A 55,929-nucleotide genomic window follows, 5' to 3' on the forward strand; every position below is an offset into this window, starting at 1 on the left:
AACCGCGCTTTATCACCGGATCGACGGCAACGAACAATTCGCTGCGGACGTGGCGCACGAGATCAAGAACCCGCTGGCATCCTTGCGCAGCGCGGTGGGCACGATGCGCGTGGCTAAGCGCGAGGACCAGCGCGAGAAACTGCTGAACGTGATCGAGCATGACGTGCGCCGGCTCGACCGGCTGGTGAGCGATATCTCGAACGCATCGCGGCTGGACAGCGAACTGGTGCGCGAGGAGCAGGAGAGCTTTGACCTGATCCAGATGCTGGACAACCTTGCGCATTACCTTGGCGAACAGGCGCAACAGAAGGGCGTCGAGTTCATTACCGATTTCCCGAAAGACCCGATCGTCATCATGGGTCTGGAAGCACGGCTGGCGCAGGTCTTCGTGAACCTGATTACCAATGCCACCTCGTTCTGCGAGGAAGGCGACGCCATTCGCCTGTGGGCCCGTAAACGCGATAACCGTGTCGTTGTCGTGGTCGAGGATACCGGGCCGGGCATTCCCGAACAGGCGCTGACCAAGATCTTCAACCGCTTCTATTCGCAGCGTGACGCCAATGATTTTGGCAACAATTCTGGCCTTGGACTTTCGATCTCGAAACAGATTGTCGAGGCGCATGAAGGTGTGATCTGGGCCGAGAACATCCGGCCCACGGATGCCGACGTCACCTCGGACCCGCTGGGAGCGCGCTTTGTCGTGGGTCTGCCGGTTTGACGCGAGGGGCGCGGCGCCTTTTTTGACCGCTTACGGACCGCCGGAATGACGGGCACGCAGATTCTTCACGCGACCACCGTTGCCATCGACGGCCGTGCCGTGCTGATCCGCGGCGCGTCGGGCAGTGGCAAGTCCGGTTTGGCGCTGCAACTTATGGCAATGGGCGCGGAACTGGTGTCGGACGACCGCACTGTGGTGTGGGCCGAGGGCGCAACGCTCTGGGCCGACGCGCCGGACACGATCCGCGGACAGATCGAAGCACGTGGCGTGGGCATACTGCGCAGCCCTGCGGCGGGACGTTGCGCGGTTGCGCTGGTGGTCGACATGGACGAGGTTGAAACCGAGCGTCTTCCCGAAGCCCGGAAGGCGCGGGTCATGGGCATACCGTTGCCCGTCATTAACAAATCCGAGAGCGCCCATTTTTCTGCTGCGGTGTCAGTATATCTAAGGGGCGAAAGGCTGGAATGAGGAGTGGCCCGCGATGCCGGCAGGCCCGATAAACAACAGACTGGTTCTGGTGACCGGCCCCTCGGGGGCCGGGCGCACCACGGCGATCCGTGCGCTGGAAGACATGGGGTTCGAGGCCATCGACAACCTGCCGCTGTCCCTGTTGCCGCGACTGATCGAGGGCAATGGGCCGGACAAGCCGCTGGTTCTGGGCGTCGACACGCGCAACCGGGATTTCTCGACCAATGCGCTGATCGAGGTGATCGACACCCTGAGCGCGGATGCGTCGGTGCATTTGCAGGTGCTATACCTCGACAGCAGCGCCGAGGTGCTGACGCGGCGGTTTTCCGAGACGCGCCGACGGCACCCGCTGGCCCCGGCCGAGACGCCGGATGTGGGGATCGCTCGGGAGTTCGACCTGCTGGGCCCAATCCGGGCGCGGGCGGATATCCTGATCGACACGTCGGAACTGTCGCCACATGACCTGAGGGCGGAATTATCGCGCTGGTTCGCGCCGGGCGAGGGCGGGCAGATGTCGGTCTCGGTTCAGTCGTTTTCCTACAAGCGCGGGCTGCCAAGGGGCCTGGACATGGTGCTGGATTGCCGGTTCCTGCGAAACCCCTATTGGGAGGCCAGTTTGCGCGGGCTGACCGGGCAAGACCGGCGGGTGCGGGCCTATGTGGGCGATGACCCGATGTTCGAAGGCTTCGCCGCGCGGGTCGGTGACCTGGTGCGTCAGTTGCTGCCGGCCTACAAGGCAGAGGGCAAGGCCTATCTGGCGATCGGCTTCGGCTGCACCGGTGGCCAGCACCGCAGCGTCACGATGGCAGAAACCTTGGCTCAGGCCCTTGCAGAGGCAGGCTGGCAGGTGTCTATAAGGCATCGCGAACTGGAACGGCGCGGACTGCTTGCGCCGTCCGGCCCCGGCGAAAAGACCGAGGCGAAGTTGAAAGGAGACATCGGGGCGTGATCGGGATCGTGATCGTGGCACATGGCGGACTGGCCCAGGGCTATCTGAAGGCGATAGAGCATGTCGTCGGTGGGCAGTCGGGTATTCAGGCCATCCCGATCGAGGGTGATTTCGACCGGTCCGAAAAGCAGGATGAGATCTGCCGCGCCGCCGACGAAGTAGATACCGGCGACGGCGTTCTGATCGTTGTGGACATCTTTGGCGCGTCGCCGGCGAACCTGTCGCTGAAGGCGTGCCAGCCCGAGAATCGTCGCATCCTCTATGGGGCGAACCTGCCGATGCTGTTGAAGCTGGCCAAGAGCCGCGATCTGTCGGTGCCCGATGCCGCCCGCGCCGCGCTGGATGCGGGGCGCAAGTATATCGACAGTCACACCCCGTAAAGCGGGCCGGACCAAGAAAGACCAAGACCGAAATGACAGACACCGTCACGCGCCAGATCGAAATCGTCAACGAGAAGGGCCTGCACGCGCGTGCGGCGGCCAAGCTGGTAGAGGTGGTCGAGGGATTCGACGCGCAAGCCGAGGTCAGCCAAGATGGCCAGACCACGGGCGCGGACAGCATCATGGGCCTTTTGATGTTGGCAGCGTCGCGTGGAACGACTATTGACGTGCGAGCCTGGGGGCCCGACGCCGAGGCGCTGGCGGATGCCGTGAGCGCGTTGGTGGCCGACCGGTTCGGCGAGGACATGTAGGCACAGAGTGCGCGGCGGGACGGGAACAGACCACGTGGCGGAAAAGGCGCAGGATCAAAGCGGCGATGGATCGCCCGGATCGGTCAATTTCACGAAGTATGACCGGCGCAGCCTGACATATGCCAACTCCTTTGATAGTCCCGGTACGGCCTTCACCATACGGGCCGTCGAATGGTTCACCGGCAAGCTGACGATCATCAAGATGATCCGCGAGTTCGAGAAGAAAGGCGCGCCCACGGGTCAGCCCTTCTGGCGCGCGGCGCTGGATACGATGGGTATCCCGCTGCTGACCCCGCAAGAGCAGATCGACAATATCCCCGAGACCGGCCCGGTGGTGCTCGTGGCGAACCATCCGCATGGGCTGGTGGACGGGATGATACTGGCTGATCTGATCGGGCGGCGGCGCACCGACTACAAGATTTTGACGCGGGCGCTGTTGACCGGGATCGACGAGGTGGCGGCGTCCTACATGATCTCGGTGCCGTTCCCGCACGAGCCTGACGCGCAGCGCAAATCGGTCGAGATGCGCGCCAAGGCAATGGCGCACCTGAAGGAGGGCGGCGCGATCAGCGTGTTCCCGTCCGGCGTGGTGGCCTCGTCCGACAGCCTGTTCGGCCCGGTGAAGGAGCGGGAGTGGAATGTCTTCACCGCGCAAATGATCCGGCGGTCGGGGGCCACGGTGGTGCCGATCTATTTTCCGGGCGCCAATTCGCGCGCCTACCAGATGGCCAATTGCGTTTCGCCGACGTTGCGCCAGAGCCTGCTGCTGCACGAGGTGGTGCGGGGCTGCAACCACCCGCAAAAACCCGTGGTGGGGCCGCCGATCACGCAAGAGCAGATGGAGCTTCTGGACAAGGACCCGCGCGGGTTCATGGCGTGGTTGCGCGAGCATACCCTGAGCCTGGGCGAGGGGTGACGTCGCGTCCGAACGGTTTGATGCCTCCGGCGGGAGTATTTCGGCAACAGTGAAGCGCGATGCCTCACCGGGGCGGAGTCGTCAGCCCGAAGGCCTGAAAAACGTCGATATACTGCCTGTCGTCGGAGATCCTGGCCGGGACAGTCCGCATGTTGCTGAGGGCTGGGCCCTTGCGAATGCGTCCTGCCATGTCGAAATGAGAACTGCCGCAGGGACAGAAGAAGCCGCCGAAATCGCCATGTTGCGCCAGGGGGACACATCCGAACCGGGGGCAGACGTTCCAGATCGCGAGCCATTCGTGATCGATCGTTCTGTTCCGGTCATAGGGCAAAAGGAGCTGCCCGGACCCGCCGCGTTCGGGCCTGCGATCGCGCCAGTCTTTAAGGATGTCCTGCGACAGCGCCCGTTCGGTCTGATCGGCGTTGCGGTGCCAGATCAGCAGGGGCCGGCCGCTGATTTTATAGGTTCTGGTGTCGCCTTCCGGAATATCCGTCAGCGGAAGCCGCAGGCTTTCGCGGGTTGCCACGATGTCCGCAGTCGTGCCAGTTGCGCGGAAGAGCCCGGTCGCCCCTGCGGCCAGCGTGACGGCACCGGCACCGGCGGTCAGATAATAGAGAAAGGAGCGGCGGCGCGCGTCCATCACCTCGTGGGCACGGGCTCGTCGCCGCGATAATCGTAGAAGCCGCGGCCAGTCTTGCGGCCGAGCCAGCCGGCCTCGACATATTTCGTGAGGAGCGGGCAGGGGCGGTACTTGGTGTCCGCCAGCCCGTCATGCAGCACGTTCATGATGGCAAGGCAGGTGTCCAGCCCGATGAAATCGGCGAGTTCCAGCGGCCCCATCGGGTGGTTCGTGCCGAGCTTCATCGAGGTGTCGATGGAAATGACCGAGCCGACGCCCTCGTAAAGCGTGTAAACCGCCTCGTTGATCATGGGCATGAGGATGCGGTTGACGATGAAGGCGGGGAAATCCTCGGAACTGGCGGCGGTCTTGCCGAGATTTTCGACCACGGCGAGGCAGGCGTCGTAGGTGGGCTTGTCGGTGGCGATGCCGCGGATCAGTTCGACCAATTGCATGACCGGCACCGGGTTCATGAAGTGGAAGCCCATGAATTTCTCGGGGCGGTCGGTGCGGCTGGCAAGGCGTGTGATCGAGATCGAAGAGGTGTTCGACGTCAGGATCGTGTCGGGGCCGAGATGCGGCACGAGGTCCTCGAAAATGGCCTGTTTGACGGTCTCGCGTTCGGTGGCGGATTCCACGATGAGGTCGGTGGCGCCAAGCTCTGGCAGGTCGAGCGTGGTGGTGATGCGCGACAGCGCGGCGTCGCGGTCCTCGGCCTTCATCTTGTCGCGGCTGACCATGCGGTCCATGTTCGACTTGATCACGCCGAGGCCCTTGTCCAGCGCCTCTTGGTTGATGTCGTTTAGCAGGACGTCATAGCCCGCGACGGCCATCACATGCGCGATCCCGTTGCCCATCTGTCCGGCGCCGACGACGCCCACCTTGCGGATGTCCATGAAGGTCCCTTTCGCTTTTGCGACACCATATGCCCCGTGCCGCGGGCGCTGCAAGGGAAAGCGGCCGTTAAAATTTTAGTCAATTTGCACCTTTAACGGAATCGCAAGGCCTGCGGCCCAAAGCTGGCAATTGGGTGAGTTAAATGAGGTGGGCGTGATGTCCTTTCATGGCAAGGGCCGCTGGAAAGCGGCGCCGGAGGCATGCCGTTACGGGGCGTCGAAGCTGGCGTTTCGAGGGCCGAAGCGGAGCCTGACGAACGAGTACGTGGCGTTCATCGGTGGAACGGAGACCTATGGGAAGTTCGTCAGCCGACCTTTCGCGCAAGCCGTCGAGGCGGCGACGGGCGTGGCATGTGTCAACTTGGGCCAGCCCAACGCGGGGATCGACGTGATGCTGGGCGACCCGGGGCTGGCGCGGATCGCGTCGGGGGCTGCGGCAGTCGTGTTGCAGGTGCCGTGTGCGGCGAACCTGTCGAACCCGTTCTATAAGGTGCATTCGCGGCGCAACGATCGCTTTCTGCGGGCCGAGCCGCCGTTGTGCGCATTGTTCACAGAGGTGGATTTCACAGAGTTCAGTTTCACGCGGCATATGCTGATGCATCTGCGGAATGTGTCGCCGGAGCGGTTCGGCGAGGTGCGGCAGGGATTGGCGCAGGCCTGGGACGTGGGGATGCGGCGGCTGATCGCGGAAATCCGGGCGCCGGTGATACTGTTGTGGTTTTCCGAGCGCGCCCCGGACCGGGATGACGACGCGGTCGAGGCGCGGTGCGAGCCGGTGCTGGTGGGGCGCGAGATGCTGGCGGGTTTGCAGAGCCACGTGGTGGCGTTCGTGGAGGCCGGCGACATGGCGCGCGGCAGTCAGGGCGTGGAGTGTCACACGCCCTACGCGGCAAGGCGCGATGGGGATGGGCCAAGGAACCTGCCGGGTCAGGCAGCGCATGACGCGGTGGCTGAGGCGTTGATCCCGGTGTTGGCGAAGGTCCTCGACCCGTGAGAGTTTGATCGGGCCCGTCGCGCGTGGGTTTTCACCCACCCTACACGTGCCCAAAAACGAAAAGACCCGCCTCGGGGGCGGGTCAGTTCGATATCATGTGCGGACCGGCTCAGCCGAGCTTTTCGGTCAGTTCCGGCACGGCGTCGAAGAGGTCGGCTACGAGGCCGTAATCGGCGACCTGGAAGATCGGGGCCTCTTCATCCTTGTTGATGGCGACGATCACCTTGGAGTCCTTCATGCCCGCAAGGTGCTGGATCGCGCCCGAAATGCCGACGGCGATGTAGAGATCCGGCGCCACGACCTTGCCGGTCTGTCCGACCTGCCAGTCGTTGGGAGCATAACCGGAGTCGACGGCCGCACGGGACGCGCCGACGGCGGCGCCCAGCTTGTCGGCGAGGTTCTCGACGAGTTCGAAATTCTCTTCCGAGCCGATGCCACGGCCGCCGGAGACGACGACGCCCGCCGAGGTCAGCTCGGGGCGGTCGGATTCAGCAACCTTGTCCTCGACCCATTCCGACAGGCCGGGGTTGTCGGCGGCGGAGATGGTCTCGACCGAGGCCGAGCCGCCGTCACTGGCGGCGTCGAAGGTGGAGGTGCGGAAGGTGACGACCTTCTTGGCATCCGAGGATTTCACCGTTTGGACCGCGTTGCCGGCGTAGATCGGACGCTCGAACGTGTTGGCGTCGACCACGCCCGAGGCGTCGGAGATCACCATGACGTCCAGAAGGGCGGCCACGCGGGGCATGACGTTCTTGGCGTCTGTGGTGGCCGGGGCCACGATGTGCTCGTAGTCGCCTGCGAGCGACACGATCAGCGCGGCGGTGGATTCCGCCAGCCGGTGGCCCAGCGAGGCGTCCTCGGCCACGAGGACCTTGGAGACACCGTCGATCTTGGCGGCGGCTTCACCCGCGGCGGCGGCAGAGCCCCCGGCGCAGAGCACGGTCACGTCGCCCAGCTGTTTGGCTGCGGTGACGGCCTTGGCGGTGGCGTCGATAGCCAGTTCGCCGTCGTTGACTTCGGCAAGAAGAAGTACAGACATTACACGGCCCCCGCTTCTTTGAGTTTGGCGACAAGTTCATCGACCGATCCGACCATTTCGCCGGCCTTGCGGGCCTCGGGCTCTTCGGTCTTGACGATTTCGAGGCGCGGCGCGACGTCGACGCCGTAATCGGCGGCGGTTTTCTCGTCGAGCGGCTTTTTCTTGGCCTTCATGATGTTGGGCAGCGAGGCATAGCGCGGCTCGTTGAGGCGCAGGTCCACGGTGACGATCGTGGGCATCTTGACCTTGATCGTCTGCAGACCGCCATCGACCTCGCGAGTGATAACGGCATGGTCGGCCTCGACGTCGAGCGCCGATGCGAAGGTGCCCTGGCTCCAGCCCAGGAGGGCAGAAAGCATCTGGCCGGTGGCGTTCATGTCGTTGTCGATGGCTTGTTTGCCAGCGATCACGAGGCCGGGCTCTTCTTCCTTGACGACGGCGGCAAGGATCTTGGCGACGGCGAGCGGTTCGATGTCGGTGTGCACGTCATCGGCGGCCTCGACCAGGATGGCGCGGTCGGCGCCCATGGCCAGCGCGGTGCGCAGGGTTTCCTGCGCCTGCTTGACGCCGATGGAGACGGCGACGACTTCGTCGGCCTTGCCGGCTTCTTTCAGGCGGATGGCCTCTTCGACGGCGATTTCGTCAAAGGGGTTCATCGACATTTTGACATTGGCAAGATCGACGCCCGATCCGTCCGCCTTGACGCGGACCTTCACGTTGTAGTCGATCACGCGTTTGACAGGCACGAGCACCTTCATCGGCATGGTCTCCCTAAAAAATTGCGCAGAGCCGCTGCGAAACGACCCCGCCCCTTGCTCTGGGGCGTTTGATACAGAACTGTTAGCCGGGGAAACAGGGTAAAATCGTCACGTTTCCGACTTGCGACGTCGCGTTTCCGGTGCAGTACGGAGTTTCTTGCTCGGCTTCGTGGCCGTGGCGCCCCGATCAGCGGTTGGCGCCCGGTGTCCAGAGCACGTCGTCACGCCCCGAATCGTTGGCCATGCGGGCGGCGACGAAGAACCAGTCGCTGAGACGATTGAGATATTTGACTGCCGCCGGATTGACGTGTTCCATCGTGGCCAGCTCCACCGAAAGCCGCTCGGCCCGGCGCGAGACGGTGCGGCAGAGATGCAGATGCGCCGAGAGCGCCGAGCCGCCGGGCAGGATGAAGCTGCGCAGGGGTTCGAGAACCTTGTTCATCGTGTCGATCTCGGTCTCAAGGCGGGCGACCTGGCTGTCGACCATGCGCAGGGGCTCGTATTCGGCCTTGTGGTCGTTTTCCATGTCAGGGCGACAGAGATCGGCGCCGAGGTCGAACAGGTCGTTCTGGATGCGCGACAGCGCGGCGTCGGTTTCGCCCTCGGCGTGCAGACGGGCAAGGCCGACGGTTGCATTCACTTCGTCGACGGTGCCGTAGGCGGTGACGCGCATGGAGTGCTTGGCCACGCGAGACCCGTTGCCGAGCGCGGTTTCGCCGTGATCGCCGGTCTTGGTGTAGATCTTGTTGAGAACGACCATGTTCATTCACCTCCCATTTGGCGGCGGATATAGACGAAAAGCAGGATGAGGACCACCGCGACGAACTGTGCGATGATGCGCCAGCGCATGAACTTGTTCGAGCGCTTGGCGTTTTCGATGCCTTCCTTGCCGAAGTTCGAGATCCCCATGATGAGGACAACTGCGACGACGCCGCAGGCGAGCGCGACGATGATGAAGAGAGGGTCGTTGAGCATGTGAGACTCTTGGTTTTTCCGGTCAGGGGCGGAGGTAGCCCGTCTGTGTCAAAAGGCGAATGGGATATGGTGACGCGGGGCCGCTCTCCCGCCGTTCCGGGCCGTCCTGCTACAATTTCGCCTGAATCCAGTCGAGGGCGCTGGTGGGCAGGATGCGCCGCAGGATATCCAGTAGGTACGTCGGTGTGGTCACGAAATAGCGCGGCCTGGGGCGCGGAGATTCCAGCGCATGGATCAGCTTTTTCGTGACGGCGGGGGCGGGCAATTCGAACGTGTCGGGGCCGCTGCTATGGTAGAGGCGCGGGATGAGGCGCTTTTCGTAGAGCGACCGGGCGGGCGCGTTTTCCCAGTCGATCCAGCGTTCGAAATGGGGGATCGAGTTGACGCGGATCTTGGAGGTCACCGGTCCGGGTTCGATCAGGACGATATGGATCGGCGTGTCGCGCATCTCGATCCGCATTGTGCTGGTCAGCCCTTCGAGCGCGTGCTTGGTGGCATTGTAGGCGCCGCGCATGCGCAGGGTGGCGAAGCCCAGTACCGAGGAGTTCTGCACGATGCGGCCGTGACCTTGCGCGCGCATCACGGGGATGACTTGCCGCGTGAGGTCGTGCAAGCCAAAGAAGTTGGCCTCGAATATATCGCGCAGAGCGTCGGTGGGCAGGTCCTCGACCATGCCGGGGCAGCCGAAGGCGCCGTTGTTGAAGAGCGCATCGAGTGTGCCGCCGGTGGCATCGAGCACCTCGGCCAACCCGGCGGTTATGGTGTCGGGCTTTTGATAGTCGATGCGGGGACTGTCGAAGCCTTCGGCCCGCATCCGCGCGCAATCCTCTTCCTGTCGGCAGGAGGCGAAAACGCGCCAGCCGCGGGCCCGCATGCCGTGTGCCGCGTCATAGCCGATGCCCGACGAACAGCCAGTGATAAGAAGGGATTTCTGCGTCATGGCCGGACCTTGGCGCGGTCCGGCGCTATATGCAATCGCTTTGAGTGGAAATCACTGCGCCGGGGCGCTGACGAGCCAGTCGGCCATCCAGCCCGTTTCGCCGGTTTCGAGAACCTCGAGTTCCAGCCAGCCATTGGCCGCCCTGCCGAGCACGGCCACTTCGGCACCTTCGCCAAGATTGCCGACGCGGGCAAAATCCGTGCCGGGACCGCCGCGCATGTTAGCGGAGCTGGCCGTCACGTAGCGGATGTCGCCGCTGGTCGTGCCAGCGCGCGCCGTGCGCGCCGCTGCTTCGGCCTGTTTGCGCAGCTCGGCCTGCGAGGCTTGCTGTTCGAACAGCTCGATTGCGCCGGGCCAGTGCTTTTTGACCTCGTCCGCCGCTTCGCCGCCTTCGTCCAGAGCGGCAAGCACGGCGTTGTCCTCGTCGCTGCTCTCCGTCAGGAAACGGGCCTTGTCTTCCACCCGCTCGGTGCGGGCGGTTTCCTGCGCTGACCCCGCTTCGGACATGTCGCTGAGCGAGGCAAGGGTGATCTGGAGACGCTCGGGCTTGTCTTGCTTGGGCAGGTCGATGACCTCCGGCTCGGCAGGGTCGGCCGGTTGCGCGTCAGCGACGGTTGTCTCGGACTCCGGAGCGTTCGCCTGGGACTGGATGGAATTATCACGCGGTGCGTAATCGGCGCCGCCGCTCATCTCCCAGAAGGCGAAGCCAAGAAAAGCAAAAGTTACCAATATGAAGCGCCACATTGCGCGAATCCCCCGAGGCAGCGAAGTCAATTTCTTGTTATAGAACACAAGTTACACGATTCGGTTCCGACCGGCATGGGAAAAGGTGCGGAATCTTCCCAACCTGTGCTTTACCTGCGCAAGGGCCAAGGCTATCACAGCATTTATGAGTGATTTGGTCGATGACCCCAACATAGGCCCCGAGAGCGGGGGCGATGCCGTGGCGGAGCCGCTGCGCCGGGCCATCGGCGAGCGCTACCTGACCTATGCGCTGTCGACCATCATGCACCGCGCCTTGCCGGATGCGCGCGACGGGCTGAAGCCGGTCCATCGGCGTATCCTGTTCGCCATGCGCGAGCTTCGGTTGAGCGCCAGCGGGGGGTTCCGCAAGTCCGCGAAGATCAGCGGCGACGTGATGGGCAACTATCACCCGCATGGCGATGCCGCGATCTATGACGCGATGGCGCGTCTGGCGCAGGATTTCAACGTGCGCTACCCACTGGTCGACGGGCAGGGGAATTTCGGCAATATCGACGGGGACAACCCGGCCGCCAGCCGGTACACAGAGGCGCGGCTGACTATCGTGGCCGAGGCCCTGCTGGACGGGCTGAACGAGAACGCAGTTGACTACCGGGACAATTACGACGGTACGCTGACTGAGCCTGTGGTGCTGCCGGCGCAGTTTCCGAATCTGCTGGCCAACGGGTCGAGCGGGATCGCGGTGGGCATGGCCACGAACATTCCGCCGCACAATATCGCGGAACTGGTGGATGCGTGTCTGCATCTGATCAAGACGCCGGATGCGCGGGACGACACGTTGCTGAACTACGTGCCGGGGCCGGATTTCCCGACTGGGGGCATCATCGTGGAGCCGCCCGAGGCAATCGCGCAGGCCTATCGCACCGGCAAGGGCGGGTTCCGGTTGCGGTGCCGCTACGAGGTCGAGGATCTGGGGCGCGGGCAGTGGCAGATCGTTGTCACCGAGATCCCCTATCAGGTGCAGAAGTCCAAGCTGATCGAGAAGCTGGCGGAGGTCATCCAGACCAAGAAGGTGCCAATCCTGGCCGATGTGCGGGACGAGAGCGCCGATGATATTCGCGTGATCCTTGAGCCTCGTTCGAAGAACGTGGAGCCCGAGGTGCTTATGCAGTCGCTCTATCGCAACTCGGATCTGGAAGTGCGGTTCAGCCTGAACATGAACGTGCTGGTCGACGGGGTGACGCCCAAGGTCTGCAGCCTGAAGGAAGTGCTGCGCGCCTTCCTCGATTTCCGGCGCGAGGTGCTGATCCGGCGGAGCGAGCACCGGATGGAGAAGATCGACCACCGGCTGGAGGTGCTGGAAGGGCTGATCGTGGCCTTCCTGAACCTCGACCGGGTGATCGACATCATTCGCTATGACGACGACCCCAAGGCGGCGCTGATGCGCGAGGATTGGGGGCGTGAGTTCACCCGCGCCAAGGACGAGGCGGATTACGTGCCGCCCATCGAGGGTGGCGAGGACGGGCTGACCGAAGTACAGTCCGAGGCGATCCTGAACATGCGGTTGCGCAGCTTGCGGCGGCTGGAAGAGATCGAGCTGGTCAAGGAGCGTGACGCGCTGATGGCAGAGCGCGCGGGGCTGGAGGACCTCTTGGAGAGCGAGGGGCTTCAGTGGGATGCGATCTCGGATCAGCTAAAAGAGGTGAAGAAAAAGTTCGGCAAGGACTATGAGGGCGGCGCGCGCCGGACCACGTTCGCCGAGGCTGGCGAGGTCGAGGAAGTGCCGCTGGAGGCGATGATCGACCGCGAGCCGATCACGGTGGTCTGTTCCAAGATGGGGTGGATCCGGGCCATGTCGGGGCATATTGACCTCGACCGCGAGCTGAAATTCAAGGACGGCGACGAAGGGCGGTTCATCTTCCATGCGGAGACGACCGACCGACTGTTGGTCTTTGGCACGAACGGGCGGTTCTACACGCTGAGCGCGGCCAACCTGCCCGGCGGGCGGGGGATGGGAGAGCCCTTGCGCCTGATGGTGGACCTGCCAAACGAGTCCGACATCGTGGCGATCTTCATCCACAAGCCGGGGCGGAAATTGTTGGTGGCGTCCTCGGCGGGCGACGGGTTCATCGTGCCCGAGGACGAGGTCGTGGCGCAAACACGCTCTGGCAAACAGGTGCTGAACGTGCGCGACGGCGTACGGGCGCAGGTGTGCCGGGCGGTTTCGGGCGATCACGTGGCCTGCGTGGGCGAGAACCGCAAGGTGCTGATCTTCCCGCTGGATGAGCTGCCCGAGATGGGCCGCGGCAAGGGCGTGCGGTTGCAGAAATACAAGGATGGCGGGTTGTCCGATGCCACGACCTTCACGCTGGCCGAGGGCCTGAGCTGGCTCGATCCGGCGGGGCGGACACGGACCGAGACCGCGCTGGAGGAATGGACGGCGCGCCGCGCCGGTGCGGGGCGCATGGCGCCGAGGGGCTTTCCGCGTAACAACCGTTTCACCTGAGATTGATTTGTCGTGTGCGGGGGTTACCGCTTAGCTTTCTTGCAGATGCATGCAAGGAGGATGGATATGCTTTTGACACGACGGATAGTGATTGCGAGCGGTGCGGCGGCACTGTTGGCTCGGCCGGGTATGGCCGACGAGCCGCGCTGGTACCAGAACCGGGCCTATGCCGCGGACGGCGCGGACGTGGTGGCCTATTTCGGGCTGGAGCCGGGTGCGAACGGAGTGGCCGGATCGGACGAATTCGTCACCGAGTGGAACGGGGCGAAATGGCGGTTTTCGTCTGCCGAGAACCAGGCGGCGTTCGAGGCGAACCCGCAGAAATACACGCCGGCCTTCGGTGGCTATTGTGCTTGGGCGGTGTCGCAGGGCTACACCGCGCATGGCGACAAAGATGCCTGGACGGTGCATGGCGGTAGGCTTTACCTCAATTACAACAAGTCGGTGCGCCAGCGGTGGTCGGGGGACATTCCGGGCAACGTGTCAAAAGGCGAGGCGAATTGGCCGAACGTTCTGGGCGGCTAGCGTCGGTGTGCGTGGGTTTTCACACGCCCTACGGCTTAAGTTTTGCCCAAGGCAGGAGGTCCCGGGTCAAACACGGGACGGGGTGAGGTATAAGCCAGCGGACGCGTCAGGCGACGGAGGCCGGTTGCGGCGTCGAGACTGGCTCGGCTTCGAGCCAGACGCCGCCTTCGGGGCGCAGGGTGAGGATCATCACCGGGTCCGGGTTGCGGCCGGCGACGGGGGTGAAGCGGAACCGGTTGAGTAGCGTGCCGAGGATGATCACCGCCTCTTGCAACGCGAAGCTGGCACCGATGCAGATGCGCGGGCCGTCGCCGAAGGGCAGATAGGCGTAGCGCTCCACCGATTTGCGGTCGGCAAACCGGTCGGGGCGGAAGGCGTCGGGATCTTCCCAGAGCATGTGATGGCGGTGAAGCGCATATATGGGCAGAATCACCGTGTCGCCCTTGCGGATCTCGCGCCCGCAAAGCGTGTCGTTGGCCATCGCCGTGCGGGAAACCATACCGGCAGGGGGATAGAGGCGCAGGGCCTCGTCAATGATCTGGCGGATGAAGGGAAGTTTTTCCACATGCTCGCCCGTCACCGGGCCGTCGCCGCAGACCGCGCGCAACTCGGCGCGGGCGCGGTTCTGGACGTCTTGGTCGAAGGCGCAAAGGTAGAGCGACCAGCCAAGGGTGAGCGCGGTCGTCTCGTGGCCTGCGACGATGAAGGTCAGCAGATTGTCGCGTAGTTCGGCAGTGTTCATCTGGCGCTTGGTCTTGGGGTCCTCGCCTTCCATCAGCAGGTCGAGCAGGTCGGGCACGCCCTCGGGGCCGCGCTGGCGGCGCGCCTCGATCGCCTCGTCGGCGATGCGGCGCATGTCGCCCACAGCGTTGCGGGAAAAGATCAGGCGGCCGGGGCGCGGCACCCAGTCGGGCGCGCCCAGCACGTCGAGCAGGGAAATCTTGCCAGCCTCGGAGATATAGGCGTCGATGCCGCGATGCACCGCGTCGGCGTCGAACATGCCGTCGCCGGAGAAAGTCACGTCGGCGATGACGTCGAAGGTGGTGCGCACCATGTCGGCGGCCATGTCGATGGCGCGAGGGCCGGCCTGGGCCACGCGGTCGGCGCTGCGCTGGGCGGCGGCGGTCATGATTGGCGCGAGGTTCATCACGTTGCGGTGCGAGAACACGGGCGCTGCCGTGCGCCGCTGCCAGCGCCAGTGTGCGCCCTCGGCGATAAAGAGCGACTCTCCGATGGCGGGTTTCAGCAGGTTCTTGGTGACCAGCGACTTGGGGTAGGTATCCACCCGCTCCAGAAGCATTTCCCGGATCGCGCCGGGGTCCATCACCATGTGCCACCGCTTGCCGGTGCGGCCCGACACCATGGGCTGGCGGGTGGCAAGTTCGGGGATGATGCTGAGCACGTTGCGCCGCGCCGCGCCGAGACTGCCGAGAACGCCCATCGGCTCGGTGACGAGGGGGACTTTGACGGGGGTGTCGGCGTGGGACATGCGGTCTCCGGTTCTGTCTAAGTCAAACATAGGCGCGCCAGAGGCATGCGGCAAACCTGCGGCGGAAATCTGCGGCAATATGGGGCAGGGCGGGAATTGCCAGCGCCGGGCAGTCTTGCTAACGCTGAAATGGGACGGATCCGGGGGGCGGGGATGCTGCGAATACTGGCTTTGGGGTTGATGATTGCCGGCGTGGCGGCCTGCACACGGGTGGACGACCTAGATGATGCGCCGGTCTACCTCGGCAATTTCCATCTTGGGCATAACGTGGTGGCGGCGCCCAATCTGCAGAAAGGGCCGCTGTCGCGCGAGGCCAGCAAGGCGGCGTGGATCGTGGCGATGAGAAAGGCCGTGGACGAACGGTTCTCGCGGCAGGAAGGCACGCGGCTTTATCACCTAGGGATCACGCTTGAGGCCTATGTTCTGGCGCGCGCGGGCATCCCGGTAGTGGCGGCGCCGAAGTCGGTGCTGGTGCTGAAGGTCACGGCGTGGGACGACGCGGTACAAGCGCGGCTGAACGAGACGCCGGAACTGATCACCGTGATCGAAAGCCTGTCGGGGGATACGGTCGTGGGCTCTGGCCTGACGCGGACGGCCGAAGAGCAGATGCAGGTGTTGACACAGAAAGCGGCCAAGCTGATCGAGAACTGGCTGGTGCGGCAGAACAATGCCGAAGGCTGGTTCGAGGATGATGGCCGGCCGGCCCGGTCCAAGGCCAGGGCTCGCGCGGCGCAAGCGCGGGCGGCGGCCTCGGAAGAAGAGCGGATGCAGGCGGCGGACAAGGCGGCGTTGAAAAAGGCCCAAGCGCAGGGGGCGGAATAGGAAGCGCTCCAGCCCCTTGGCCGTGGCGGCGTCACTCCGGTCCGCATGGGCGTCGGAAAGACGCATGAACCGCTTGATTTTCCCGGTTGAAGCCAATAAATCCGCGGCCAGTAGCAATTCGGGCCGCGACAGGCCCCCAATAGGATAAGGCGCCCACGAGATGGCAAAGGAAAAGTTTGACCGTTCGAAACCGCACGTGAACATCGGGACCGTTGGTCACGTTGACCACGGCAAGACGACGCTGACGGCGGCGATCACGAAGTATTTCGGTGACTTCCGCGCGTATGACCAGATCGACGGTGCGCCGGAAGAGAAAGCGCGCGGGATCACGATCTCGACCGCGCACGTGGAATACGAGACCGAGAACCGTCACTACGCGCACGTCGACTGCCCCGGCCACGCCGACTACGTCAAGAACATGATCACGGGTGCCGCCCAGATGGACGGCGCGATCCTGGTGGTGAACGCGGCCGACGGCCCGATGCCGCAGACCCGCGAGCACATCCTGCTGGCGCGCCAGGTGGGTGTTCCCGCGCTGGTAGTGTTCCTCAACAAGGTCGACCAGGTCGATGACGAGGAGCTGCTGGAGCTGGTCGAGATGGAAGTGCGCGAGCTTCTGAGCTCGTACGACTTCCCGGGCGACGACATTCCGATCATCGCGGGCTCGGCGCTTGCGGCGATGGAAGGCAACAACCCCGAGATCGGCGAAGAGAAGATCCGCGAGCTGATGGCGGCGGTCGACGACTACATCCCGACGCCCGAGCGCGCCGTGGACCAGCCGTTCCTGATGCCGGTCGAGGACGTGTTCTCGATCTCCGGCCGCGGCACGGTTGCCACGGGCCGGATCGAGCGTGGCCTGATCAAGGTCGGCGAAGAGATGGAGATCGTGGGCCTGAACAAGAACAAGAAGACGACCTGCACGGGCGTCGAGATGTTCCGCAAGCTTCTGGACCAGGGCGAGGCCGGCGACAACGTGGGTCTGCTTCTGCGCGGTATCGAGCGTGATGCCGTCGAGCGCGGCCAGGTGCTGTGCAAGCCGGGTTCGGTGACGCCGCACACGAAGTTCGAGGCCGAGGCGTACATCCTGACCAAGGAAGAGGGTGGCCGTCACACGCCGTTCTTCGCCAACTACCGTCCGCAGTTCTACTTCCGCACGACGGACGTGACGGGCACGGTGACGCTGCCCGAGGGCACGGAGATGGTGATGCCGGGTGACAACCTGAAGTTCGAGGTCGAGCTGATCGCGCCGATCGCGATGGAAGACGGCCTGCGCTTCGCCATTCGCGAAGGCGGCCGCACCGTCGGCGCCGGCGTCGTGTCAAAGATCGTCGAGTGATCTGAGGCAAAGCGTCATCCCGGGCAAGGTCTTGGATCTCTCGGAAAAATTTGGAAGGGCGTCCAGAACGGGCGCCCTTTTCTTTTTCGGGCTGGGGTGAGATCAAGGCATATGACACATCCCTTTCCCGACCCCGACACGCGCAACCCGCTGATCCTGCCCGATGGGAGTGCCCATGCGGGGACCGTATTCCTGAAGACCGTGATCGAGCATCCGCGGTTCATCGTGGGCGATTACAGCTATGCCAGTGCCACGCATCCGCCCGACGACTGGGCGACGCATCTTGCGCCATATCTGTTTCCCGTCTCGGACGAGAAGCTTGTTCTCGGCAAGTTCTGTCAGATCGCGGATGGGGTGGTTTTCATCACCGCGTCGGCAAACCACCGTCGCGACGGGTTCTCGACCTTTCCCTTTGCCGTGTTCGACCATGCCACGGCCGCGAACCGGCCGAGCCTGCCGGAGTGGTCCGGGCCGGACACGGTGCTGGGGCATGACGTTTGGTTGGGCAAGGATGCACGGATCCTGCCGGGGGCACGGCTGGGCAATGGCGTGATCGTCAGCGCTGGGGCGGTGGTGCGCGGTGACGTGCCGGATTACGCCGTTGTGGCCGGCAACCCGGGGCGGGTGGTGAAGATGCGCTTTGACGCGGAGACCATCGCCCAACTGAATGCGCTGGCGTGGTGGGACTGGCCCATAGACCGCATCCTGAAGCACGAGGCGGCGATCTGCGGCGCGGACATGAATGCGCTGGAGCGAGCCGCGCCGTAGCGGCGATTGTCGAACCCCATGAGGCAATCCGCCACAGAGCGGGCCGAGCCCCGGTAAGGCCGTTTCGCACTGTTCTGGAAGAGGTGGCAGGCCGCAGCGGTGTGGGAAACTGTTGTGAAATCAATCTATAGGCCGCGTTTCTGCGGTTGCAGCATCGGCGTGGCATACCGTTGTATTCCGTTAAGGTGTTGAAATATTGACATTTTTTTAGGGCGGCGCGATCCTTTCAGGATGGAGGAGCACGCCTTGGACCAAGTGAACCTGTCGGCATGGGAAGGACGAACGGAGACGCGCGAAGGCGTGATCGCCCCGGCACAGGCCGCACAGATCCATGCGACCATCGGCGATCCGGCACGTGACGCGCCGAAGATGGGCGAGGCGATGCCGCCGCTCTGGCACTGGTGCGCTTTCCCGCCCGTCTGCCCATTGGACGAGCTGGCAACGGACGGGCACCCGAAGCTGGGAGGGTTCCTGCCGCCGGTGCCGTTGGGACGCCGGATGTGGGCCGGAGGCAAGCTGTGTTTCGGCGCGCCGCTGCGCGTTGGTGTGCCGTTTAACAGCCGATCGACCATTGCGGGCGTGACCGAGAAGGCCGGCAACACCGGGCGCATGGTCTTCGTTTCGGTCGATCATCAGTTGAGCGCGGAGGGCGCGGTGGCGATCGAGGAGCGGCAGGATATCGTATACCTGGACCTGCCGACCGAATTTCGCCCGCCTTTGAGACAGCCGATGCCGGAGGAGACGGTCGGACGCTGGACCCAGCCTGTCAACGAGGCGCTGCTGTTCCGGTTTTCGGCCATCACCTTCAACGCGCATCGCATTCACTACGATCTGCCCTATGCGCAAGAGGTCGAGCATTACCCGGGCCTTGTCGTTCACGGGCCGATGCAGGCCGTGTGGCTGATGCGAGCGGCAACGGACGTGAAGGGGCGGGCGCCTGAGAGTTTCGCCTTCAGGGGCGTGCATCCGATGCTGCTGATCCCCGGGGAAAGCGGGGAGATGACGATTGCCGCCTGCGCGTCGGAGGAGGCGCGCGGGCTGACATTACATACTGGACAGGCCGGGCATCAATGCATGCAGGCCACCGCCACATGGGAGGAAACCACATGAACAAGATCCTGAAAGGCATGCGTGTCGTCGAGGGGTCCGCGTTCGTCGCGGTGCCGCTGGCGGGGATGACACTGGCGCAGATGGGCGCCGAGGTGATCCGCTTCGACCGGTTGGAAGGTGGGCTGGATTTCGGGCGTTGGCCGCTGGCGCCGGACGGGCAGAGCCTGTTCTGGGCGGGGCTGAACAAGGGCAAGAAATCCGTCGCGGTGAACATGCGGTCGCGCGAGGGCCGCGAGTTGATCAGCCGGATCATCACTGCGCCGGGGCCGGATGCGGGGCTGTTCCTGACCAACCTGCGGGTCCGGGGCTGGATGGATTACGCGACCCTGAGCAAGCGGCGCAAAGATCTGGTGATGGTCAGCCTGCTGGGCGACCGAGAGGGGCGGCCGCAGGTGGATTACACGGTGAACCCGTCTATCGGCGTGCCGAATATGACTGGTCCCGAGGGGCACGAGGATCCGGTGGCCAGCGCGCTGCCCGCATGGGATCTGATCGCCGGCAACCTCGCGGTGTCCAGCCTGCTGGCGGCCGAGCGGCACAGGCTGCGCCACGGTGCGGGGCAGGAGGTTGTCCTGACCCTGAAGGACGTGGCGGCGGCGACGATGGCGCATCTGGGAATGGTTGGCGATGTGCACCTGAACGACAACGAGCGGGGCAAGTCGGGCAATGCGCTTTACGGCGCATATGGGCAGGATTTCGTTTGTGCCTGCGGCGGGCGCGTGATGGTGATCGGGCTGACCCATCGGCAATGGGAGGGGCTGGTCAAGGCCACGGGCACCGGCGACCAGATGACGATGCTGGCCAAGCGGTACAAGGTGGACATGAGTGACGAGGGCGTGCGCTGGACGCTGCGCCACGAGATCACCGCGATCCTGGCGCCGTGGTTCGCGGAACGGCGGATCGAGGACTTCGCCGGGGACTTCAACGCGATGGGCTTGACGTGGTCCGTTTTCCGCAGCACGCGGGAGGCCGTGCAAGAGGATCCGGATTTCGGCGAGGCGAACCCGATGTTCTCGATGACGGAGCAGCCCGGGATGGGCCGGTTCCCGGTGCCGGGGCATCCGGCCGAATTCGGCAGCCATGGCCGCGTGCGGCCCGCGCCGGCGCCGGCGCTGGGCGCGCACACCGAGGAGGTGCTGGGCGACGTCGCACGGCTGAGCGATACGGAAATTTCCAAGCTCTTCGACGACGGGATCGTGGCGAGCCCGGACTATCGCAAGAAATCCGCCGCCTGAGGGCGCCGGCGCGGCGCGAAAAAATCCGTGCGGGCGGCGGGAAAGGGGACTTGATTCCGCCGCCCATGTGCCGTACCTGAGGCGTCGGCCTTAGGGGTATAGCTCAGCTGGTAGAGCGACGGTCTCCAAAACCGTAGGTCGCGGGTTCGAGCCCTGCTGCCCCTGCCAACCCTTCTTCTTTTTGCAAACTTTTCCACACTGCGCCGCGCTGGTCGCTTTGAGGGCGTCGTCGTGACAGGCGAAAGCTAACACGAAATTAACCCTGAGGCGTCGCAAAGTTTCCCCATTCGCCCTTCAATTGTATCCGAAGTGACAATAATTGCGAATGAAGGGACGTACTCCATGAAAATCATGGTCGTGGACGATGAAGACATCATCATTGCGCTGCTTGCGGAACACCTGAAAGAGATGGGATTCAACGATGTCACCACGGCGTCATCGGGCGAAGAGGCGCTGGAGGTCATCGCCGCGAGGGACGATCCGTTCGATTGCTTTCTGCTGGACATCAAGATGGGCGGAATGGATGGAATCGAGTTGTGTTCGAGGATCCGCGAAATGGCGGAGTACCGGATCGCGCCGATCATCATGATCACCTCGGCCGCGGCCAAGCAGCACATGCACGAGGCCTTCGATGCCGGGGCGACGGATTACATGATGAAGCCCATCGAGCAGATCGACCTGCGGGTGCGCATCCAGATTGCGATGCTGCTTGTCGAGACGCTGAAGAGCGAGGCCGAGAGCCGCTCTGCGCTGACGGCCGCGCTGCGGACGTCGCCCGAAGCGAGGCAGTTCGATCCCTCGATGCGGATCACCTATTCGGGTGTCCCCAACATGCGCGACTACTTCCAGCTGGAAAACAGGCTGCTGAGGCTGAGCGAGGGGACCTATGCGATGACCCTTCTATCGATCGAGATCGACGGAATCGAGAAGCTGGGCGCGCGGTTGGGTCAGGGCGATTTCCTGGATATTGTTGAGGCAGTGGCAAAGATCATCGGGAAGACCCTTCCGGCCAGCGGTGCCTCACTTTCCTATGTGGGGTTCGGCAAGTTCGTCTGCCTCATCTTGGTGCGCAACCATATCGTGCCGAACCTGTTGCAGGCGCGTATCCGGGACGCGTTCCGGGCCTATGAGGCCGCGCACAATGTACTGTCGCCCGGCGAACTGGAACTGAACGTGGCGGCATTGTCGAACAAGCGGATGTTGGAACCCGATGCCGCCATTGGCCTGATCCGGCGCTTCGTCGGCGGTCTTGGGTCGAGCGAGGACATGGTGTTGCCATCGATTTCGAAGATGCATGACAGGATTTTCCCCCGAAGCAGCGGCGCCAGGAGCAAGGCCGGGTGACCTTTCGGTAATCAATGCGCATCCTGCTCTGCACAAAGGTGCGGGGCGGGCGGCGCTCAACCCTGGGCTGTTTCCGCCTATTTCCCGCCCCGGTATCGTCATTTTTTGGCCTCATTTCAGCCCTAGCATCACCATGAATCGCGATGCGGACCCTTGGGGAAGGGACGCGATGCGGTCACCGCGTGGGGGCGTGGAACGTTAATGAGTGCTGCCATGACCATGACAGATACGCGCCGTCCGGCGCTTCGGAACGATCTTTACATCCGCAGCGAGGAACTGCCGGGGACGCCGGCGGTGGATGCGGAGGATCCGCAGGATACCGAAAATAACGCAGATAACCTGGTCCGGCAGCTTCTGATCGAGGAGAAGCGCCGCACAATGCCCGAGCGGCTGCCCGATATCGTGCCGCAGGAAGAGGTGTTTACCCGTGATGCCGAGGAGCCCGAAGAACAGCGTGAATCGGCGCGGGAATCGATTGCGCAGATTCTGAAGGCCGAGCGGGCGGTGGTGCCAGAAGAGACAGCGCGTCGCCGGGGATTGCTGCGCCTGCCAAGGCTGCGGATGCCCAGCCTGCCGCTGAAACGACTTTCGCTACCGCGGTCGCGGATCGCCGGGGCTCGACGGCAAACCGTTCCGGAGGCTCACCAATCGACTCCGGAGACCAAAGCGGCGCCCGCGCCGTACAAGTCAGCATTGCGACCCGCGCGTTTGGCTCAATACTTGCCGGTGTCGCTGCGCAGCTACCGTCCGACGAAAAAGCACATCGCCTGGGCCGTTGTCGCGGCGCTGGTGTTGTATCGCCCGTTGATGGTGCCGCTGGTGGCGCTGTTGCTGGTGTGGCTTGTGCTGATCGCCTATCTGACACTTGGACCCGACCGTTGGGGTGAGATCATCGGCGGGGCGTGGCAAAGGCTGCATGCCCGCAAGCCGGAACTGGCCGAGCGGATACGGCAGCGGGCCGACCGGTTTGCCGAAAAGTTCGATCGGGTGCTGGACTGGCTGCCGGACTCCTGGGCCGAGCGGCTGGCGCTGCCGGATTTCTCGGGGGCGGATCAGTCCGACGACGACAGGCCCGATCCGTTCGACCGGCTGGCCGCTGAGGCGCGCCAGACCTGACGGCCTGCCGAGGGGCGGGAAGGCCACAGCACCTGCGCCGGGATCGTCGCAGGCGGTCTCGGCTCTTGAATTCGTGCTGCGTGCGGCGTATGTCGCGCGTCACGAGGTTTCCAACGAAGAAAGTCGCGCACCGATGGCCGTTACAAATCCGCTTCAGTTCATTCAGCAGGTCCGCGCGGAAGTCGCCAAGGTCGTCTGGCCGACACGGCGCGAGGTTCTGCTGACCACGGTCATGGTGTTCATCATGGCGGCGCTGACGGCGGTTTTCTTTGCGCTGGTCGACCTGGCGATCCGCAGCGGCCTGGAAGGTCTGCTTGGCCTCTTCGGCTGAGCCGCGCGAATTTTGACGCTTGAGCCTTGAAATGAAGGGCAAAGAGCGGTAACTGACCCGACACTTCCAGCAGCGCGCGGCGATTCGAGCCCGCGCGCTGATTTGTTTCTGGAAGGTGGTTTGGGCCGGAAAGGCCCTTCGGAATATGAACTTCACGGGCAGGGCCCGGGCAAATAGGGATGGTGCTCAGCATGGCGAAACGGTGGTATTCGGTCAGCGTTCTTTCCAATTTCGAAAAGAAGATCGCAGAGCAGATCCGGCAATCCGTGGCCGAACAGGGCCTTGAAGAAGATATCGACGAGGTTCTGGTGCCGACCGAAGAGGTCATCGAGGTGCGCCGGGGCAAAAAGGTCACCGCCGAGCGGCGCTTCATGCCCGGTTACGTGCTGGTGCATATGGAGATGTCCGACCAAGGCTATCACCTGATCAACTCGATCAACCGTGTCACCGGCTTTCTCGGGCCGCAGGGGCGACCGATGCCGATGCGCGACGCGGAGGTGAACCAGATCCTGAACCGCGTGCAGGAAGGCGAGGATGCGCCGAAACTGCTGGTCAGCTTCGAGGTGGGTGAGAAGGTCAAGGTCAACGACGGCCCGTTCGAGGATTTCGACGGCATGGTCGAGGAAGTGGACGACGACAACCAGCGCCTGAAGGTGACGGTGTCGATCTTTGGTCGCGAAACCCCGGTCGAGCTGGAATTCACACAGGTGACCAAGCAGGGCTGAGACAGGCCAATCCAACAAACAGACGAACTCACGGCCGTGCATATTGCGCGGTCGTTTTCGTTGGAGGAGACTGAACGCGGTTCTGACCTCTGCGGAGTATTCGTGATGACGTGGGCGCGGCTTTGTGTGGTGATTCTTTCGGCCCTGGTTTGGGGCGCGGGCGTGGCCGACGCCCGCATGAGCGCGACAGAGCGGCAATTGGCGGAATACGACTGCAAGGCGGGCGACGAGGCGGCTTGTGCGGCGATGGTGGCAAACCATCCGCATTACAACGATGCCAATATGACGCCAAAAACATTTGATCGCCTGCGGGATGCGGCGATCACCGATGCAAAGGCGCGTTGCGACGCTGGAACCACCGAGGCCTGCACGGATTATGCATCGCTTCTGCAACTGCGGGACGGACTGGATACGCCCGAGGTCTACGCGCTGTTCGCGTCCGGCTGCGATGCGGGGGACGGGTTTGCCTGCGCGCTTCTGTCGGATCTGAATTTTTCCCTGATGGGATATTCCGGCCCCTCCTATGAGGCGTTCTATTACGAACAGGCAAAGGCATGCGAGACCGGTGATTTGACGGCGTGCATCTCGCAGTCACGACTGAACGTGCTGGTGCCGCAGGTGGCGCCGGACCGGGCGATCTGGTTCGATCAGTTGCGCCGGCTGTGCGACGTCGAAGAGGCGGCGCGGGCCTGTGCGCTGTTGTCTTACATACAGAGCTACGACGGCGCCGAGGAGTACGCCGTGTTCGATCCCGGGTTTCCGGACGAGGTGGAAAACAAGCAGCGCTATGCGCTTTGGGATGCCGAGAAAGCCTGTGAGTTGGGCAATCCGGTGGGATGCTACAACGCCGGATTGGCCTATGACGAGGGGCAGGCCGTCATGGAGAGCTGGAAGCGGGCGCAGCAATATTACGTGCGGGCGTGTCGCGGCGGGTTCCGCCGTGGATGCGACGAGATCAACCACGAAACCTACTGGAGGCCGACAGACAGTTTGCTGGCCATGAAGAAGGCCTGTGCCGAAGGGGATTTCAGCGCCTGCCACTATTCCGCGGTCAAGAGTTTTGCACCGGTGACAGTCAACCCGTCGACCGACGCGGATATCGCGCGGATGACGGCATTTCGCACGGAACTGAAGGACATCTGTCAAATGGGTTGGGTGCGGGGCTGCGCGGATATGGCGACGCTGGCGCGCGCAGGCAAGGACTTGGCAGAGGCCGCGCGCTATGCCTGGGCATCCTGCGCGCTGTCGGAGGGCATGGGCTGTCTTGTGCTGGGCAACATCCTGAAGCTGGACCGTGGCACGCCGGAGACGAAGCGTCAGGCGGTTTGGTACCACCAGCGCGGCTGCGAGCTGCGCACGTGGATCGCCTGTAACAATCTTGGCGATTCGTACGAGCATGGGCGCGGCGTTGCAGCGGATACGGGGCAGGCGGCGCGGTACTACGTGATTGCGTGCAACAACGAGGTCGCGCTTGGCTGCCGCAACATGGCACAGTTGCAAGAGGCACGGGCGCCGGAAGAGGCGGCCATATACCGGGAACGGGCCTGCGCGCTGAACGCGCAGTATTGCCGCGAAGAATAGGCCGACAAGTCAGGCGGGGGCTTGTCAAACTCCGGAAGAGGGTGTACGCGGCGCCCTCGTACCTTTGCCCGGATCGGGCCGGGGTGCATTCCATGTGGGAGGCGCGGCGGTCGCGACCGCTCAAACCTGACCACATCAACATAGGCCGAGGGACGCGTCCCTAGGCTGTTTGAAAAGGAGAAGGCCAATGGCCAAGAAACTTGCTGGCACCATGAAGCTTCAGGTGCCTGCCGGACAAGCGAACCCGTCCCCGCCGGTTGGTCCGGCGCTGGGTCAGCGCGGCATCAACATCATGGAGTTCTGCAAGGCGTTCAACGCCAAGACGCAGGAAATGGAGCCCGGTGCACCGTGCCCGACAGTGATCACCTATTATCAGGACAAGTCCTTTGAAATGGACATCAAGACGCCGCCGGCGTCGTACTACCTGAAAAAGGCCGCCAAGCTGAAATCGGGCTCCAAGACCCCGGGTCGCGAAAGCGTTGCCACGGTGAGCCCCAAGCAGCTGCGCGAGATCGCGGAAGCCAAGTGGAAAGACCTGAACGCGAACGACGTCGAATCCGCGATGAAGATCATCGCAGGGTCCGCGCGGTCCATGGGCATCGAGGTGAAGTAAGATGGCGAAACTTGGAAAACGTACCCGCGCCGCTCGCGAAGCATTCGCCGAAAAGCACAACGTGACGGTCGAAGAGGCTGTCGCACTGGTCAAGAACCACGCCAGCGCGAAATTCGACGAGACAGTCGAGATCGCCGTGAATCTGGGTGTCAACCCGCGCCACGCCGACCAGATGGTCCGTGGCGTCGTCGGCCTGCCGAACGGCACCGGCAAGGACGTGCGCGTTGCCGTCTTCGCCCGTGGCCCCAAGGCCGAGGAAGCCCAGGAAGCCGGGGCCGATATCGTCGGCGCCGAAGACCTGATGGAAACCATCCAGGGCGGCGAGATCAACTTTGACCGCTGCATCGCGACCCCGGACATGATGCCCATCGTGGGCCGTCTGGGCAAGGTGCTGGGCCCGCGCAACCTGATGCCGAACCCCAAGGTCGGCACGGTGACGATGGACGTGGCAGATGCCGTGAAAGCCGCCAAGGGCGGTGAAGTGCAGTTCAAGGTCGAAAAGGCCGGTGTGGTGCACGCAGGGATCGGCAAGGCGTCTTTTGACGAAGGCAAGCTGGTCGAGAACGTCCGCGCCTTCATCGATGCCGTGCAAAAGGCGAAGCCCGCCGGCGCGAAGGGCACCTACATGAAGAAGGTTGCGCTGAGCTCGACCATGGGTCCGGGCGTCAGCATCGCGATCGAAAGCGCCGTGACCGAGTAAGCCGGACACGTTGCGAGATTGATAAGGCCCCCGAGGTTTTCGGGGGCTTTTTTCGTTCGGCGGGCGTTTTGGCGCCCGAGGCTGTCCTCAGCCGCAGGCCGCGGCACCGGCTTCGTCCCAATCGTCCCAGCCGGGGAAACGCAGGGCTGTGTCGCTGTCGAGGTTGGACAGGCGTTGGCTCCAGGCGTCGAGGTTGTCCTTAAGCCGTGCTTCCAAGCTGCCCTTGCCTTCGTAGCTGTAGCCATGCCCTTGCACCCCGTAGGAAATGAAGGGCGGCAGGACGGTAAAGCCCATGTAGTGCAGCGAATACTGCACCGGCCAGAGCATCACGTCGAAATCGCCGCCGCGGCTGCCGGGGCCGAAGGCCTGTTCGGGCGCGCCGGTGGTGATCGAGACCATCGCGCGCTTGCCGCGGAAATACCCGGTGTCATAGCGCATCCGGCTGGTATAGAGCCCGCCGCTCATGAAGACGCGGTCCATCCAGCCTTTCAGAACCGCCGGGGGGCCGTGCCACCACAGCGGGAATTGCAGAATGACGAGGTCGGCACGCTCCAGCCGCTTGATTTCGCGGGCCACGTCGTCGGGGATGGTGTTGGTCTTCCACGCGTTGCGCTGTTCGTTGAGGGCGGCGAAGGCTTCCGGATCGGCACGGTTGGAATAATGCTCAGCGCGTTCGACCGGGTCGAAACCTTCGGCGCCAAGGTCGCTGACCGAGACGGTGTCACCGCCCGCGCCCAATGTCGCCTGCGCCATGCGTGTCAGCGAGGCATTGTAAGAGGTGGGCTCGGGATGGGCGTGGACGATATGGCTGTGCATTGGAGATCTCGTTGGCAGGGCTATGCCCTGTTACAGCTAGACGCCGGGCCTGCGCAGGTCCAGACTTGCGGAAGATGCCGCGTCGTGGCAGACTGTGCGTCGATTAGCGTCGGATCGTTCTTTTAGTTCGCGCATTGCCGCCTGTGCAGGCAGGCGATGAAATTCCCCCTTGGCATTTGCCGCCATGCGGCATAGAAACCGGCCTTGCACGTATGGCTCGATTCGTCGGGCCATTTGTGTTTCGTCCGAGACGGTGGGTGACCGGGATATGCCGGTCATAAATCCTGCCTGAGACGGGAAAGACCAGAATTCTCGAGGTTCTCCTTGGTATCAAGGCGTGCCCCGGCTGGCTCAGCCCCGTTAGCGGACCCTTTGCCGGGTCGTGAGTGGCCCGGTGGTACTGAGCCGGGGGACACCCCCAAATTTGGAGTGAAACTGTGGATAGAGCCCAGAAAGAGAAAGTGGTCGACGAACTCGGCCAGATCTTCGAAAGCTCTGGCGTCGTTGTGGTTGCCCACTACGAAGGCCTTACAGTTGCGGAGATGCAAGACCTGCGCGCCCGTGCGCGTGAGGCCGAAGCATCTGTTCGCGTTGCCAAGAACAGGCTCGCAAAGATCGCCCTTGAGGGCAAGCCGTGCGCAAGCATTGCGGATTACCTCTCGGGCATGACCGTGCTCACCTTTTCCGAAGACCCAGTGGCAGCAGCCAAGGTCGCGGAAGGTTTCGCCAAGGACAACAAGAAGTTTGAAATCCTTGGTGGCGCCATGGGTGAGACGGCCCTGGACCGGGCCGGTGTCGAAGCCACGTCGAAACTGCCGTCGCGCGAGGAGCTTATCTCCACCATCGCCGGCATGATTGGCGCACCCGCTTCGAACATCGCCGGTGCGATCGGCGCACCTGCAAGCAACATCGCGAGCATCCTTTCGACCATCGAAGAGAAGGCGGAAGCAGCGTAAGCAACTGCAAGTCCTGCGTATCGGGTTGCAATACCGACGTTGGAACACATCTTAGAACGGAAAGAGCTGAAAAATGGCTGATCTGAAAAAACTTGCTGAAGAGATCGTTGGTCTGACGCTTCTCGAAGCACAAGAACTGAAAACCATCCTGAAAGACGAGTACGGCATCGAGCCCGCTTCCGGCGGCGCTGTCATGATGGCGGGCCCGGCGGATGCAGGCGGCGGCGACGCGGCCGAAGAGCAAACCGAATTCGACGTCATCCTGAAGTCGGCCGGTGCCTCCAAGATCAACGTGATCAAAGAAGTCCGCGCCATCACCGGCCTGGGCCTCAAGGAAGCGAAAGACCTGGTCGAAGCCGGCGGCAAAGCCGTCAAGGAAGGCGTCGACAAGGCCGAAGCAGACGACATCAAGGGCAAGCTGGAAGCAGCTGGCGCCGAAGTCGAACTCAAGTGATCCTGTCGGCCCGGGCGATTTTCCGGGCTCGGATCGCGTGAATGAAGGCTGGATCGGGTGAAATCCCGGTCCAGCCGAACCTGTCTCAGAGAGGGCCTTGCGCCGCGCCGCGACACGTTCGGGCGAGACCCTCTCTCAGGCGAGGTTCAACGATCGGGTGGTCCCTTGTGGGATTGGGACCAAGAATGGATCGTTCCCGCCTCTCTCGGGTGGCTCTGCCGCTGTGGCCCGACAGCGCGCAGGACCGGTGAGAAATGAAAGGTGACTTGTCACATGGCGCAAAGCTTTCTTGGCCAGAAACGTCTTCGTAAATATTATGGCAAAATCCGTGAAGTTCTGGAGATGCCGAACCTCATCGAGGTGCAGAAATCCTCGTATGATCTTTTCCTGAAATCCGGCGACCAGCCCGAGCCCATGGACGGCGAAGGCATCAAGGGCGTCTTCCAGTCGGTGTTCCCGATCAAGGATTTCAACGAGACCGCGGTTCTCGAATTCGTCGATTACGAGCTGGAAAAGCCGAAATACGACGTCGAGGAATGCATGCAGCGCGACATGACGTACAGTGCCCCGTTGAAGGTGACGCTGCGTCTGATCGTGTTCGATGTGGACGAGGATACCGGCGCGAAGTCCGTGAAGGACATCAAGGAACAGGACGTGTTCATGGGCGACATGCCCCTGATGACGCCCAACGGCACCTTCGTGGTGAACGGCACCGAGCGCGTGATCGTGTCCCAGATGCACCGTTCGCCCGGCGTGTTCTTCGACCATGACAAGGGCAAGACGCACTCGTCCGGCAAACTGCTGTTCGCCTGCCGCATCATTCCCTATCGCGGCAGCTGGCTGGACTTCGAGTTCGACGCCAAGGACATCGTGTTCGCCCGGATCGACCGCCGCCGCAAACTGCCTGTGACGACCCTGCTGTATGCGCTGGGGCTGGACCAGGAAGACATCATGACGGCCTATTACGATACGGTCGATTACAAGCTTAAGAAGAAAAAGGGCTGGGCCACCAAGTTCTTCCCCGAGCGTGTGCGCGGCACGCGCCCGACCTATGACCTTGTCGACGCCAAGTCCGGCGAAGTGATCGCCGAGGCGGGCAAGAAGGTCACGCCGCGCGCGGTCAAGAAGCTGATCGACGAAGGCGAAGTCACCGAGCTGCTGGTTCCTTACGAGCAGATCGCGGGCAAGTTCGTGGCGCGCGACATCATCAACGAGGAAACCGGCGCGATCTATGTCGAGGCCGGTGACGAGCTGACGATCGAGCGTGACAAGGATGGCGAGATCATCGGCGGCACCGTGCAGGAACTGATCGAGGCGGGTGTCACCGATATCCCGGTGCTGGACATCGACAACATCAATGTTGGTCCGTACATGCGCAATACCATGGCGCAGGACAAGAACATGAACCGCGAAACCGCGCTCATGGACATCTACCGCGTCATGCGCCCGGGCGAGCCGCCCACCGAGGAGGCCGCAAGCGCGCTCTTCGACACGCTGTTCTTCGATTCCGAGCGCTATGATCTGAGCGCCGTGGGCCGGGTGAAGATGAACATGCGCCTGAACCTCGACAAGCCGGACACGCAGCGCACGCTGGACCGGTCGGACATCGTGGCCTGTGTCAAAGCACTGGTGGAACTGCGCGACGGCAAGGGCGATATCGACGATATCGACCACCTCGGGAACCGCCGGGTCCGCTCGGTCGGTGAACTGATGGAAAACCAGTACCGCGTCGGCCTGCTGCGGATGGAGCGCGCGATCAAGGAACGCATGTCGTCGGTCGAGATCGACACGGTGATGCCGCAGGACCTGATCAACGCGAAACCGGCCGCCGCTGCGGTGCGCGAGTTCTTCGGCTCGTCGCAGCTCAGCCAGTTCATGGACCAGACCAACCCGCTGTCGGAAGTGACGCACAAACGCCGCTTGTCGGCGCTTGGACCGGGTGGTCTGACGCGCGAGCGCGCGGGCTTCGAAGTGCGCGACGTTCACCCGACCCACTATGGCCGGATGTGCCCGATCGAGACGCCGGAAGGCCCGAACATCGGTCTGATCAACAGCCTTGCCACGTTTGCGCGTGTCAACAAGTACGGCTTCATCGAAACGCCCTACCGCAAGGTCGAGGGCGGGCAGGTGACCGACGACGTGACCTACATGTCGGCAACCGAGGAAATGCGCCACACCGTGGCGCAGGCCAACGCGACGCTGGATGATGCGGGCAAGTTCGTCAACGAGATGGTCAACACGCGGCAATCCGGCGAATACATGCTGGCCCCGGTGGATCACGTGGACCTGATCGACGTCAGCCCGAAACAGCTGGTGTCGGTTGCGGCCTCTCTGATTCCGTTCCTGGAAAACGACGACGCCAACCGCGCTCTGATGGGGTCGAACATGCAACGGCAGGCGGTTCCGACGCTGCGCTCCGAGGCGCCGCTGGTCGGCACCGGGATCGAGGGCGTCGTGGCCCGCGACTCGGGTGCGTCGGTTCTGGCGCGCCGGGCCGGTGTGATCGACCAGGTGGACGCAAGCCGGATCGTGATCCGGGCGACGGAAGATCTGGAGATCGGCGACCCGGGCGTGGACATCTATCGGATGCGCAAGTTCCAGCGGTCGAACCAGAACACCTGTATCAACCAGCAGCCTCTGGTGAAGGTGGGCGATACGGTGCAGAAAGGCGAGGTTGTCGCTGATGGTCCGTCGACCGACCTGGGTGAACTGGCGCTGGGCAAGAACGTGCTGGTCGCGTTCATGCCGTGGAACGGCTACAACTTCGAGGACTCGATCCTGATTTCCGAGCGGATCGCGCGGGACGACGTGTTCACCTCGATCCACATCGAGGAATTCGAAGTGGCCGCCCGCGACACCAAACTGGGACCGGAAGAGATCACCCGTGACATCCCGAACGTCGGCGAGGAAGCCCTGCGCAACCTCGACGAGGCGGGCATCGTCTATATCGGTGCCGACGTGGAGCCGGGCGATATCCTCGTGGGTAAGATCACGCCGAAGGGTGAAAGCCCGATGACGCCGGAGGAAAAACTGCTCCGCGCCATCTTTGGTGAGAAAGCGTCGGACGTGCGCGACACCTCGCTGCGGGTGAAGCCGGGCGATTACGGCACGGTCGTGGAAGTGCGGGTCTTCAACCGCCACGGCGTCGAAAAAGATGAGCGTGCGCTGCAGATCGAGCGGGAAGAGGTCGAGCGCCTGGCGCGCGACCGGGACGACGAGCTGGCGATCCTGGATCGCAACATCTATGCCCGTCTGAAATCGCTGATCCTCGGCAAGACCGCCGTGAAAGGGCCCAAAGGCGTCAAGGCGAACTCGGAAATCACCGAGGAATTGCTGGACACGCTGAGCCGTGGCCAATGGTGGCAGCTTGCCCTGAAGGACGAGAAGGACGCACAGATTGTCGAGGCCCTGAACGAGCAGTACGAGGCGCAGAAACGCACCCTTGATGCCCGTTTCGAGGACAAGGTCGAGAAGGTGCGCCGTGGCGACGACCTGCCGCCGGGTGTGATGAAGATGGTCAAGGTCTTCATCGCCGTGAAGCGCAAGCTTCAGCCGGGTGACAAGATGGCCGGCCGTCATGGCAACAAGGGCGTCATCTCCAAGGTTGTGCCGATGGAGGACATGCCGTTCCTGTCGGACGGCACGCCGGTCGACTTCTGCCTCAACCCGCTGGGCGTTCCATCCCGGATGAACGTCGGTCAGATCCTTGAGACCCATATGGGCTGGGCCGCACGCGGTCTTGGCATCAAGATCGACGAGGCGCTGCAGGACTATCGCCGCACTGGCGACTTGACCCCTGTGCGCGAGGCGATGCACCACGCCTATGGCGACGATGTCTATGACGAGGGCATCGCCAACATGGACGAGGCGGCGCTGATCGAGGCGGCAGGCAACGTCACGCGCGGTGTTCCGATCGCGACGCCGGTCTTCGACGGCGCGAAGGAGCCTGACGTGAACGACGCGCTGAAACGCGCCGGGTTCGACGACAGTGGCCAGTCGGTCCTGTTCGACGGACGTACGGGCGAGCAGTTTGCGCGTCCTGTGACCGTGGGCGTCAAGTACCTGCTCAAGCTGCACCACCTGGTGGACGACAAGATCCACGCGCGCTCGACCGGGCCGTACAGCCTCGTGACCCAGCAACCGCTGGGCGGCAAGGCGCAGTTCGGTGGCCAGCGTTTCGGGGAGATGGAGGTCTGGGCGCTGGAAGCGTACGGTGCCGCCTACACCCTGCAGGAGATGCTGACCGTCAAGTCGGACGACGTTGCAGGCCGGACCAAGGTCTACGAGTCGATCGTCAAGGGCGAGGACAACTTCGAGGCCGGTGTGCCGGAGAGCTTCAACGTGCTCGTGAAGGAAGTCCGTGGCCTGGGCCTGAATATGGAGCTGTTGGACGCGGAGGATGACGAAGAAGACCCGTCTTCCGACATCGCGGCGGAATAACGTGGGTTGTCACCCACCCTACGGGCAATTCGTAGGGTGGGTATAACTCACGCGCCGCCTCCTCCTACGCTCCTCTTTTTTAGGAATTCGAAATGAACCAAGAACTGACAAACAACCCGTTCAACCCCGCCGCACCGGCGAAGGTGTTCGACGAAATCAAGGTGTCGCTGGCCAGCCCGGAACGCATCCTGTCTTGGTCGTATGGCGAGATCAAGAAGCCGGAGACCATCAACTACCGCACGTTCAAACCCGAGCGTGACGGCCTGTTCTGCGCGCGCATCTTCGGCCCGATCAAGGACTACGAGTGCCTGTGCGGCAAGTACAAGCGCATGAAGTATCGCGGTGTCGTCTGCGAGAAATGCGGTGTGGAAGTCACTCTGCAAAAGGTCCGCCGCGAACGGATGGGCCATATCGAACTGGCGGCGCCTTGCGCGCATATCTGGTTCCTGAAGTCGCTGCCCAGCCGCATCGGCCTGATGCTGGACATGACGCTGCGCGATCTGGAGCGCGTGCTTTACTTCGAGAACTACGTGGTGATCGAGCCGGGGCTGACCGACCTGACCTATGGCCAGATGCTGACGGAAGAGGAATTCATGGATGCGCAGGACGCGTATGGCATGGATGCCTTCACCGCAAATATCGGCGCCGAGGCGATCCGCGACATGCTGGCGAATATCGACCTTGAATCCGAGGCCGAGAACCTGCGCGCCGACCTTGCCGAGGCCACCGGCGAGCTGAGACCGAAGAAGATCATCAAGCGTCTGAAAGTGGTCGAGAGCTTCATCGAATCCGGCAACCGCCCGGAATGGATGGTGATGACGGTCATCCCGGTCATTCCGCCGGAACTGCGCCCGCTGGTGCCGCTGGACGGTGGGCGGTTTGCGACGTCGGACCTGAACGACCTCTATCGCCGTGTGATCAACCGGAACAACCGCCTGAAGCGGCTGATCGAGCTGCGCGCGCCCGATATCATTGTGCGGAACGAAAAGCGGATGCTGCAAGAGTCCGTGGACGCTCTGTTTGACAATGGTCGTCGTGGCCGCGTGATCACGGGCGCCAACAAGCGACCGCTGAAATCGCTCAGTGACATGCTGAAAGGCAAGCAGGGCCGCTTCCGCCAGAACCTTCTGGGCAAGCGCGTCGACTTCTCGGGCCGGTCGGTCATCGTGACCGGGCCGGAACTGAAGCTGCACCAGTGCGGCCTGCCCAAGAAGATGGCGCTGGAGCTGTTCAAGCCGTTCATCTATTCGCGGCTGGAGGCCAAGGGGCTTAGCAGCACCGTGAAGCAGGCGAAGAAGCTGGTGGAAAAAGAGCGCCCCGAAGTCTGGGATATCCTGGACGAGGTGATCCGCGAGCACCCGGTCATGCTGAACCGTGCGCCGACGCTGCACCGTCTGGGCATCCAGGCGTTCGAGCCCACGCTGATCGAAGGCAAGGCGATTCAGCTTCACCCGCTGGTGTGTTCGGCCTTCAACGCCGACTTCGACGGTGACCAGATGGCCGTGCACGTGCCGCTGAGCCTTGAGGCGCAGCTGGAAGCGCGGGTTCTGATGATGTCGACGAACAATGTTCTGTCGCCCGCCAACGGCGCACCGATCATCGTGCCGTCGCAGGACATGGTTCTGGGTCTCTACTATACCTCGATCATGCGCGAAGGCATGAAGGGCGAAGGTATGAGCTTTGCCTCGGTCGACGAGGTGCAGCACGCGCTGGATTCCGGCGAGGTGCACCTGCACGCCAAGATCACCGCACGTCTGCCCCAGATCGATGAGACCGGGCAGGAGGTGATCCAACGCTTCGAGACCACGCCGGGCCGGGTGCGCATCGGGGGCTTGCTGCCGATGAACGCCAAGGCGCCATTCGAGCTGGTCAACAAGCTGCTGCGCAAGAAAGAGGTGCAGCAGGTCATCGATACCGTCTATCGCTATTGCGGTCAGAAAGAGTCGGTCATCTTCTGTGACCAGATCATGAGCATGGGCTTCAAGGAAGCGTTCCGCGCCGGCATCTCGTTCGGCAAGGACGACATGGTGATCCCGGATGGCAAGTGGGGCATCGTGGAAGAAACCCGTGAGCAGGTCAAAGGCTTTGAACAGCAGTACATGGACGGCCTGATCACCCAGGGCGAGAAGTACAACAAAGTTGTCGACGCTTGGTCGAAATGTAACGACCAGGTCACCGAGGCTATGATGGGCTCCATCTCGGCCGAGGTGAAGGACGAGAGCGGTGCTGTCGCGGAACCCAACAGCGTCTACATGATGGCGCACTCGGGTGCCCGGGGCTCGGTCACGCAGATGAAACAGCTGGGCGGTATGCGGGGCCTGATGGCCAAGCCGAACGGCGACATCATCGAGACGCCGATCATCTCGAACTTCAAGGAAGGTCTGACCGTTCTTGAATACTTCAACTCGACCCACGGCGCGCGGAAAGGTCTGTCGGACACCGCGTTGAAGACGGCGAACTCGGGTTACCTGACCCGCCGCCTGGTCGACGTGGCACAGGACTGCATCGTGCGCGAGCATGATTGCGGGACCGACCGCGCGATCACTGCGGAACCTGCCGTCAACGACGGTGAGATCGTGGCGTCGCTGGCCGAACGTGTGTTGGGCCGTGTCGCGGCCGAGGACATCGTGAACCCGGTGTCGGGCGAGGTGATCGTGGCCGAAGGCCAGCTGATTGACGAACGTCTGTCGGACGCTGTCGATCAGGCCGCCGTGCAGACCGCACGCATCCGCAGCCCGCTGACCTGCGAGGCCGAAGATGGCGTCTGCGCGATGTGCTATGGTCGTGACCTGGCGCGCGGTACGATGGTGAACACCGGCGAGGCCGTGGGCATCATCGCGGCGCAGTCGATCGGCGAGCCGGGTACGCAGCTGACGATGCGGACCTTCCACATCGGTGGCGTGGCCCAAGGTGGTCAGCAGTCCTTCCTCGAAGCCAGCCAAGGCGGCACCATCGCGTTCGAAAACGCCCAGACGCTGGAAAACTCCAGCGGCGAGACACTTGTCATGGGCCGGAACATGAAGCTGGTGATCAAGGGCGAGAAGGATGTCGAACTCGCCAGCCACAAGGTGGGATATGGCACCAAGCTGTTCGTCAAGGAAGGCGACAGCGTGGCGCGGGGCGACAAGCTGTTCGAGTGGGATCCGTATACCCTGCCGATCCTCGCCGAGAAGAGCGGTACGGCGAAGTTCGTCGACCTGACCGTGGGTGTGTCGGTGCGTGACGTGACCGATGATGCCACCGGCATGACGCAGAAGATCGTGTCCGACTGGCGCGCCGCGCCCAAGGGCAACGAACTGAAGCCCGAGATCCTGATCGCCGACAAGGATGGCGAGCCGGTCCGCAACGATGCGGGCAACCCGGTGACCTATCCGATGTCGGTGGATGCGATCCTGTCCATCGAAGAAGGTCAGGAAGTGCATGCGGGTGACGTGGTTGCGCGTATTCCGCGGGAAGGCGCCAAGACCAAGGACATCACCGGTGGTCTGCCGCGTGTGGCCGAGTTGTTCGAGGCGCGTCGTCCGAAGGACCACGCCGTCATCGCCGAGATCGACGGGTATGTCCGTTACGGTCGCGACTACAAGAACAAGCGCCGTATCAGCATCGAGCCTGCCGACGAGTCGATGGAGCCGGTCGAGTACATGGTGCCCAAGGGCAAGCACATTCCGGTTCAGGAAGGTGACTATGTCCAGAAGGGCGACTACATCATGGACGGCAACCCGGCGCCGCATGACATCCTGTCGATCATGGGTGTCGAGGCGCTGGCCGACTACATGATCGACGAGGTCCAGGACGTCTATCGCCTGCAAGGTGTGAAGATCAACGACAAGCACATCGAGGTTGTCGTGCGCCAGATGCTTCAGAAGTGGGAGATCCAGGATTCCGGTGAAACCACGCTTCTGAAGGGCGAGCATGTCGACAAGGCAGAGTTCGACGCGGCCAACGAGAAGGCGATTGCGCGGGGCAAGCGTCCGGCTCAGGGCGAGCCGATCCTTCTGGGGATCACCAAGGCGAGCTTGCAGACCCGCAGCTTCATCTCGGCGGCCTCGTTCCAGGAGACGACGCGGGTCCTGACCGAAGCCTCGGTTCAGGGCAAGCGCGACAAGCTGGTCGGCCTGAAGGAAAACGTCATCGTGGGTCGTCTGATCCCGGCCGGCACAGGCGGTGCCACGCTGAACATGCGCCAGATCGCGCAGCAGCGTGACAACGTGGTGATCGAGGCGCGTCGCGAGGAGGCCGAAGCGGCCGCCGCGCTGGCCGCCCCGGTGGACGACGTGGTCGGTGGCGACGAGTTCGACACGCTGGTCGAAACGCCGGAGAGCCGCGAGGACTGATCTCGCGCACCAGAATTGAGAAGGGCCCCGTCACTGGCGGGGCCTTTTTCGTTTCAGGGGTGCCGGTTGCTTGGTCGGGCTTTCAACCTCCATCGGTTTTCGACATGGTGACCGTGTGGGAGTCGCCATGACCGAAAACGATCTTTGCTATCTTGCCGCGAGGGATGTCCTGGCCCGGTTCAAAGCGCGGGACCTCTCGCCGGTTGCGTACCTGGAGGCACTGATTGCCCGAACCGAGGCGGTGAATCCCGACCTGAACGCCTATACCGAAGCCTTTTTCGACGACGCGCTGGACACGGCAGGCCGGGCCGAAGAAGCCTATGAAAAAGGCACGGCCCGCACGTTGGAGGGGCTGCCGGTAGCGGTCAAGGATGCGCAGCGCGTGGCGGGACAACGCACCACGCAAGGGTCTTGGTCGATGGGTCACGAGGTCGAGACGCAGTCGGATCCGATGATCGAACGCCTGTTGGCGGCGGGGGCGATCATACCGGCCCGAACGACCACGCCGGAATTCTGCCTGTCCGGCGTCTGCCGGTCCGAACGGTTCGGGGTGACGCACAATCCTTTCAATCTTGATTACAGCCCCGGCGGCTCGTCCGGCGGGTCGGCGGCAGCGCTGGCCGCGGGGCTGGTGCCGCTGGCCACCGGCACCGATATCGGCGGGTCGATCCGTATCCCGGCCAGCGCCTGTGGGCTGGTAGGCTACAAGCCGCCGCACGGGCGCAACCCGGATGGGCCGCCGGCGAATTTCGACCGCTACAATCATTGCGGTTTCCTGAGCCGGACCGTGGCGGATTGCGCGCTGGGACAGAATATCGTGTCTGGCCCCCATCCACGGGATCATGACAGCCTGAGAGAGCGCGTGGTGCTGCCGCTGGAAGGGCGCGGGCAACCGATGAAAATCGCGTATTCGATGGATCTTGGATATGTCCCGATCGACGGCGACGTGCGGGACAACACTCTGATGGCATTGGATGTTTTCCGGCAGGCGGGCTACGATGTGACGCCGGTGGAGTTGGGGTGGGATCAACGCGTGGACCGCGCCGCGATGCAGTGGTACCTGGCGATGCATTTCGGGCGTGCACCGCTTTGGGCGCTGGAGGAATACGGCGACCGGATGACGGACTACGCCATCGCCACCGCAGAAGCGGCGGCGCGGCTGGGTCCGGATGATGTCGCACGCTCTTGGGAAGTGCAGCACGAGATGTACCAGCGAATGGGTGCGATCCTGCAAGAGGCGGACGTGTTCATCTGCCCGACCTTGTCGGTGGGCTGCGTGCGGGCGGACCACGACCCGGTCGGTCCTGGTTTCGTGGTCGCCGGCGAAGAAGTTGATCCGGAATACGGCTGGGTCCTGACCCATCAGTTCAACATGCTGCACAATTGCCCGGTGATGTCGGTGCCCACCGGGCAGGACCGGCACGGGGTGCCGACGGGGATGCAGATCGTCGGGCCGACATTCGACGATGCGCGCGTGTTCGAGGCGGCTTATCTTTATGAGAGCAAGGCGCCGGACCTGTTTCTGACGGGGGACACGCGTCCCGGAGGAGTTGCGCAATGACGCCCGAAGACCTGGTTCTGACACCAAAGGGTGTGCGCTTCATGGGCCGCCAGTTTCCCTGCACGATCGGGCGCGGTGGGCTGTCCCGCGACAAGCGCGAGGGGGATGGTGCCACGCCGGTGGGGGCGCACCGGATCGTCGGGATGCTCTACCGTCCTGACCGGATGGCGCGGCCCGCGAAATGGGCGGTGCCGATCCGGCCCGGTGATTTGTGGTCGGATGATCCCGGGCACGAGGATTACAACCTCATGGTTTCACGGCCCTACCCGCATTCGCACGAGGTGCTGCGGCGGGGCGATCCGCTTTATGACCTTGTGATCATCACCGACTGGAACTGGCCCAGGGCAGAGCGCGACAAGGGGTCTTGCATCTTTCTGCACCGCTGGCGACGGCCGGGATTTCCGACGGCGGGATGCGTGGCGTTCCGGCCGGATCACCTGCGCTGGATCGCAGGAAGGATTACCTCGGGGACGCGGCTGATCGTACCGGGGTGACGCCATGAAACGCATGTCGGTATCGCGTCGGTATTCGGGTAGCACCGCGTCGGTGCCATTGGAGCGGAAATTTCCTTTGAAAGGAAAATGCAAAAAGTCTTCGAAAGACTTTTGGTCCCGGCGTCATTCCGGGTATTTGCGGCGGGCCTTGGCGGTGGCGAGGGGGCTGTTGCCGGATCTGGCTGTGGCGGTCCATTCATAGGTATGGCTGCCACCCGGTGGGCAGGGGCTTTTGTATTTGAAGACGCCGAAAGGCAGCTTGCCGTCGCGCCCCACGTTCACCGTGCCGCCACCATGATTGTAACCTGGCACGTTCAGATCCTTGAGCCGGAATTGGATCGTGGTGGTTCCGGCGGGCACCCCGCGCAGGACGAAGGCCGGGCTGCCGACGGTGTTAGGGCGGCCCGACGTGCAGCGCGGGATATCTCCCCAGTCGAAGCTGATGGTGAACTCGGCCGCGGCGGCGCCGGCGGAAAGGGTGAGAGCGGCCAGTGTGGTCGTAAAGATGCGCATTAAATGTTCCTTGGATAATATAAGCGGCAGTATACACCACCCGGGGCATATCGCCCATTGTTCAATCGTAGTCGCGTTCGCCGAATATCGCGCTGCCGACGCGGACATGGGTGGCACCCTGTGCGATGGCGCGTTCGAAATCGCCGCTCATGCCCATTGACAGACCCGAAAGCCCGTTGCGTTCGGCGATCTTGGCCAGCAGGGCAAAGTGCAGGCTGGGTTCCTCGTCGATCGGGGGAATGCACATCAGCCCCTCGATGGAAAGGTCGAGCGCGCGACAATCGGCGATGAAGGCGTCCGCATCGGCGGGCAGGATACCTGCCTTCTGGTCCTCTTCGCCTGTGTTGACCTGGATGAAGAGGCCGGGGCAGTGGCCTTCCTCCTGGGCCAGGCGCGCGATGGTCTTGGCCAGCTTGGGCCGATCTACGGAATGGATCGTATCGAACAGATCGAACGCCTGTCGCGCCTTGTTGGTTTGAAGCGGACCGATGAGGTGCAGGTCAACACCCTCGTAGCGCTCGCGGAATTCCGGCCACTTTCCGGCCGCCTCCTGCACGCGGTTCTCACCGAAAACACGGTGCCCTTCGTCGAGCACGGCGGTGACCCGTTCGTTCGGCTGAACCTTGGAGACGGCGATCAGTTCGACCGATCCCGGGCGGCGTCCGGCGTCTTTTTCTGCGGTGGCGATGCGGGCTTGGATGTCGTGCAGGCTCATGGGGGGATTCCGGGCGATTTCGGCTATCGGCTTAGTGCCACAGGCGCGGCGCTTGCGCAAATGCCGGAGCCCTGGGACCACAGTTGTGATCCATTCGGTCATGGGACCGGGAAACAACCTTGCCCACGTTCGGATCGTTGGATAATGAGGGGGAAAATGGAACGGGTGGTGGAATGTTCAAATCCCCTTTGAAAAGCGCCGTGGTGCTGTTGGCGAGTGTGGGTCTTCTGGCCTCTTGCAGTACGTTCAGGAATGGCAAGCTGGATCCCGAGGCCTACCGTGTAGAAGGCGGACCGAACCAGACACCGACATCCGCGACCGGGGGCACCAGCCTGTTCGACGCGTTCAAGAACGACGGCTCGGCGGGAATCCGGGTCAACCGTTTCCTCTGGACCGCCTCGCTGGAGGTTCTGAATTTTCTCCCGGTGCAGAGCGCCGATCCGTTCACCGGGGTGATCTCGACCGGGTATGGCACGCCGCCGGGGGGCGGACGGGCCTATCGCGCGACCGTCCTGATCAGCGACCCGGCACTGGACGCGCGGGCGCTGAACGTGGCGTTGCAATCGCGGAACGGCCCGGTTGCCGCCGGCACGCAGCGGGCGGTCGAAGACGCGATCCTGACCCGTGCACGGCAACTGCGGACGCAGGCGGGTCGATTCTGATCCGCCGCGCGGCCGCGCCTCAGACAGGCGCGTTGTCCATGATGCCCGAAAGCCACTGGAGCTGACGCGGCAGGCAGATCGTATGCAGGTCGTATTTGTCGCGCATCATTTGGCGCGCGGCTGCACCCAACCTGCGACGCGCAGCTTCGTCATCGAGCAGGGCGCAGACTTCGTCCACCAGAGCGTCGCCGTCGAAGAAATCCACCAGCCGACCCGTCTCGTCATGGCGAATCACCTCGCGCACTGGCGCGGTCCCGCTGGCGACGATGGCGGCGCCGCAGGACATCGCCTCCATCAACGACCAGCTGAGCACGAACGGGTACGTGAGATAAACGTGCACGCGGCTGACCTGCAGGAGGCGCAGGAACTGATCGTAGGGGATGCGCCCGAGGAAGTGCACGCGGGCGAAATCGGCGTCCGGGATCTGGTCGCGCACCTCGTCGAGGAAGATCTGCTTCCACGTCTGGCCCTTGGGCGGCGCGGCGCCGTAGCTGACCTCGTCGCCGCCGACGATCAGGACCTTGGCATTGGGACGTTCCCGCAGAAGGCGCGGCAGGGCGCGCATGAAGATGTGGTAGCCTCGGTAGGGTTCGAGGTTGCGGTTGACGAAGGTGATGACCTCGTCGTCGCGCGTGACGTCGACCTGGCCGTCGATGGCAAGGCGCACATCCGCCATGGGGCAGGCGTTGAGCGTGTCGATACCGTCGTGCGACACGGTGATCTTGTCACGGAACTCTGCCGGGAACGTGTCGGCCTGAAAGCGCGTGGGGCTTATACCGGCATCCGCGAAGGGAAAATGCAGGTGGTTGTTGACGTTCTTGAGCCGGATCCGCAGCGCCTGAAGGCCGCGGTCGGACGTATCGAATTCCGGGTCGAAGTTGAGGTGGGCGTCGTCGGCGAGGTGGTAGAGCTCGCAATACATCGCGAGCCGAGCCTTGGGCCAGACATCGCGCAGGAACATTGATTCGCCCCAGCCGGGATGGGCCAGGATGAGATCGGGCTGGAACCCCTTTTCCCTGAGCTGACGGGCGGCGCGGTAACAGGCGTCGCCGCGCGTGACCTTGGTGTCGAGGTCGACCAGCCAGGGATGCAGGTTCTGGCCATCGCGCTTGGGCAGTTTGTAGGGCAGGACGCGGACGCCATTCCAGTTGGCGGGTTTGTCGACCTTGAGTGTCAGCGCCACGCATTGGTGCCCGCGCGAGGCCAGCAGCGGCGCAAGGTGTTTGTATTGGCCGGGGAAATTCTGATGGATGAAGAGGATTTTCATGGAAATGCCCGCGCGTTTTTTTTCGGCTTATAGCGGCGGGGCGGAATTTTGCAAAATTCCAAGTCGGAAAATTCGAAATTTCCGGCCCGATTTCTTGGAAGAAATCGGTGGCGCTCGATTTTTGCCTGCTGCGCACTGGACCCTGCGGGCGCGGGGCCCTATCACCCTTTGGAGTTTGAGAAACGAGGGGCCGATCGGGTCATGTCGCGTTATTCCGCCGCTGATATCGAAGCAAGATGGCAAAAGGCCTGGGACGAGGCCGGGATTTTCCGGGCCGCGCGGTCGCAGGAGAAGCCGAAATACTACGTGCTGGAGATGTTCCCCTATCCCTCGGGGCGCATCCACATGGGGCATGTACGTAACTATACGATGGGCGACGTCATTGCGCGCTACAAGCTGGCGACCGGGCACAGCGTGCTGCACCCGATGGGATGGGACGCCTTCGGGATGCCCGCCGAGAACGCCGCGATGGCGAGCGGGGGACATCCCAAGGACTGGACCTATGGCAACATCGCCGACATGCGCGGGCAGATGAAGCCCTTGGGCCTCAGCCTCGACTGGAGCCGGGAGTTCGCCACCTGTGATCCCGAATATTATGGCCAGCAGCAAGCGCTGTTCCTCGATTTCCTGGAAAAGGGGCTGGTCTACCGGAAGAACGCGGTCGTGAACTGGGACCCGGTGGACATGACCGTGCTGGCCAACGAGCAGGTGATCGACGGCAAGGGCTGGCGGTCGGGCGCCGAGGTCGAAAAGCGCGAGCTGACGCAGTGGTTCTTCAAGATTTCCGATTTCTCGGGTGAGTTGCTGGAGGCGCTGGACGGGCTGGAGAACTGGCCCGCGAAGGTGCGGCTGATGCAGGAGAACTGGATCGGCAAGTCGCGTGGCATCGAGATTCCGTTCGCGCGGACGGATGCGGGCGACCCGATCATCTGTTACTCGACCCGGCCCGACACGATGCGCGGGGCAAGTTTCATCGCGATTTCGCCGGAGCATCCGGTGAGCCGCGCGCTGGCGAAGGACAATCCCGAGCTGGCGGCGTTCATCGCCGAGACGCGCAAGATGGACACCACAGAGGCCGCGATGGAAAAGGCCGAGAAGAAGGGGATCGACACCGGGATCACGGTGCGTCACCCGGTCTGGCCCGACAAGGAACTGCCCGTCTGGGTGGGGAATTTCGTGCTGATGGACTATGGCACCGGCGCGGTCTTCGGCTGTCCGGCGCATGACCAGCGGGACCTTGATTTCGCGCGCAAGTATGGGCTTGAGGTGCGCAATGCCTTTTATCTGCCCGGGCAGGACAAGGATGTCGAGACCGAGGCGCTGGTGCCCGCCAAGACCGAGACGGTGGTGTATATCGACCATTTCGCGGGTGTGGGCGAGGCCACCAGCCAGGAAGGCATAGACGCCACGATCGACTGGTTCGAGGAAAACGGGCTTGGCACGGGGCAGGTGAAGTACCGCCTGCGCGACTGGGGATTGTCGCGGCAGCGCTATTGGGGCTGCCCCATTCCGGTGGTCCACTGCGAGACCTGCGGCGTGGTGCCGGAAAAGAAAGAGAACCTGCCGGTCGAGCTGCCCTATGACGAGGGTGGCACGCCGATTGATTTCTCAATTCCAGGCAATCCGCTGGACCGGCATCCGACGTGGCGGGATTGCAAATGCCCGAGCTGCGGCGCGGATGCGCGGCGCGAGACCGACACGATGGACACTTTTGTGGACAGCAGCTGGTATTTCGCGCGGTTCACTGCCCCCGATGCGGACACGCCGACGCGGATGGAGGATGCGACGTACTGGATGAATGTCGACCAGTATATCGGTGGTATCGAGCACGCCATCCTGCACCTGCTTTACAGCCGGTTCTTTGCCCGGGCGATGCATATCTGCGGGCACCTGCCGGAAAAGGCGATCGAGCCGTTTGACGCGCTGTTCACGCAAGGGATGGTGACGCACGAGATCTACCAGACGAAGGACGCCAATGGCCGCCCGGTCTATCACCTGCCGGAGGACGTGACCAACGGCAAGCTGGCCGATGGCACCGAGGTTCAGATCATTCCCTCGGCCAAGATGTCGAAGTCGAAGAAGAACGTGGTTGATCCGGTCAACATCATCGACGCCTTCGGTGCAGACACCGCGCGCTGGTTCGTCCTGTCCGACAGCCCGCCGGAGCGTGACGTGGAATGGACCGCCGCCGGGGCCGAGGCGACCTACAAACACCTTGCGCGAGTGTACCGGATCGTGGCGGAGATTGCCGGGGATACCAGCCCGGCCAATGCGTCCGAGGACGAAGCGCTGGCAAAAGAGATGCATCGGGCGATTCATGACGTGACGGGCGGCGTGGAAAGCTTTGGCTTCAACGCGGCGATTGCCAAGCTATACGGTTTTACCAATACGCTGGCCAAGTCCGGCGCCGGGGCGGAGGCGAAAAAGGCCGCGGCCAAGGTTCTGGCTCAGCTGATGTCGCCGATGACGCCGCACCTGTCCGAAGAGCTTTGGTCCGCGCTGGGCGGCGAGGGGCTGGTGGCGCAGGCGCCGTGGCCGGTCGCCGACGAAGCGATGCTGGCGGACGACAACGTGACCCTGCCGATCCAGGTCAATGGCAAGCGCCGGGCCGAAATCAGCGTGCCCAAGGACATGGACAAGGCAGAGGTTGAAAAAGTCGCGCTGGCGCAGGAAGCTGTGGCAAGGTCGCTGGATGGGGCCCAGCCCAAGAAGGTCATCGTCGTCCCCGGGCGGATCGTGAATGTCGTCGTATAACCGTCGTTTCGTGTTGCTGGGCCTGCCCGCCGGGCTGGCCGCCTGTGGCTTTGCGCCTGCTTATGGGCCACGCGGCGCGGCGCAGAGGTTGCAGAATGCCGTTCTGGTGGATGCGCCGGACAGCCGCCCGGGCTACCTGCTGACCCGGCATATCGAGGACCGGCTGGGGCGCGGCGAGCGGCAGGTTTACGGGCTGAGCTATTCGGTCAATCTGAGGGAAGAGGCCGTGGCGATCTCGCGCACCAACGTGACGACGCGCTACAACCTGCTGGGCAACGTGAAATATGCGCTGCGCGATCTTCGCAGCAATGCGGTCGTCCTGAGCGGGCAGGCGGACAACTTTACCTCCTACTCGGCCTCGGGCACCACCGTGGCGACGCAGGCGGCCGAGCGCGATGCCGAGGCGCGGCTGATGGTGATCCTGGCGGACCAGATCCTGAACCGCCTGACCGCCGAGGCCGGCAAGCTGCCGGCATGAAGCTGTCGCCCCGTGATGCGCCGGCCTATTTCGCGCGGCCCGATCCGGACAAGACCGGCCTGCTGATCTATGGCACCGATGCGATGCGCGTGGCGCTGAAGCGGCAGGAGGTGATTGCCGCGCTGATCGGACCGCAGGGCGAGGAGGAGATGCGGCTGACGCGTATCCCGGCGAGCGATTTGCGCAAGGACCCGGCGATGCTGCTCGATGCGATCAAGGCGCAGGGGTTCTTTCCCGGCCCGCGCGTGGCCTTTGTCGAGGACGCCAACGAGACCGTGGCGCCGGTGGTGACGGCGGCGCTGGAGGAGTGGCAGCCGGGGGATGCGCAGGTGGTGGTGACTGCCGGCAGCCTGAAGCCCGCTTCGAAGCTGCGCAAGCTGTTCGAGGGGCACAAGAATGCCTATGCGTCTGCGATCTATGACGAGCCGCCGGGGCGGGCCGAGATCGAGGCGATCCTGTCGAAGGCGGGGCTGCGGGACATCCCGCGCGAGGCGATGGCCGACCTGAATGCGCTGGCCCGGGCGCTGGATCCGGGCGATTTCCGCCAGACGATGGACAAGCTGGCGCTGTACAAGCGCGGCGATGAGACGCCCTTGAGCGCCGAGGATATCGCCGCCTGTGCGCCGGTGTCGGTGGAAGCGGACCTGGACGACGTGCTGCATCTGGTGGCCGAGGCCAAGCCGGGCGAGATCGGGCCGGTGATGAAGCGGCTGCGGGCGCAGGGCGTGCAGCCGGTGGGCCTGTGCATGGCGGCGAACCGGCATTTCCGAACGTTGTTCGCGGCGGCCAGTGATCCGGGCGGGCCGGGGCAGGGCATCGCGCGGGTGCGTCCGCCTGTCTTTGGCCCCCGGCGCGACCGGATGCAGCGGCAGGCGGCGCATTGGGGCGCGGCCAAGCTGGAAGAGGCGCTGGGCGTGCTGACCGACACCGACCTGCGCCTGCGCTCGGCGGGGCAGACGGCGCCCGACATGGCGCTGGTGGAGCGTGCGCTGATCCGGCTGGCGACGTTGGCGCAGCGGTAGGGCGGTTCAGGAGATCTCTGCGAACATGGCCAGGGTTTCGGCCTCGGTCATGCGTTTGTGGTCGCCTGCCAGCGCGTAGGCGTCGGGCTTGCGGTCGATGAAGATTTCCTCGGTCAGGGTGATGCCGGTCGGGTCATTCAACAGGCCAAGAGCGACGTGCATGTCGCCCTGCATCGGGCCCGGTGCGGTGACGCGGTAGAAGAGGTTCGTGCCGCAGGTGGCGCAGAAACAGCGTTCGGCCCAGTCGGAGGAAATGTAGGTGGAAATGTTGTTGGCGCCAGTGATCGTGGCATCGCCCGCCTTGACGTGCAGTCCCAGATAGACGCCGCCGGACCATTTGCGGCACATCCCGCAATGGCAGGCGCCGGTGGTGTCAGGGGCGTTGGCGATGTCGAGGGTCACTGCGCAGCAAAGGCAGGTTCCGGATTTTTGCATGATAGGTCTCCACTCCAGGTTGGGGCAGGATAGGCGTTCAGTATGACAGCAAATGTCAGCAAGGGAGCGGAATTTCGTTGCGCCGCTCCGCAAGGCGCGCAAGCGTGAGGCGTCAAATCTGGGAGACGCGACATGTACGAAGTGATCGGATCGAAGGCCAGCCGGGCGTTCCGGGTGCTGTGGCTGCTGGAAGAGTTGGGCGTGGATTATGATCACACGCCTGCCGGGCCGCGCAGCGCCGAGGCGGTGGCGGCGAACCCGTCGGGCAAGATTCCCGCGTTGCGGGTGGACGGCGCGGTGGTGACGGAATCGGTGGCGATCATGAGCTTCCTGGCCGACCGGCATGGCGCGCTGACTTACAAGGCGGGCACGTTGGAGCGCGCGCGGCAGGATGCGCTGACGCACCAGATCCTCGATGACGTGGATTGTGCCCTGTGGATGGCGGCGCGGCACACATTCGTTCTGCCCGAGGACAAGCGGGTGGGCGCGGTCAAGGACACGCTGAAATGGGAGTACGAGGCCAATATCGCGCGGCTGTCCGAGGCGCTAGAGGGCCCGTTTCTGATGGGAGAGGAGATGACGATCCCCGATATTCTGCTGGTGCATTGTTTGCGCTGGGCGGAGATCGCGAAGTTTCCCGGCCCCGGCGAGGTGCTTGAGGCGTATAGGGCGCGGCTGGAAACGCGCGAGGCGTTCCGGAAGGTGTCGGAGATGGGGTGAGGGAGCGGCCGGTTCGCGTGGTGGGTTTCACCCACCCTACGGGATGGAGGCGGCCGCAGTCAGCGCGTCAGGGTGTAAATCTGCCAGTCGCAAAGCGGGCCGCGGCGCGACCGGCCCAAAGCCCTGTCGACAGGCAGGCGGTCAGGAGATAGCCTCCGGTGGGCGCCTCCCAGTTCAGCATTTCACCGGCGGCGAAGGTGCCGGGGCGGGATGTCAGCATCAGATCTTCGGTCAGGGCGTCGAAGTGCAGGCCGCCGGCGGTCGAGATCGCCTCGTCCATGGGGCGCGGGCCGGCAAGGGGGATCGGCAGGGCCTTGATGACCGGCGCGAGGTCGTCGGGCAGAGGGCGGGCGCATTCGTTCAGCAGAGCTTGTTCTACGGGCGCGAGGCGCAGGGTTTTGCGCAGGTGGTTCGATAGGCTGGCCTTGCCGCGCGGACGGTTCAGGCGTTTTCGGAGTGCGTCGAGCGACAGGTCCGGGCGCAGGTCGACCGTAAGCGCCGCTCCCTCGCGTAGCGGGCGGGAGAGTGCGTAGAGCCCGCCGCCTTCGATACCCTTGGAGGACAGAACGACCTCGCCGCGTGAGACGTGGCTGCCGGCGTGAAGCGCAATGTTCTTTAATGGCTGGCCGAAATGGCGCTGCATGTGCGACGACCAGTCGACGGTGAAGCCCATGTTGGCGGGTTGGAACGGAGTGATCTGATCCGGCAGATGAGCCGCCCACGCGCCGTCGGAGCCGAGGCGCGCCCAGCTGGCGCCGCCGCAGGCCAGCACGGTAACGGTGGGCGTCAGGCTGTGCGGGCCACCCGGCGTGTCGAACTCTATCGCATCGCCATTCCAGCCGGCCCAGCGCCAGCGGCGGTGCAGGGTCACGCCCAGCCCTTCGAGACGGGAGAGCCACGCGCGCAGGAGCGGCGAGGCTTTCATCGTGGTGGGAAAGACGCGGCCGGTGGAGCCGGTGAAGGCGGGCTGGCCCAGCCCCTCTGCCCAGCGGATGACATCGTCCGGCCCGAAGGCGGTGAGCATCGGGCGCAGGTGTGGCGCGGCCTCGGCATAGGCGGCAAGGCAGGTTTCCGGATCCTCGGCCTTGGTGAGGTTGAGGCCGGACTTGCCGGCCATGAGGAACTTTCGGGCCGGGGATGGCTTGGCCTCGGCCACGGTGACGGGCACGCCCGCCGAGGCGAGTGCGTCGGCGGCCATCAGGCCCGCCGGCCCCGCGCCGATGACGAGCGCGTCGGTCATGCGCCGGGGGGTGTCGCGGTGCCGAGCCCCTTGTGATGCACGACCTGCTGCGGGAAGGGGATTTCGATGTCATGCGCCTTGAGCGCGTTCCAGATGGCGAAGAGGACCTGCGGGGTGAAGCGGTTCTTGCCGTCGTCGATGCCGTTGACCCAGAATTCGACGGCGAACTCGACGCCGCTGTCGCCGAAGGCGCGCAACTCGCAATCGGGGCCGTCGGGTTCTTGCAGGATGAAATCGAGCTTCGAGACCGCCTCTTCGATGATACCCGGCACGAGGTTGATATCGGTGTCGTAGCTGACCGAGAAGGGCGCCTCGTAACGGTTGGCGCTGCCCTGATCGGAGTAGTTCACAACACGGGTGGTGATGAAATCCTCGTTTGGGACCACGATCCAGCGGCCATCGAAAGTTTCTAGGAACATGGCGCGGGCGGTTGTCTTGACGATCGTGCCCGCCTCGCCGTTGTCGAGTTCGACATAGTCGCCAACGGTGGCCTGGCCTTCGAGCAGCAGGATGAGACCCGAGATGTAGTTCGAGGCGATCTTTTGCAGGCCGAAGCCGAGGCCCACGCCGATGGCGCCGCCGAGGACGGCGAGCGAGGTCAGCGGGATGCCGAGGAAGTTCATCAGAACGAGGAAGGCCGCGCCGAAAATGGCGATCTCGGCGGCCTTGGCGGCAAGTTGGCGCGTGGCCGGGCGCATCTCTTCCTGCGACTGGATGTAGGTGGCGGATTGCTCGTTCGACCAGCGGCCCAGCCAGAAGGCTATGGCGCCCGCCACGACGGCCTTGATCAGCCACAGAAGGTCGAAGGACATGTTGCCCAGGGGGACGATGGTGGACTCGAGGCGTTCGGTCACGGGACCCAGCAGGTTCAGCACGTAGAGCGCCGCGACAGGGATCAGGACGTAGCGGCCCAGCAGTTTCAGGAACGGGTCCGAGATGATGTCGCGCACGAGGGCGCGGACCGCGAGAAAGAGGAACAATCGTTGGCCAAAGGCGATGACGGCGCCGGAGCCGAAGACCGAGCGGGTCACGTTTTCGCCGATGCCGGTCAGGACATAGGCCAGCAGCGGCAGCAGCAACGGCAGGAAAAGCAGCAGGAACCGGCGCGCGCGGGCGAGGATATGAACCTGGTCCTCGGGTGGGGTCAGGACGCGGGCAAGCGCCGGGCGCAGGCGGCGGGTGATGAGCCAGGCCAACAGGAACGCCGCTACGAGGATCGCGAATTGCGACCAGGCCGCGGGGCTGAGCGCCCATGTCTGCGCGATGTCCCAGCCCTGGCGGGCGTATTCGATGCCCTGCGCGACAAACGCGGGCGGGTTGTCCCAATCCATGGCAGCCCCCTTGCCATTCTTCGTGGTGCCTCCATCCTCTTGCCTGTCGTGGCAAAAAGATCAAGGAAAAGCGATGGACGACCCGGTGTGTCCGTTGTGCGGACGGCCCATCCCGCCCGAGGCAAAGCAGAGCCTGCATCACCTGGTTCCCAAGCTGAAAGGCGGCAAGGGCGGGCCGGTCGTGCTGTTGCATCAGATCTGCCACAACGAGATTCACGCCACGCTGACAGAGGCGGAGCTGGCGCGGGACTATGCCACGATTGAGGCGTTGCGGGCACATCCCCGGCTGGAAAAGTTCATCCGCTGGGTGGCCAAGCGCCCGCCCGGGTTTCATTCGAAAACACCGGGTGGGCGACGGAAACGTTGACTTCGCGCAAGGCGGGGCGTGCCGGGATGCGGTATGCTTGGCGCGGGAGGATTTCATAATGACCGTCAAATATATCGAAGATGCCGATACGAAGACCGTCGAGTTGACGGTGTCGGGAAAGGTCACGCGGGAGGATTACGACCGGATCGCTGACCGGATGCAGAGCTTTATCGACGCCCAGGGCACGGTGAAGCTGATCGAGGTGATCGAGAGCCTCGATGGGTTCGAGCCCTCGGTGATCTGGCCGGGGATCAAGTTCGATTTCAGGAATCTGCGCCATATCAGCCATGTGGCGGTGGTGTCGGATATCGGCTGGATCGGGCCGGTGTCCAAGGCGGCGGGGGCGCTGATGTCGACCAAGCTGCGGACCTATGATCTGGCCGATCTGGACGCGGCGCGGGAATGGGTCGCGGCAGCGTGACTTGACCGCGCGCCGGGATGGGGCACTCTTGCGGGCGTGGAAACATACGAGGGCAAGATGGATCTGACACGGCGGGAGGTGATGGCGCTGGCCGGCGGGCTGGTCGGGGCACAGGTTATGCCGGGGCCGGCGTGGGCCGGTGACTCGCGCCACCTTCTGACCGCGGCGCCCGCCGAGGTTCAGCTGGCGCCCGGCGAGTTTCCGAAGACGCGCGTATGGTCCTACGGTGGGCAGGTGCCGGGGCCGGTGTTGCGCCATAAGCAGGGCGAGATGTTCGAGGCGCGGCTGGTCAACGGGTTGGAGCAGGAAACGACCGTGCATTGGCACGGGTTGCGCCTGCCCAACGCGATGGATGGCGTGCCGGGCATGACGCAGGCGGCGGTGCACCCGGGCGAGAGCTTCGACTATCGGTTTGCCCTGCGCGATGCGGGCACGTTCTGGTACCATCCGCACGCCAATTCGCTGGAGCAGATTTCGCGCGGGCTGTCCGGGGTGCTGGTGGTGGACGAGGCGGAGCCGCCGGAGGTGGATGCCGAGGAGATCGCGGTGCTGGACGACTGGCGGCTGACCGAGGACGCGCAACTGCATACCGAGTTCGGCAATCGGCACGACATGTCCCATGCCGGACGGCTGGGCAATTATATCACCGTGAACGGCGCGGGCGAGCTGCGGCGCAGCTATGCGCGGGGCACGCGGCTGCGGCTGCGGCTGGTCAATGCGGCGACGGCACGGGTGTTCCGGCTGGTATTTAAGGGGATGAACGCCTGGGTGGTGGCGCTGGACGCGATGTCGGTGGAGCGGCCCGAGCGGGTCGAGCAACTGGAACTGGGACCGGCGCAGCGCGCGGACCTGATCGTGGACATCACCGCCGAGACCGGGGAGGAGGCGATCATCGGATCGGTGGAGCGGGACGGGACCTATGCGACGGTGTCCGTGTCGGTCGACGGCGTGGAGCAGGCCGTGCGAGACGCGCCGCAAGCACTGCCACCCAACGACCTGCCAGAGCTGGCGTTGAAGGATGCGCGGCAGGTGCCATTGGTCATGGAGGGCGGCGCGATGCGGGGCCTGCCGGAGCGGGTCATGTGGCAGGGATCAAAGATGGAGGCGCGGGCGCTCTATGAGGCGGGGCAGTTCTGGGCCTTCAACGGGCAGGCCGGGATGGATGATAAGCCGCTGGTCGAAGCTAGCCTAGGAGAGACGGTGCGGGTGCCGATGGAAAACCGGACGGCGTTTTCCCATTCAATGCATCTGCATGGGCAGCATTTCCGTGAGGTGCTACCCGATGGGCGTCTGGGGCCGTGGCGTGATACGCTGGTGATCCATCCCGACGAGACACGCGAGATTGCCTTTGTCGCCGAAAACCCGGGCGACTGGATGTTTCATTGTCACATGGCCGCGCACCAGATGTCGGGCATGATGAACTGGATACGGATCACGTAGGCGCCGTTTTCCGCGCGGAAAACGGGATAGAAAATACTTATTCTCTATCCCGGAATTTTCGAAAATTCCGGCGCGCTCAGGGGCGGCAGAGGTGCTTGATGCCCGCCGCGTGGTCCGGTGTGGCGCCGAGCGCATCGGTGGCGAGCGTGCGCGCAGTGTCGAGCAGGGCATCGGGCTCTGTCACCTGGTCGATCAGGCCCCAGTGATGCGCGGTTTCCGTGTCGATCTTCTGGCCCGCCATCAGGATCATCTTGGCCCGCGACGGGCCGATCAGCCGCGTCAGCCGCCCCGGGTCGGAGGGTTGTGGCAGGAACCCAAGTTTCATCACCGGGTAGAAGACCTTGGTGCCGGGCACCGCGATGCGCAGGTCGCAGGCCAGCACCATGCCCATGGCCCCGCCCGCGACGGTGCCATTGAGCGCGGCGATGGTCAGGCAGGGCAGCGCAGAGAATGCGCCCGACAGGCGCTCCCACACCGGGTCGGTTGGCAGGCCCGATTTGGCGGCCTCGAGGTCCATGCCCGCCGAGAACGCCTTGCCGCGGCCGGTCAGGACCAGCGCGCGGGCCTCGGTGGCGGCCTCGGCGATGTCGGCCAGCTCGGTCAGCATGGCGCGGGTCAGGGAATTGGCCTTGTCCGGCCGGTTCAGTGTGACGGTCCAGAGGCCGTCATCGGATTTGTCGAGGTCGATCATGTCAGGCCCACCGTGAGACGGATATCCTCGTTGCGCAGGCTGATGTCCTGACCCAGCCAGCCATCTGCCTCGGCCGTGCACATCCACGCCAGCGCCCGCGCGGGCCAGTCGGGCGGGATGTGGTCGGACCAGTCGAGCTGGGCCACTGGGTTCATGCCGCTGGCCTTGATCTGGTGCTGCATGTCGGTGGCCACCGTGCCGGGCGACAGGCCCAGAACGCGGATGCCGTGATCGCGGTTTTCCTTGTCGGCGGCGCGGGTCAGCATCAGCGCGGCGGCCTTGGAGGCGCAGTAGTGGCTCCAGCCTTCGAGCGCGCTGGTGGCGGCACCCGAACTGATGGTGATGATGGTGCCGGAGCCGGCCTGTTTCATGACCGGCAGGGCGGCGCGCATGCCGTGGAAGACGCCCTTGAGGTTGATGTCGATGACCGTGTCCCACTCGTCGGGATCGACGTCGGACAGGTGCGCGATGGGCTCGATCACCCCGGCGTTGCCGATCAGCACGTCGAGCCCGCCGAAACGGTCGGTGGTCGCGGCCACCGCGGCGCTGACGTCGTCGTAGCGGCTGACGTCGCAGGATACGGCCAGGGCGCGGTCGCCGATCTCGGACGCGATCTCCTCGATCGCGGAGGTGCTTCGCGCGGCGAGCACCACATTGGCCCCCAGCGACGCGAAATGGCGGGCCGCGGCGGCGCCGATGCCGCGGCTGGCGCCAGTGACGAGGACAGTCTTGTCTTGCATGGGATTGAACCTTTTCGCCGCTGCGATGACTAAGTCTTGATGCGAGAGCTATCGCGCGTGGCGGGCAAGGTCCAGCGGAAGGCGGGAATTACCCCCCTTGACCATGCCTGCGCTACGGCGGAAGCTATGCGCGACCAACGATTTCAACACGAAAGGATTCTTCATGAAAATGTTCGGTTTGACAGGGCGAGCCCGGTTCGGGATGACCACTGCGATGAGCATCGCGCTGACAGCGGGTGCGGCGCAGGCGGACGTCACGCCGGCGGATGTCTGGGCCGACTGGCAAGGCTACCTGTCGAGCTCCGGCTACGAGGTGAGCGGCGAAGAATCCCAATCGGGCGACGCTCTGACCGTGTCGGACGTGACCATGTCGATGGCTGTTCCCGAAGAGGACATGACGGTTTCCGTCAACCTTGGCGAGATAACTTTTACTGATAACGGCGACGGCACGGTTTCGGTGTCGATCCCCGCCTCGATGCCGATGCAGATACAGGCCTCTTATCCGGATGCCGAAGAGGTGGCAATCGGGTTGGAATACAACACGACCGGTTTCGAGATGACCGCATCGGGCGACCCCGATGACCTGCTGTACAATTATTCAGCCAGCGAGATCGCGATCATCGTGGGCGACGTGGTCGCCGAAGGTGAAACCGTCGATATCGGTACGGTGGAGTTCCGCATTGCCGATGTCGAAGGGACGACCACGATGACGGTCGGCAACCTGCGCACATCCGAGCAGAAGATGACCGCCGGCCCGGTGAACTACACCATCGACGTGGCCGACCCCGAGGGCAGCGACGGCCAGTTCACCTGGAAAGGCCAGTTCGCCGGCATGACGGTCGCTGCCAATGGCGCGATGCCGCTCGAGATGGACCCGGGCAATTTCGCGGCCTCGATCGAGAACGGTTTCGATGCTGATGCAACGATCACCTATTCCGAAGGATCGAGCGAATTCGAGATCGTGGAGCCGTCGCAGACGACGCAGGGCACCACCAGCTCGGACGGAGGCGAGATCACCGTGGCGATGGGCGCTGATGGCCTGACCTACGATCTGTCGGCGAGCAACATGCAGCTGAACATGACCGGCGGCGATATTCCTCTACCGATCGAGGTCGGGTTCGGCACCGCGGCCTTCAACCTGACCGCCCCCATCGTCGAGAGCGAGGAGGAACAGGATTTTGCGCTGGGCCTGACGCTGGGCGATTTCACCAT

At 63.8% G+C, this 55,929-nt stretch carries 54 protein-coding genes and 1 tRNA gene (2 of these 55 running past the window's edge); 37 read left to right on the forward strand and 18 right to left on the reverse strand.

The features are described 5' to 3' along the window. The 6 genes in view from FIU86_RS03070 to FIU86_RS03095 are tightly spaced (at most 45 nt apart) and all read left to right on the forward strand, a layout consistent with a single transcriptional unit that may run on beyond the window. Positions 1-718, forward strand: the final stretch of a protein-coding gene (locus tag FIU86_RS03070) for a sensor histidine kinase (RefSeq protein ID WP_152473737.1). It extends 1,001 nt beyond the left edge of the window; 718 of the gene's 1,719 nt are visible here — the last part of the coding sequence; its start codon lies off the left edge, out of view; it ends in the stop codon at positions 716-718. Between the two features lie 45 nt (positions 719-763). Continuing rightward, entirely contained in the window at positions 764-1,186 is a 423-nt protein-coding gene (locus FIU86_RS03075; protein ID WP_152473738.1) for an HPr kinase/phosphorylase, read from the forward strand. Between the two features lie 13 nt (positions 1,187-1,199). Further along, positions 1,200-2,135, forward strand: coding sequence for an RNase adapter RapZ (gene rapZ, locus FIU86_RS03080; RefSeq protein WP_152473739.1), 936 nt, complete (start codon positions 1,200-1,202; stop codon positions 2,133-2,135). Further along, positions 2,132-2,515: a PTS sugar transporter subunit IIA gene (locus FIU86_RS03085; RefSeq protein ID WP_152473740.1), complete on the forward strand. Its 384-nt coding sequence runs from the start codon at positions 2,132-2,134 to the stop codon at positions 2,513-2,515. The genes rapZ and FIU86_RS03085 overlap by 4 nt, the downstream gene beginning before the upstream one ends. Before the next feature lie 32 nt (positions 2,516-2,547). Beyond that, positions 2,548-2,826: an HPr family phosphocarrier protein gene (locus tag FIU86_RS03090; RefSeq protein ID WP_152473741.1), complete on the forward strand. Its 279-nt coding sequence runs from the start codon at positions 2,548-2,550 to the stop codon at positions 2,824-2,826. A gap of 34 nt (positions 2,827-2,860) precedes the next feature. Then, positions 2,861-3,742 carry a lysophospholipid acyltransferase family protein gene (locus FIU86_RS03095; protein WP_152476895.1) on the forward strand — a complete coding sequence of 294 codons (882 nt, stop codon included), beginning with the start codon at positions 2,861-2,863 and terminating at the stop codon, positions 3,740-3,742. A 64-nt stretch (positions 3,743-3,806) separates the two neighbouring features. On the opposite strand, the gene petA is transcribed toward FIU86_RS03095, so the two are convergent. After that, positions 3,807-4,382, reverse strand: coding sequence for a ubiquinol-cytochrome c reductase iron-sulfur subunit (gene petA / locus FIU86_RS03100; protein ID WP_152473742.1), 576 nt, complete (start codon positions 4,380-4,382; stop codon positions 3,807-3,809). Further along, on the reverse strand, positions 4,382-5,257 hold the full coding sequence (locus FIU86_RS03105; protein WP_152473743.1) for a 3-hydroxybutyryl-CoA dehydrogenase: 876 nt from the start codon (positions 5,255-5,257) through the stop codon (positions 4,382-4,384). Before FIU86_RS03105 ends, petA begins: the two co-directional genes overlap by 1 nt. Positions 5,258-5,414: 157 nt before the next feature. Here FIU86_RS03105 and FIU86_RS03110 point away from each other — a divergent pair, with 157 nt between their 5' ends. Next, positions 5,415-6,251, forward strand: coding sequence for a DUF6473 family protein (locus FIU86_RS03110; protein ID WP_172977412.1), 837 nt, complete (start codon positions 5,415-5,417; stop codon positions 6,249-6,251). 109 nt (positions 6,252-6,360) lie between these two features. Here FIU86_RS03110 and FIU86_RS03115 read toward each other — a convergent pair whose 3' ends face one another. The 6 genes from FIU86_RS03115 to FIU86_RS03140 form a co-directional block, all read right to left on the reverse strand. Then, positions 6,361-7,290, reverse strand: a complete 930-nt coding sequence (locus tag FIU86_RS03115; RefSeq protein WP_152473745.1) for an electron transfer flavoprotein subunit alpha/FixB family protein — start codon at positions 7,288-7,290, stop codon at positions 6,361-6,363. After that, entirely contained in the window at positions 7,290-8,048 is a 759-nt protein-coding gene (locus FIU86_RS03120) for an electron transfer flavoprotein subunit beta/FixA family protein (RefSeq protein WP_152473746.1), read from the reverse strand. Before FIU86_RS03120 ends, FIU86_RS03115 begins: the two co-directional genes overlap by 1 nt. Positions 8,049-8,235: 187 nt before the next feature. Next, entirely contained in the window at positions 8,236-8,808 is a 573-nt protein-coding gene (locus FIU86_RS03125; protein ID WP_152476897.1) for a cob(I)yrinic acid a,c-diamide adenosyltransferase, read from the reverse strand. A gap of 2 nt (positions 8,809-8,810) precedes the next feature. After that, positions 8,811-9,023: a twin transmembrane helix small protein gene (locus FIU86_RS03130; protein ID WP_152473747.1), complete on the reverse strand. Its 213-nt coding sequence runs from the start codon at positions 9,021-9,023 to the stop codon at positions 8,811-8,813. 109 nt (positions 9,024-9,132) lie between these two features. Next, positions 9,133-9,963 carry an SDR family NAD(P)-dependent oxidoreductase gene (locus tag FIU86_RS03135; protein ID WP_152473748.1) on the reverse strand — a complete coding sequence of 277 codons (831 nt, stop codon included), beginning with the start codon at positions 9,961-9,963 and terminating at the stop codon, positions 9,133-9,135. Between the two features lie 51 nt (positions 9,964-10,014). Further along, the gene (locus FIU86_RS03140) at positions 10,015-10,707 is read right to left on the reverse strand and encodes an SH3 domain-containing protein (RefSeq protein WP_152473749.1); all 693 of its coding nucleotides are present in this window, start codon (positions 10,705-10,707) and stop codon (positions 10,015-10,017) included. A 145-nt stretch (positions 10,708-10,852) separates the two neighbouring features. Between FIU86_RS03140 and parC the strand changes: the two genes are divergently transcribed. Together parC and FIU86_RS03150 are read left to right on the forward strand one after the other, a co-directional pair. Continuing rightward, positions 10,853-13,171: a DNA topoisomerase IV subunit A gene (parC, locus tag FIU86_RS03145; RefSeq protein WP_152473750.1), complete on the forward strand. Its 2,319-nt coding sequence runs from the start codon at positions 10,853-10,855 to the stop codon at positions 13,169-13,171. Positions 13,172-13,237: 66 nt separating this feature from the next. Further along, positions 13,238-13,696 carry a YHS domain-containing (seleno)protein gene (locus FIU86_RS03150; protein ID WP_152473751.1) on the forward strand — a complete coding sequence of 153 codons (459 nt, stop codon included), beginning with the start codon at positions 13,238-13,240 and terminating at the stop codon, positions 13,694-13,696. A gap of 106 nt (positions 13,697-13,802) precedes the next feature. Here FIU86_RS03150 and FIU86_RS03155 read toward each other — a convergent pair whose 3' ends face one another. Then, positions 13,803-15,185 carry a cytochrome P450 gene (locus FIU86_RS03155; protein ID WP_152473752.1) on the reverse strand — a complete coding sequence of 461 codons (1,383 nt, stop codon included), beginning with the start codon at positions 15,183-15,185 and terminating at the stop codon, positions 13,803-13,805. Positions 15,186-15,338: 153 nt separating this feature from the next. On the opposite strand from FIU86_RS03155, the gene FIU86_RS03160 reads away from it, so the two are divergent. The 13 genes from FIU86_RS03160 to rplA all read left to right on the forward strand — a co-directional run bounded on the left by FIU86_RS03160 (position 15,339) and on the right by rplA (position 26,866). Further along, the gene (locus FIU86_RS03160) at positions 15,339-16,007 is read left to right on the forward strand and encodes a hypothetical protein (protein ID WP_172977413.1); all 669 of its coding nucleotides are present in this window, start codon (positions 15,339-15,341) and stop codon (positions 16,005-16,007) included. A gap of 160 nt (positions 16,008-16,167) precedes the next feature. Next, complete coding sequence (tuf, locus tag FIU86_RS03165; protein WP_152473753.1) at positions 16,168-17,343, forward strand: elongation factor Tu; 1,176 nt, start codon at positions 16,168-16,170, stop codon at positions 17,341-17,343. Between the two features lie 111 nt (positions 17,344-17,454). Next, on the forward strand, positions 17,455-18,111 hold the full coding sequence (locus tag FIU86_RS03170) for a CatB-related O-acetyltransferase (RefSeq protein WP_152473754.1): 657 nt from the start codon (positions 17,455-17,457) through the stop codon (positions 18,109-18,111). 255 nt (positions 18,112-18,366) lie between these two features. Beyond that, positions 18,367-19,221, forward strand: coding sequence for a MaoC family dehydratase N-terminal domain-containing protein (locus tag FIU86_RS03175; protein WP_254703992.1), 855 nt, complete (start codon positions 18,367-18,369; stop codon positions 19,219-19,221). Further along, on the forward strand, positions 19,218-20,456 hold the full coding sequence (locus tag FIU86_RS03180; RefSeq protein ID WP_152473755.1) for a CoA transferase: 1,239 nt from the start codon (positions 19,218-19,220) through the stop codon (positions 20,454-20,456). The genes FIU86_RS03175 and FIU86_RS03180 overlap by 4 nt, the downstream gene beginning before the upstream one ends. A 92-nt stretch (positions 20,457-20,548) precedes the next feature. Next, a tRNA-Trp gene (locus FIU86_RS03185) sits at positions 20,549-20,624 on the forward strand. A gap of 174 nt (positions 20,625-20,798) precedes the next feature. Then, on the forward strand, positions 20,799-21,800 hold the full coding sequence (locus tag FIU86_RS03190) for a PleD family two-component system response regulator (RefSeq protein WP_152473756.1): 1,002 nt from the start codon (positions 20,799-20,801) through the stop codon (positions 21,798-21,800). 213 nt (positions 21,801-22,013) lie between these two features. Continuing rightward, positions 22,014-22,916 carry a hypothetical protein gene (locus tag FIU86_RS03195; RefSeq protein WP_152473757.1) on the forward strand — a complete coding sequence of 301 codons (903 nt, stop codon included), beginning with the start codon at positions 22,014-22,016 and terminating at the stop codon, positions 22,914-22,916. Between the two features lie 133 nt (positions 22,917-23,049). Continuing rightward, the gene (secE, locus tag FIU86_RS03200; RefSeq protein WP_057796846.1) at positions 23,050-23,247 is read left to right on the forward strand and encodes a preprotein translocase subunit SecE; all 198 of its coding nucleotides are present in this window, start codon (positions 23,050-23,052) and stop codon (positions 23,245-23,247) included. A gap of 191 nt (positions 23,248-23,438) precedes the next feature. Then, a complete protein-coding gene (gene nusG / locus FIU86_RS03205) occupies positions 23,439-23,972 on the forward strand; it encodes a transcription termination/antitermination protein NusG (protein ID WP_152473758.1) in 534 nt (177 codons plus the stop codon). 105 nt (positions 23,973-24,077) lie between these two features. Beyond that, positions 24,078-25,553: a tetratricopeptide repeat protein gene (locus FIU86_RS03210; protein WP_152473759.1), complete on the forward strand. Its 1,476-nt coding sequence runs from the start codon at positions 24,078-24,080 to the stop codon at positions 25,551-25,553. 187 nt (positions 25,554-25,740) lie between these two features. After that, positions 25,741-26,166: a 50S ribosomal protein L11 gene (rplK, locus tag FIU86_RS03215; RefSeq protein ID WP_152473760.1), complete on the forward strand. Its 426-nt coding sequence runs from the start codon at positions 25,741-25,743 to the stop codon at positions 26,164-26,166. Between the two features lies 1 nt (position 26,167). Beyond that, positions 26,168-26,866: a 50S ribosomal protein L1 gene (rplA, locus tag FIU86_RS03220; RefSeq protein WP_152473761.1), complete on the forward strand. Its 699-nt coding sequence runs from the start codon at positions 26,168-26,170 to the stop codon at positions 26,864-26,866. An 87-nt stretch (positions 26,867-26,953) separates the two neighbouring features. Here rplA and FIU86_RS03225 read toward each other — a convergent pair whose 3' ends face one another. Further along, positions 26,954-27,682: an NAD(P)H-dependent oxidoreductase gene (locus tag FIU86_RS03225; protein WP_152473762.1), complete on the reverse strand. Its 729-nt coding sequence runs from the start codon at positions 27,680-27,682 to the stop codon at positions 26,954-26,956. Positions 27,683-28,119: 437 nt separating this feature from the next. On the opposite strand from FIU86_RS03225, the gene rplJ reads away from it, so the two are divergent. The 6 genes from rplJ (at position 28,120) to FIU86_RS03255 (ending at position 39,921) form a co-directional block, all read left to right on the forward strand. Beyond that, entirely contained in the window at positions 28,120-28,638 is a 519-nt protein-coding gene (rplJ, locus tag FIU86_RS03230) for a 50S ribosomal protein L10 (protein WP_152473763.1), read from the forward strand. A 73-nt stretch (positions 28,639-28,711) separates the two neighbouring features. After that, positions 28,712-29,092, forward strand: a complete 381-nt coding sequence (gene rplL, locus FIU86_RS03235; RefSeq protein ID WP_103762105.1) for a 50S ribosomal protein L7/L12 — start codon at positions 28,712-28,714, stop codon at positions 29,090-29,092. 273 nt (positions 29,093-29,365) lie between these two features. Then, complete coding sequence (rpoB, locus tag FIU86_RS03240; RefSeq protein ID WP_152473764.1) at positions 29,366-33,532, forward strand: DNA-directed RNA polymerase subunit beta; 4,167 nt, start codon at positions 29,366-29,368, stop codon at positions 33,530-33,532. Positions 33,533-33,624: 92 nt separating this feature from the next. Next, positions 33,625-37,866 carry a DNA-directed RNA polymerase subunit beta' gene (gene rpoC / locus FIU86_RS03245; RefSeq protein ID WP_152473765.1) on the forward strand — a complete coding sequence of 1,414 codons (4,242 nt, stop codon included), beginning with the start codon at positions 33,625-33,627 and terminating at the stop codon, positions 37,864-37,866. Positions 37,867-37,993: 127 nt separating this feature from the next. After that, the gene (locus FIU86_RS03250) at positions 37,994-39,427 is read left to right on the forward strand and encodes an amidase (RefSeq protein ID WP_152473766.1); all 1,434 of its coding nucleotides are present in this window, start codon (positions 37,994-37,996) and stop codon (positions 39,425-39,427) included. Further along, on the forward strand, positions 39,424-39,921 hold the full coding sequence (locus tag FIU86_RS03255; protein WP_152473767.1) for a L,D-transpeptidase: 498 nt from the start codon (positions 39,424-39,426) through the stop codon (positions 39,919-39,921). Before FIU86_RS03250 ends, FIU86_RS03255 begins: the two co-directional genes overlap by 4 nt. Before the next feature lie 123 nt (positions 39,922-40,044). Here the strand turns inward: FIU86_RS03255 and FIU86_RS03260 are convergent, their stop codons facing one another. After that, a complete protein-coding gene (locus tag FIU86_RS03260) occupies positions 40,045-40,434 on the reverse strand; it encodes a phospholipid-binding protein (protein WP_152473768.1) in 390 nt (129 codons plus the stop codon). A 61-nt stretch (positions 40,435-40,495) separates the two neighbouring features. Beyond that, entirely contained in the window at positions 40,496-41,149 is a 654-nt protein-coding gene (locus tag FIU86_RS03265; RefSeq protein WP_152473769.1) for a YggS family pyridoxal phosphate-dependent enzyme, read from the reverse strand. A 173-nt stretch (positions 41,150-41,322) separates the two neighbouring features. Here FIU86_RS03265 and FIU86_RS03270 point away from each other — a divergent pair, with 173 nt between their 5' ends. Next, positions 41,323-41,811, forward strand: a complete 489-nt coding sequence (locus tag FIU86_RS03270) for a DUF3576 domain-containing protein (protein WP_152473770.1) — start codon at positions 41,323-41,325, stop codon at positions 41,809-41,811. Between the two features lie 19 nt (positions 41,812-41,830). Here FIU86_RS03270 and FIU86_RS03275 read toward each other — a convergent pair whose 3' ends face one another. Next, entirely contained in the window at positions 41,831-43,078 is a 1,248-nt protein-coding gene (locus tag FIU86_RS03275) for a glycosyltransferase (protein WP_152473771.1), read from the reverse strand. Between the two features lie 201 nt (positions 43,079-43,279). Here FIU86_RS03275 and leuS point away from each other — a divergent pair, with 201 nt between their 5' ends. The 3 genes from leuS to holA are packed head-to-tail and all read left to right on the forward strand — an operon-like array spanning position 43,280 to position 47,332. Then, a complete protein-coding gene (gene leuS / locus FIU86_RS03280) occupies positions 43,280-45,832 on the forward strand; it encodes a leucine--tRNA ligase (RefSeq protein WP_152473772.1) in 2,553 nt (850 codons plus the stop codon). Next, positions 45,819-46,310: an LPS assembly lipoprotein LptE gene (gene lptE, locus FIU86_RS03285; protein WP_152473773.1), complete on the forward strand. Its 492-nt coding sequence runs from the start codon at positions 45,819-45,821 to the stop codon at positions 46,308-46,310. The genes leuS and lptE overlap by 14 nt, the downstream gene beginning before the upstream one ends. Then, on the forward strand, positions 46,307-47,332 hold the full coding sequence (gene holA, locus FIU86_RS03290; RefSeq protein ID WP_152473774.1) for a DNA polymerase III subunit delta: 1,026 nt from the start codon (positions 46,307-46,309) through the stop codon (positions 47,330-47,332). The genes lptE and holA overlap by 4 nt, the downstream gene beginning before the upstream one ends. 6 nt (positions 47,333-47,338) lie before the next feature. Here the strand turns inward: holA and FIU86_RS03295 are convergent, their stop codons facing one another. Beyond that, a complete protein-coding gene (locus FIU86_RS03295; RefSeq protein WP_152473775.1) occupies positions 47,339-47,767 on the reverse strand; it encodes a GFA family protein in 429 nt (142 codons plus the stop codon). A 132-nt stretch (positions 47,768-47,899) separates the two neighbouring features. On the opposite strand from FIU86_RS03295, the gene FIU86_RS03300 reads away from it, so the two are divergent. Beyond that, on the forward strand, positions 47,900-48,487 hold the full coding sequence (locus FIU86_RS03300) for a glutathione S-transferase family protein (RefSeq protein ID WP_152473776.1): 588 nt from the start codon (positions 47,900-47,902) through the stop codon (positions 48,485-48,487). 67 nt (positions 48,488-48,554) lie between these two features. Here FIU86_RS03300 and FIU86_RS03305 read toward each other — a convergent pair whose 3' ends face one another. Both FIU86_RS03305 and FIU86_RS03310 read right to left on the reverse strand, forming a co-directional pair. Continuing rightward, positions 48,555-49,727: a TIGR03862 family flavoprotein gene (locus FIU86_RS03305; RefSeq protein ID WP_152473777.1), complete on the reverse strand. Its 1,173-nt coding sequence runs from the start codon at positions 49,725-49,727 to the stop codon at positions 48,555-48,557. Next, positions 49,724-51,058, reverse strand: coding sequence for a mechanosensitive ion channel family protein (locus tag FIU86_RS03310; protein WP_152473778.1), 1,335 nt, complete (start codon positions 51,056-51,058; stop codon positions 49,724-49,726). The genes FIU86_RS03305 and FIU86_RS03310 overlap by 4 nt, the downstream gene beginning before the upstream one ends. 73 nt (positions 51,059-51,131) lie before the next feature. On the opposite strand from FIU86_RS03310, the gene FIU86_RS03315 reads away from it, so the two are divergent. The 3 genes from FIU86_RS03315 to FIU86_RS03325 are packed head-to-tail and all read left to right on the forward strand — an operon-like array spanning position 51,132 to position 53,286. Next, positions 51,132-51,425: an HNH endonuclease gene (locus tag FIU86_RS03315; protein ID WP_152473779.1), complete on the forward strand. Its 294-nt coding sequence runs from the start codon at positions 51,132-51,134 to the stop codon at positions 51,423-51,425. Between the two features lie 58 nt (positions 51,426-51,483). Next, complete coding sequence (locus tag FIU86_RS03320; RefSeq protein ID WP_172977415.1) at positions 51,484-51,846, forward strand: STAS/SEC14 domain-containing protein; 363 nt, start codon at positions 51,484-51,486, stop codon at positions 51,844-51,846. 36 nt (positions 51,847-51,882) lie between these two features. Beyond that, positions 51,883-53,286, forward strand: coding sequence for a multicopper oxidase family protein (locus FIU86_RS03325; RefSeq protein WP_254703927.1), 1,404 nt, complete (start codon positions 51,883-51,885; stop codon positions 53,284-53,286). A gap of 76 nt (positions 53,287-53,362) precedes the next feature. Here the strand turns inward: FIU86_RS03325 and FIU86_RS03330 are convergent, their stop codons facing one another. Further along, the gene (locus FIU86_RS03330; protein ID WP_152473781.1) at positions 53,363-53,977 is read right to left on the reverse strand and encodes an enoyl-CoA hydratase/isomerase family protein; all 615 of its coding nucleotides are present in this window, start codon (positions 53,975-53,977) and stop codon (positions 53,363-53,365) included. Beyond that, the gene (locus tag FIU86_RS03335; protein WP_152473782.1) at positions 53,974-54,717 is read right to left on the reverse strand and encodes an SDR family oxidoreductase; all 744 of its coding nucleotides are present in this window, start codon (positions 54,715-54,717) and stop codon (positions 53,974-53,976) included. Before FIU86_RS03335 ends, FIU86_RS03330 begins: the two co-directional genes overlap by 4 nt. A gap of 163 nt (positions 54,718-54,880) precedes the next feature. On the opposite strand from FIU86_RS03335, the gene FIU86_RS03340 reads away from it, so the two are divergent. After that, positions 54,881-55,929 carry the 5' portion of a DUF2125 domain-containing protein gene (locus FIU86_RS03340; protein ID WP_172977416.1) on the forward strand. The gene runs 493 nt beyond the window's last position, so only the first 1,049 of its 1,542 coding nucleotides appear in the window; the start codon lies at positions 54,881-54,883; the stop codon falls past the right edge of the window.

The organism is Roseovarius sp. THAF9 (assembly GCF_009363715.1).
Taxonomy (GTDB): Bacteria; Pseudomonadota; Alphaproteobacteria; order Rhodobacterales; family Rhodobacteraceae; genus Roseovarius.

What these genes read in the sequence shown, in the direction of transcription:
- FIU86_RS03075 (WP_152473738.1), top strand. Translation starts at nt 764, where the DNA reads ATGACGGGCACGCAGATTCTTCACGCGACCACCGTTGCCATCGACGGC.
- rapZ (WP_152473739.1), top strand. Translation starts at nt 1,200, where the DNA reads ATGCCGGCAGGCCCGATAAACAACAGACTGGTTCTGGTGACCGGCCCC.
- FIU86_RS03090 (WP_152473741.1), top strand. Translation starts at nt 2,548, where the DNA reads ATGACAGACACCGTCACGCGCCAGATCGAAATCGTCAACGAGAAGGGC.
- petA (WP_152473742.1), bottom strand. Translation starts at nt 4,382, where the DNA reads ATGGACGCGCGCCGCCGCTCCTTTCTCTATTATCTGACCGCCGGTGCC.
- FIU86_RS03105 (WP_152473743.1), bottom strand. Translation starts at nt 5,257, where the DNA reads ATGGACATCCGCAAGGTGGGCGTCGTCGGCGCCGGACAGATGGGCAAC.
- FIU86_RS03110 (WP_172977412.1), top strand. Translation starts at nt 5,415, where the DNA reads ATGTCCTTTCATGGCAAGGGCCGCTGGAAAGCGGCGCCGGAGGCATGC.
- FIU86_RS03115 (WP_152473745.1), bottom strand. Translation starts at nt 7,290, where the DNA reads ATGTCTGTACTTCTTCTTGCCGAAGTCAACGACGGCGAACTGGCTATC.
- FIU86_RS03120 (WP_152473746.1), bottom strand. Translation starts at nt 8,048, where the DNA reads ATGAAGGTGCTCGTGCCTGTCAAACGCGTGATCGACTACAACGTGAAG.
- FIU86_RS03125 (WP_152476897.1), bottom strand. Translation starts at nt 8,808, where the DNA reads ATGGTCGTTCTCAACAAGATCTACACCAAGACCGGCGATCACGGCGAA.
- FIU86_RS03130 (WP_152473747.1), bottom strand. Translation starts at nt 9,023, where the DNA reads ATGCTCAACGACCCTCTCTTCATCATCGTCGCGCTCGCCTGCGGCGTC.
- FIU86_RS03135 (WP_152473748.1), bottom strand. Translation starts at nt 9,963, where the DNA reads ATGACGCAGAAATCCCTTCTTATCACTGGCTGTTCGTCGGGCATCGGC.
- FIU86_RS03140 (WP_152473749.1), bottom strand. Translation starts at nt 10,707, where the DNA reads ATGTGGCGCTTCATATTGGTAACTTTTGCTTTTCTTGGCTTCGCCTTC.
- parC (WP_152473750.1), top strand. Translation starts at nt 10,853, where the DNA reads ATGAGTGATTTGGTCGATGACCCCAACATAGGCCCCGAGAGCGGGGGC.
- FIU86_RS03150 (WP_152473751.1), top strand. Translation starts at nt 13,238, where the DNA reads ATGCTTTTGACACGACGGATAGTGATTGCGAGCGGTGCGGCGGCACTG.
- FIU86_RS03155 (WP_152473752.1), bottom strand. Translation starts at nt 15,185, where the DNA reads ATGTCCCACGCCGACACCCCCGTCAAAGTCCCCCTCGTCACCGAGCCG.
- FIU86_RS03160 (WP_172977413.1), top strand. Translation starts at nt 15,339, where the DNA reads ATGCTGCGAATACTGGCTTTGGGGTTGATGATTGCCGGCGTGGCGGCC.
- tuf (WP_152473753.1), top strand. Translation starts at nt 16,168, where the DNA reads ATGGCAAAGGAAAAGTTTGACCGTTCGAAACCGCACGTGAACATCGGG.
- FIU86_RS03170 (WP_152473754.1), top strand. Translation starts at nt 17,455, where the DNA reads ATGACACATCCCTTTCCCGACCCCGACACGCGCAACCCGCTGATCCTG.
- FIU86_RS03180 (WP_152473755.1), top strand. Translation starts at nt 19,218, where the DNA reads ATGAACAAGATCCTGAAAGGCATGCGTGTCGTCGAGGGGTCCGCGTTC.
- FIU86_RS03190 (WP_152473756.1), top strand. Translation starts at nt 20,799, where the DNA reads ATGAAAATCATGGTCGTGGACGATGAAGACATCATCATTGCGCTGCTT.
- FIU86_RS03195 (WP_152473757.1), top strand. Translation starts at nt 22,014, where the DNA reads ATGACCATGACAGATACGCGCCGTCCGGCGCTTCGGAACGATCTTTAC.
- secE (WP_057796846.1), top strand. Translation starts at nt 23,050, where the DNA reads ATGGCCGTTACAAATCCGCTTCAGTTCATTCAGCAGGTCCGCGCGGAA.
- nusG (WP_152473758.1), top strand. Translation starts at nt 23,439, where the DNA reads ATGGCGAAACGGTGGTATTCGGTCAGCGTTCTTTCCAATTTCGAAAAG.
- FIU86_RS03210 (WP_152473759.1), top strand. Translation starts at nt 24,078, where the DNA reads ATGACGTGGGCGCGGCTTTGTGTGGTGATTCTTTCGGCCCTGGTTTGG.
- rplK (WP_152473760.1), top strand. Translation starts at nt 25,741, where the DNA reads ATGGCCAAGAAACTTGCTGGCACCATGAAGCTTCAGGTGCCTGCCGGA.
- rplA (WP_152473761.1), top strand. Translation starts at nt 26,168, where the DNA reads ATGGCGAAACTTGGAAAACGTACCCGCGCCGCTCGCGAAGCATTCGCC.
- FIU86_RS03225 (WP_152473762.1), bottom strand. Translation starts at nt 27,682, where the DNA reads ATGCACAGCCATATCGTCCACGCCCATCCCGAGCCCACCTCTTACAAT.
- rplL (WP_103762105.1), top strand. Translation starts at nt 28,712, where the DNA reads ATGGCTGATCTGAAAAAACTTGCTGAAGAGATCGTTGGTCTGACGCTT.
- rpoB (WP_152473764.1), top strand. Translation starts at nt 29,366, where the DNA reads ATGGCGCAAAGCTTTCTTGGCCAGAAACGTCTTCGTAAATATTATGGC.
- rpoC (WP_152473765.1), top strand. Translation starts at nt 33,625, where the DNA reads ATGAACCAAGAACTGACAAACAACCCGTTCAACCCCGCCGCACCGGCG.
- FIU86_RS03250 (WP_152473766.1), top strand. Translation starts at nt 37,994, where the DNA reads ATGACCGAAAACGATCTTTGCTATCTTGCCGCGAGGGATGTCCTGGCC.
- FIU86_RS03255 (WP_152473767.1), top strand. Translation starts at nt 39,424, where the DNA reads ATGACGCCCGAAGACCTGGTTCTGACACCAAAGGGTGTGCGCTTCATG.
- FIU86_RS03260 (WP_152473768.1), bottom strand. Translation starts at nt 40,434, where the DNA reads ATGCGCATCTTTACGACCACACTGGCCGCTCTCACCCTTTCCGCCGGC.
- FIU86_RS03265 (WP_152473769.1), bottom strand. Translation starts at nt 41,149, where the DNA reads ATGAGCCTGCACGACATCCAAGCCCGCATCGCCACCGCAGAAAAAGAC.
- FIU86_RS03270 (WP_152473770.1), top strand. Translation starts at nt 41,323, where the DNA reads ATGTTCAAATCCCCTTTGAAAAGCGCCGTGGTGCTGTTGGCGAGTGTG.
- FIU86_RS03275 (WP_152473771.1), bottom strand. Translation starts at nt 43,078, where the DNA reads ATGAAAATCCTCTTCATCCATCAGAATTTCCCCGGCCAATACAAACAC.
- leuS (WP_152473772.1), top strand. Translation starts at nt 43,280, where the DNA reads ATGTCGCGTTATTCCGCCGCTGATATCGAAGCAAGATGGCAAAAGGCC.
- lptE (WP_152473773.1), top strand. Translation starts at nt 45,819, where the DNA reads ATGTCGTCGTATAACCGTCGTTTCGTGTTGCTGGGCCTGCCCGCCGGG.
- holA (WP_152473774.1), top strand. Translation starts at nt 46,307, where the DNA reads ATGAAGCTGTCGCCCCGTGATGCGCCGGCCTATTTCGCGCGGCCCGAT.
- FIU86_RS03295 (WP_152473775.1), bottom strand. Translation starts at nt 47,767, where the DNA reads ATGCAAAAATCCGGAACCTGCCTTTGCTGCGCAGTGACCCTCGACATC.
- FIU86_RS03300 (WP_152473776.1), top strand. Translation starts at nt 47,900, where the DNA reads ATGTACGAAGTGATCGGATCGAAGGCCAGCCGGGCGTTCCGGGTGCTG.
- FIU86_RS03305 (WP_152473777.1), bottom strand. Translation starts at nt 49,727, where the DNA reads ATGACCGACGCGCTCGTCATCGGCGCGGGGCCGGCGGGCCTGATGGCC.
- FIU86_RS03310 (WP_152473778.1), bottom strand. Translation starts at nt 51,058, where the DNA reads ATGGATTGGGACAACCCGCCCGCGTTTGTCGCGCAGGGCATCGAATAC.
- FIU86_RS03315 (WP_152473779.1), top strand. Translation starts at nt 51,132, where the DNA reads ATGGACGACCCGGTGTGTCCGTTGTGCGGACGGCCCATCCCGCCCGAG.
- FIU86_RS03320 (WP_172977415.1), top strand. Translation starts at nt 51,484, where the DNA reads ATGACCGTCAAATATATCGAAGATGCCGATACGAAGACCGTCGAGTTG.
- FIU86_RS03330 (WP_152473781.1), bottom strand. Translation starts at nt 53,977, where the DNA reads ATGATCGACCTCGACAAATCCGATGACGGCCTCTGGACCGTCACACTG.
- FIU86_RS03335 (WP_152473782.1), bottom strand. Translation starts at nt 54,717, where the DNA reads ATGCAAGACAAGACTGTCCTCGTCACTGGCGCCAGCCGCGGCATCGGC.